This is a genomic window from Actinotignum timonense, from assembly GCF_900155575.1.
GTDB lineage: Bacteria > Actinomycetota > Actinomycetes > Actinomycetales > Actinomycetaceae > Actinotignum > Actinotignum timonense.
In genome coordinates this window covers 707,047-764,717 of the sequence record NZ_LT706966.1, presented here as the reverse complement: position 1 = coordinate 764,717, position 57,671 = coordinate 707,047, and the positions used below count along the sequence as shown (strand labels likewise).

The following is a 57,671-nucleotide window of genomic DNA, read 5'->3' as shown; positions in this document are numbered from 1 at the left end:
TCAGCGCCGCCCTCGGCCGGCCCGTTTACCTCAAACGCGAGGATACGCAGGTCGGGCGCAGCTATAAAGTCCGCGGGGCATACAACGCGATTCACGCGCTCGGGGAGAAGGAACGCGCCGCCGGCGTGGTGTGCGCATCGGCCGGCAATCACGCGCAGGGCGTGGCTTACGCCTGCAATCACCTGCGGATTCACGGCAAGATTTTCCTGCCCGCCACCACGCCGCGCCAGAAACGCGAACGGATCCGCGATATCGGGGGCGCGTGGGTGGAACAGATTATTGGCGGGCCTACGTTCGACGCCGCAGCCGGCGCCGCCCTGGCGTACGCCTCTGCGCACGGTGCGACCTTTGTGCATCCTTTCGACGCCGCCCCGATTATCGCCGGTCAGGGCACCGTGATCGCCGAAGCTTTCGAGCAGTGCGTGGAGCAAAGCGGGCTGGAACCCGAGGCGGTGCTGGTGCCGGTGGGCGGCGGCGGGCTGCTGGCCGGCACCGCGATCTGGGTGAAAAATACCCATCCGCGCACCCGCGTGATCGGGGTGGAGCCCACCGGAGCTGCGTCTATGCAGGCCGCGCTGGCCGCGGGCGGGCCGGTCACGCTGGATTCCGTTGATAATTTCGCGGATGGCACCGCGGTGGCGCGCGTGGGGGACCTCACCTACGCCGCGGCGCGCGACCTGGTGGACGGCTTCATCACCGTGCCCGAAGGCGCGCTGTGTACCGAAATGCTTGAGCTCTACCAGGTGGACGGCATTATTGCCGAGCCTTCCGGCGCGCTCGCCCCGGCCGCGGTGGGGCGCCTGAACACCCTGGTCGAAACCCGCGTGGGGGCTAGTGCCGGCACCGCGGGCACCGGTACCGGGGGCGCGGGCACCGGCGCCGTTAATGGGAACGACGACGCCGCCTTCTCCGGCAGTGGCGCCGCTCCCGCCACCACTCCGCGCCCGCTCATCGCGGTAATTTCGGGTGGGAATAATGACGTCTCCCGCTACGCCGATATTTTGGAACGCTCCATGGTCTACGAGGGGCTGCGCCACTACTTCCTGGTGACCTTCGCCCAGAAACCCGGGGCCCTCAAGGAATTCCTCGACCGCGTGCTCGTGGCCGATGAAGACATCGTGTACTTCGAATACACGAAGAAAACCAATCGCGAGACCGGCCCGGCGCTGGTGGGTATCGATATTCAACACCCGGAAAACCTGGCTGACCTGCTGGATCGCATGGACCGCTCCGGGATTGATATTCACAAGGTCGAACCCGGCTCGCCCGAATTCCGTTTCTTTATCTAGGGCTTGGCGCGTGGCCGGTGCTGATTCCGCGGGCGGTTTCTGTGCCGGCACCGTGGCCACCGCGCCCGCGCTGCCGAGGTGCGCGCGGGCCGGTACTGCGCCGTCGTACTTAAAAGCCCCGCGCAAGAAGCGAGTACAATACCGGCCAGACGCCACCCTCCGCGAAAGGACCCCCATGGCATTCCGTAGCGCCGCCGCGCGCATTTTCCGCGCCTGCTCCCGTTGGACCTTTGTGCACGAACCCATCGCGCCAAAAACGATCCTCATCGGCGCCCCGCATTCCTCTAATTGGGATGGTATTTACGATATTGTCGCGTTTTGGAGCTACGGGCGCTCCATGAAATTCCTGGTCAAAAATTCGCTAGTGCAGGCCCCGGTGCTGGGGGCGATCGTGCGCGCCGTCGGCGGAATTTCGGTGGATCGCAACCACCCCAGCGGAATCGTGGGGTCGCTGCTGGAGCAGGCCGAACGCAGCGAGGAATTCTGCGTGGCGCTCGCCCCGGAAGGCACCCGGAAGGACGTTCAGTACTGGAAATCCGGTTTTTACCGCATGGGCCTGGCCGGACGCATGCCCATCACCCTCGGCTTCATTGATTCGCGCACCAAAACTTACGGGTGGTGGAAGCACCTTTATCTCTCCGGCGACGTCGAGGCGGATATGGATATTCTGCGCGAGTTTTACCGCGATTTTGTGGGGAGGAACGGATCGAAGCGCTCGGTGCCGCGTTTGCGCGCGGAGGACGACGCCGCCGCCCGCGCCCACCTCCTCAACGGCATCGACCTGGAAGAAGCGCGCGCTTTTGCGATTCGGATGAATCGGGAAACCGGCGGGGTGGGGATTACCGAGTAGCTGCCGGCGCCACCAGCGCTACCGCTTACCGCTCCCGGTGCACGGCCTCGAGCAGCGCGTCAATCACGGTATGCGGATCGCGGCCCAGCGCATCGTGCTGGTAGTCATTGCTGACCAGCGCGGTCAGGCCGCGGATGCGCCCGGCGGTTTCCAGGGAGAGATCGGCCGGCACGTACATATCCTCGCGGAAAATCCACGCGGCCACCGGCACCTGGTTGCCGCCCAGCACATCCGGGCGATACAGATCGTGCCAGGAGGTGCGGAAGGCCAGCTCATTGGCGGCCCCGCGCAGCGGGAGCAACGCCGGGTCCTGCTCGAATTGCCAGGGGAAAACGCTCTCCCCGGAGAAGCGGAAGCCCAGCCCTTCCTTGCGCAGATCAGTTTCACCGACCCCGCCCATCGCGAGCGCGGGGATAGCAAATTCGGGGAATTCCCCGCGCACCCGGTGCGCGGCCCAGGCCAGCGGGCCGGTGCCCGATTGCGCATATATGGCTTCTTGGAGCGCGAAATAGAGCGGGGCGCGCGCGGCGGACACCGCTTCGCCCACCCGCTGGAGGAAGGCGGGGCGCAGCCGGCGTTGCCCGCGGAAGGACCAGACCGGGTCTTCGAGTAGGTAGTGGAGCTGCTCGAAACCGTAGGTGAAGCCGAGGCGCTGGCCGAGCTGGCGGAACCGCGCCGGGGTGAGGCGCTCCCCGGTGGGCAGGATTTCTTCCACGTCCGCCAGGTGGGTGGCGATATACCAGGCGGTATCTTCGTCATTCGGGTAGCGCTCGAAGTAGGCGCGGTGCCGGGCGGCCAGGCGCGGGAAGGTCTGCCGGTATACGGCTTGCGGGCCGCTATCCAAACTGGGCAGCCCGCCGGTGATCATGACTTCGCGCAGCCCCGCGGGCGCGTGGGAGAGATAGGATACCGCGGCAAAACCCCCGAAACTTTGCCCCAGCACGCTCCACGGTTCATCGCCTTGGAGGTGGCGGCGCAGGTGTTCGGCGTCGTTCACAATAGAATCCTGGCGGAAACAGGACAGCAGCGCAGCCTGGGCGGCGGGACTGCCGGCCGCGGTAATAGTGAGCGAATCGAGCGGATACGAATTTCCAGTGCCGCGTTCGTCGAGCAGGACGAGGCGATAGTGGTTGAGCAGCAGATCCTGCCAGCCGCTCAGCCCCGCCGGGCGCGGTGCCGCGTGGCCTGGCCCGCCTTCCAGATACACCAGCCGCGGCGCATCCTCACGGCCAGCCCGCACAATTTCCCGCGCGAACACCGTGATGGTAGCGGGAACGTGGGCGATGGTATCGTCCGGGGCCAGCTGAGTGAACGCACCAAAATAATCAAGGGGCACCTGGATGCGGTGCTCGATGAATGTATAACCCTGAAAACGATAGGTAACCGCGCTCATACCGTGAAGATTACCCGAGCGAGGGGCCGTTCTCGCCGGCTGTACGGTAGCTCTCATTTCTGCTAGGCTGCATCCGCTGCGAAAATGGAATAATAAATATGTACGGCAAATGCGAAGGCGGCACGTTCAAGGAGGAACTGTGGGTAAGTGGTTCGATCAGGCTGCGGAAATTGAGCGCTTGCGAAAGGAAAATAAACGCCTGCACGCGGTTATCGCGCAGTTGCGGGCGCGGTTGGGCACTATTTCGGGCGACGACGCCGCAGCTGACTACGGGGTCAGCGCTGAAGAACGCGCTTTGGCCGCCAGCGGGCGCACGGTCGAGGCCATCAAGGCTTACCGCGAGCGCACCGGCGCGGATTTGGTCACCGCCAAAAATGCCATCGACTCGCTCTGAGCTGTGGCTAAGCCACCCGGGCGCCGGGTGGCTTCCCAGTAACTATTCGCGCTACTCTCACATCTACTCTAAAGTACTCTAACATCCGGGGTGAGAGTAGAAATCCGCGCCATAGCAACGTTTTCTCGGGGTCTCCCGAAGCTACTCTAAAGCTACTCTAACAATGTTAGAGTAGATGCATGCTGCAGCGGAGTATGGAAAGCCTTCTCACTCTTCCGGTTCATGAAGCCGTGGAAGAGCTCCTTCGTTTGCCAGAAGACCAGTGGTACGAACGAAAAAGCGGATCCATTCAGCCCAAGGATCTTGCGGAAACTATCGTTGGCATGGCGAATGCGGAGGGCGGCGTTATCGCCGTCGGTCTCCACAACGGATCTCTGGCGCCGGTTTCCGATAAAGCCGCTAATGCGATCCGGCAGGTAGCCATCGACTTTACCAATCCGCGGGTCCGGATTGTTATTGATGACATAGCTATCGAGGGCGGATGGATAATGCTCCTAAGCGTTCCTCCTAGCCGCGATGTTCACGAAACTAATAAGGGTGATTGTTTCCAACGAATCGGGGACGAGACACGAAAACTCACTTTCCGGCAACGCCAGGAGCTTGAATGGGATCGTGGTTTCGTTGGCTTTGATGGCGCTCCCGTTCCCGGCGGAGAGCTGGATGATCTCGACGAAGAACAATTGGAAACTTACCGCGCCCTCCTCAGCTCATCCTCGGGAACCAATGCGCTACGCGCCCGCGACCTCATTGATCGTGATGGCCAGCTTCGGGTAGCCGGCTACCTTCTTTTCGCAAAAAATCCGCAGCAGGTTTTTCCGAACGCCTACGTGCGGGTGGTCAAATATTCCGATAACGAGCGCGGCGCCGGGCGTTTCCAGAACGTAGAAGCCGGGAAAGATATTCGGATAGGCGGCTCCCTCCCGCAGCAAATTACGGAAGCCAGCCGCATTATTGAAGAATTCCTGCCGGGGCACCGCCGACTCACCGATGCGGGCACATTTGCCGATGTGCCGATTATTCCGCGTGAGGCATGGCTGGAAGGCCTGGTCAATGCCGTGGTCCACCGCTCCTATGGAATCGCGGGCGACCATATTCGAGTGGAGATTTTTCCGAACCGGATTGAATTCACCAGCCCCGGGCGTTTTCCCGGTCTGGTTGATATTTCCCATCCGGAAAAAATTGGCCGCAAGGCCCGCAATCCGCGCATTGCCCGAGTTTTCTTCGATATGGGTATCACTCAGGAGCTGGGCGAAGGCATCCGGCGTATTTTCGAAGAAACCCGCCGGGCCGGGCTGGCCGAACCGCTTTACGTGCAATTATCCGAGGCCGTACACCTCACCCTGCTGGCCAGCAACGCAATTCCAGAAGAAATCATGCGGCAAATCGGGCCGAGCGGCCGCGCGATTCTCGACGCCTTGCGCCTGGCTCAGCAACCGCTGGGAACCGGGCAAATCACCGAGCTTGTGGACCTTGCCCGCCCCACCGTGCTCCGCCACCTCAACCTGTTGCGAGATGCCGGTGTGCTCCGCTGGAATGGCAAATCCCCGCGCGATCCACATGCTACCTGGGAACTGCTGTAGAGCCACCTGCACGGCCACACGCGCACGTGCCACAGCTGCGCCGTCGTACCTTCTGCAAGAATAGAGCCATGGCAACAATCCCGCTTCTTCCCCTCAATTCCGGCCACTGGATTCCGCAACTGGGCATCGGCACCTACCGCATGGACGACACCACCGCGCGCCGGTCCGTGCGCGAGGCGCTCGCCATGGGCTACCGGCATATCGACACCGCGCAAATGTACGGCAACGAAGCCGCGGTCGGCCGGGCAATCGCGGAATCCGGCGTGGAGCGCGAAGAAATTTTCCTCGTCACGAAACTCGATAATCCCAACCACGCCCCGCGCGCCGTGCGGGAAACGTTCGCGCGCTCGCTCGCGGAGCTCGGCACCGATTACGTTGATCTTTTCCTCATCCACTGGCCCATGCTCAGCGGCGATTACGTGGAGGCGTACCAGGTCATGGAGGAATTCGTGGCCGACGGGCGCGCCCGCGCAATTGGCGTGTCCAATTTCGAGCGTCACCACCTCGAGGCGCTGCGTTTCGCCGCGCAGATCCAGCCCGCGGTCAATCAAATCGAAGCGCACCCCTATTTCCAGAACGCCGAGGTCACGCAGTACTGCACCGACACCGGGATTCGCGTGGAAGCGTGGGCGCCGCTGGCGCGCGGCGCTGTGAACGACGACGCCGTGCTTGCCGAGCTGGCGGCCGCTAAGGGATGCACCGTTGCCCAACTGGTATTGCTCTGGCACCTCTCGCGCGGGAGGATCGTCTTCCCCGGGGCGTCCTCCGCCGCGCACCTGGCTGAAAACCTGGCCTGCCTCGATTTCACTCTCCTCAAAGAAGAAGCCGAGGAGATCGACAATATGGATCGTTTCGAAGCCGGGCGCACCGGGCGCCATCCCGATACCTTCCGGCGCAACGGGGAATAGCCGCTGAGCTGGGCTAATGCCGGGGTGCTGGTGTCCAGCGCATAAAACGTCCAAAAAATATGTCGTAGCCCTTCGCTAGCATAGAAGTGGTGAAAGGCAGGTCACGCCCCGGTGGATCGGGGCGCAATATCAGGTGAACGTCACCGTGCCAGGAACCCGTAAGGAAAAGGAGCGGAATGTATTTTGCATACACCATCGCCGGGTCTGAAGCTACCGGCGGTGCTGGATTCCAAGTTGATTTGAAAACCTTCCAGCAGCTCGGGGTGTACGGCATGGGCACGCTCACGTGTATCGTGTCATTCGACCCGAATAATAACTGGAACCATCGCTTCGTGCCCGTCCCTCCGGAAGTGATTAGCGCCCAGATGGAAGCCGCGCTGCGATCCCAGAATATTCGCACCGCGAAGGTCGGCATGCTCGGCCACCCGGATACCATTGAGGCGGTGCGCGCCGGGCTCGCTTCCCAGGAATGGGACAATGTGGTGGTTGATCCGGTTCTTATCTGCAAGGGTCAGGAACCGGGCCAGGCGCTGGATACCGATAATGCGCTGCGCACCAAGATCCTCCCCTTCGCCACCGTCACCACCCCGAATAATTTTGAGGCCCGCACCCTCTCCGGCCTGGATGCGCTGGAAACCGAAGATGACCTCATCGAAGCCGCCAAGCGTATCGGTGAGCTCGGCCCGAAGAACGTGGTGGTCAAGGGCGGGATTGATTTCCCCGGCCCGGATGCCGTGGATGTGCTCTGGGATGGCGAAAAGGCCACTGTTTACCGCGCCCCGAAGATCGGTGAAGAACGCGTCTCGGGGGCCGGCTGCACCCTGGCCGCCGCCATCACCGCGGAACTAGCCAAGGGCGTGGAGATCCACGAAGCCGTGCAGCGTGCCAAGGATATGGTGACCGCCGGTATTAAGGCCCGCGTGGAAGCCAATACCCCCTTCGCCACCGTGTGGCAGGGCGCTTACCGGGATCAGGACTAGGCCATGCCCGGCATCGATCCGGCCGTCCCGGTCATTATTGTGCTGGGCGGCCGGATCGTGCACACCCGCCTGGGTTACCTGCCCAGCGGGAGTTTGAAACGCCGCCTCGCGCGGGCCCTGGCCGAATATCGCTACGCGCGCTCACGCGGGGCACACCCCGCCCTCATCTGCTCGGGCGGGCGGGCCTCACCCGGCGTGCCCAGCGAAGCCCAAGTTATGGCCGCCTGGCTCGCCGCCCGCGGGGTGCCGCGCAGCGCGCTCATCGCGGAAAGCCACTCGCGCACCACCGAAGAAAATATGGGAGATTGCGCCGCGCTGCTCCGCGGGCGAGACCCGGTTCCCGGCCTGCTCTCGGATGGCACCATCGCCGCGGTTATCGTGACCTCCTGGCAGCACGTTCCGCGGGCCCGGTACTTCGCGGTGAAATTCGGGTTCACGCCCGTGATGCGCGGGGCCAGCCTCGCGCCGGCCACCACCCCGAAAGCCCTCGTCTGGGAATTAGGCGCGGTGGGGATTTACCTGGCGCGGGTGGTGGCGCGCCGAGTGCGTAAGCGGCGTCGTCGTAACACTTAAGTACGGAAGGAAGCTGGCACGGCGTGCCACAATAGAAACGTGACAACGAATCCGTACCTGCGCCCAGCCCTCGCGTTCCTGCGCGAGCACCTGGAAGGCGCCCCGGCCAGCGCGCGCGCCCGCCGCTACCGCTATGAACACTGTTTACGGGTCGCGGCCATCGGGCGCGGGGTCGCGATGTCCGAAGGTCTGGCGGTAGATACCCTCGAAATTGCCTGCCTCCTGCACGACATCGGGAAATTTGATTCCGCGCGGCCGGTAGATCACGGGCGGGCCGGCGCGCGGATCGTGCGCCCCTTTTTGGAAAGCCTGGGCATGCCGGAACTGGAAGTTGTGGAGATCTGCCAAGGCATCGCTATGCATACCGATGGCCGCAGCGAATATCCGGAAGACTCCCCCGAATATCGCGGCCAGCGCGAATATCCGGCGGAGGCCAGCGTGCTCGCGCGCTCGGTCGGGGACTGCGATAACGTGGACCGTTTCAGCGTCTACCGCATCCACGACACCCTGCTGTATCACAATATGGACGCCATGCCGCTGCCGGAGCAGCTCGATTTTATTGACGGATACCTGGCGCGCCTGGGGCGTGAACGCCACTACCGCTGCGCCACCCGCAGTGCGCAACGCCTGTGGATTGAAGCGCTGGAATTTCAGGAGTATTACTTTTCCCGGATGCGTGAGCAGCTAGCCAGCGCGCACCCGTATATGGACCTTGCCGAGGGAGAGTCCGTACCCTCGGCGCACTCAAGGAGGAATCCATGACAACATTCACGCAGGCGCGCGATTCCATCCGCGGCTCCTACGCCCCGGAATTCGCACGGGTGGTGGACGCTTTCGCCGCCTCCATCGCCACCAACCAGGATCGCGGCGGGCAAATCGCGGTGCTCTGGCACGGCGAACCCGTGGTCAATATTTACGGGGGCTGGAACCCGCCCGCCGGTGCAAATACCGGGGGCGGCGTGGCCGATGGCGCCGTCGTTGAAGACCCGATCGCGGAGCGTACGCCCTACCCGGATAACGCGGTGCAGCTTATTTTCTCGCAAACGAAGGGCCTGACCGGGATTTGCTTCGCGGACTGCGTGGCGCGCGGGCTCATTGATCCGGACGCGCGCGTGGCCGAGTACTGGCCCGAATTTGCTGCCAACGGCAAGGAAGATATTCGGGTGAGCCAGCTGGCCAGCCACTCCGCCGGCCTGCCCGGTTTTGACCATATCCTGCCCGCGAGCGCGCTCTTCGATTGGGATCTTATTACTTCCGAGCTCGCCGCCCAGGCTCCGCGCTGGGAGCCGGGCACCAAACACGGCTACCATGCGCTCTCCATGGGCTATCTGGCCGGGGAGCTGGTACGGCGAGTTTCCGGCCTCACCCCCAAGCACTACCTGGAAGAGAACTTCCGCGCACCCCTCAACCTTTCCGTGTGGATCGGCTGCCCCGAATCCGAGCGCTCGCGCATCGCCAAGCATTTCTGGGGCCCGCGCACCCAAGGCTGGGGCGGGGCGCTGCGCCAGGCCCAGGCCGACCCGAACTCCACAACCTCCTACGCCTACCAATCCCCGAAGGATACCGATTCGGCCATTACCGACCCGCATTTCCTCGATGCGGAAATGCCTTCTATCAACGGGCATGCCGATGCGCTCTCCTTGGCGACCCTTTACGCGATGTTCTGCGACGGGCGCTATGCGCGCTACGACGCCGAGCTCATTACCGCGGTCTCGGCCACCCGCGCCGAAGGCTTCGACGAAGTCCTGTGCGATTCGACCTCCCGCTACGGGCTGGTCTTCCAGCTGGGCAGCCAGCGCGAACCCATGCTCTCCCGCGGCAGCTTCGGGCACAACGGGCGCGGCGGCTGCCTTTCCTTCGCGGACCCGGGCACCGGAATCTCCTTCTCCTACGTGGAGAACCAGCTCTCCTCCGAGCCGCTCCCGCAGGCGCGCGTCTGCCGGCTGCTGGCCGCGGTGCGGGACAGCCTTGAGTTGGCGTAGCTAAACCAGCTCCTCGCGCGGGGCACTTCCACCGTAGCAGCGCCGGCATCCATCCGGCGCCCGCGGGGGAAGTGCCCCGTAGTGTAAGGATGTTTGCTGTTCCGGCTTATCTTCTAAATTATTGGTAGCGCGTATTGTAACTGTTTCACAATAAAAAAGCCATATAGACAATCTAGGACTATCGCCTAGACAAGATCACCAAATACGCTTAAGTTGCCGCGAGATAAAAGAATCACTTCATCCCCAACGGAATCAACGCAGATTCCACAATACTAAGGAGACGAAATGAAAGTCACTAAGACTATCCGCAGCACGATTGTTGGCGTGTGCGTATTAGCCTTGTCTCTATCAACAGTAGTTACAGCAAACGCAGCTGAACAAGATAAAGTGGAAACACTATCAAATTCAACTACTACCCATAGTGTCAGTGAACAAAACTATATTCCCTTCAACGAGCAGGAGCTTACAGATGGTCTGAATCTCATTATGTCCATTCCGGATGAAGTGATTCTCCAAGGAAGTCCTGCAATAACTGCATGGGTCGAGAAAAACTACCCGGGGTATCTATACAACGCGAAAAGCAGCTTCTGGTCTTGCACCTTCGCAATCACGAAGACCATTGCCTCAACACTGGTCGCCCCTGCCAAGATTATGAAACTCAAAAAAGCTATTGACGCCGCAGGTGGCGTAAGGAAAGTAGTGAGCACCATCAGTAAGCACGGTTTCAGCCTTGAAGCAATGGAAACACTAGGCGGAGCCATGAAGGCGGTAATCGACGAACTGACAGGATTCGCAGACATTAAAAGAGGGTGCTTTGACTGATGGAATTTCTTGAGCGTATGAAAAAGGTTGGATATGTGCTCCTAGCAATCCTCGTACCTTTTGGATTCATCATCAAAGAAGCGCGCATGGCGCTGGGCGCCCTGTTCTCTCTGTTTTTCTTCCTGGCAACAGACGGAATATTCCGGAGGAAGAAAAGGGACAAGGGCGACGATGTAGCATAACCCCTCAAGTAGTGCGGAGCGCTTTGCACGAGTCGAGGAAACTCAACTCAGTAAATTTCAAAGCGCTCCGCACACCATGCCAACCAATCCATTTATTTAGTTGTTATCCGCGAGGTTCGCGAAACGCGCGTAATGGCCCTGGAAGGCCACTTCTACGGTGCCGGTAGGCCCGGAACGCTGCTTGCCAATAATGACTTCCGCCAGGCCGGCCTTCTCCGAATCCTGATGGTACATATCATCGCGGTGGATAAGAAGGACGACGTCGGCATCCTGCTCCAGCGAACCTGATTCACGCAGGTCAGCCACCTGGGGGCGCTTGTCATTACGCTTTTCCGAATCACGGTTGAGCTGCGCCACCGCAATAATAGGAATTTCCAATTCCTTAGCGAGCAACTTAATCGAACGCGAAAACTCCGAGACTTCCTGCTGGCGCGATTCGGGAACCTTCCCGGCCGAAGCCAAGAGCTGGAGGTAGTCGATCACAATCATCTGAATATCGTGCTGCTGCTTGAGACGCCGCGATTTCGCGCGAATTTCCGGCAGGGTGAGATTCGGCGAGTCATCCACAATAAGCGGCGCGGTAGAAATACGTTCGACGGCGCCAGCGACTCTGTCCCAATCCTGCTGCGTCATCTCACCTTTAATCATGCGGTCTTGGAAAACTCCCGCTTCAGCAGCGAGCAAACGCATGGACAGCTCCGTGCGGTTCATTTCCAAGGAGAAGTAGACCACCGGTTGCTGATCATGGATGGCTGCCTGCCGGCAAAAATCCATCGCAAGAGTGGACTTACCAGCGCCCGGGCGGGCCGCCACAATAATCATCTGGCCGGCACGCAGGCCGTTGAGTTTGGCGTCCAGGTCAATGAACCCGGTGGCCACGCCCTCTAATTTGCCCGCGCGTTCCGCGTTCTTCTCCAGCTCATCCAAAAGCCCAGGAACGATTTCCGCCATCGTGGCGTAATCCGTGGCCTCACGCGACTGCCCGAGGGAAAACACTTCCGATTGGGCCATATTAATGAGGCCCATAACATCCGCGCCGTCCGTGGTGTAGCCGAGCTGGGCGATGCGGGTACCCACTTCCACCAATCCGCGCAGCTGGGATTGTTCGCGCACAATATTCGCGTAATAACCGGCATTCGCAGCCGTGGGCACCGAAGCAACCAGGGTGTGCAGATATGGCAGTCCGCCGATCCGCTCAAGATCCCCGCGTTTCTTCAGCTCCGCACCCACGGTAATGGCATCGGCCGGCTCCCCGCGCCCGAAAAGCTCCAGGATGACCGTGAAGACCGTGGCGTTTGAGGGATGGTAAAAATCATCGGCGGTCAGCACCGTCACCACATCGGCAATGGCATCTTTGGAGAGCAGCATTCCACCCAAAACAGATTGTTCCGCCGAGAGGTTTTGGGGAGGGGTACGTTCGAAAGATGACCCCTGCATCTTCGCACCGTTATTGACGACGGACATAGCTTCCCTTTCTCGGCGATAGATCTCCACTGGCTTTCGTAACGCGTTTACGAGGTGAATTTCAAGTTAATTCTCCTGTGCGGATGTGTAAACACGCCGGTGGATCCGTGCATAACCAGTGGACAAACTGTGGATAGCTTGGGGATTGTTCACCATTTATGCCCAGATTCATCCACAGCTGTGGATGGAGTGGGGGAAATCCCCGCCATCCCGTCCCCAAGTTTGTCCACAACTGTGGATATTCTTCGGGAAAGTTCTCCACATCTTAACTACGTGACGTCACTCACGTTGAGGCTTTCCTCAAGTAGGCTCGCCCGGGTACGACTCGGCTAAGCTAGCGGACGTGACGACACCCGAGAAGCATCCTGACGGCCCCGCTGGGGACCGCAACACCCCCACTACCAAGCACGCCATTGACCGTGAGATCGCGCGCCTGGCCCTGCCCTCCCTCGGCTCCCTGCTGGCCGAGCCTCTCCTTGTCGCCACGGATACCGTGATGGTGGGCCACCTGGGCACCGGGCCGCTCGCCGGCCTCGCCCTCGCTTCCACCATCCTCACCACCCTCGTGGGGCTATGCATTTTCCTCGCCTACGCCACCACCTCCGCCACCGCCCGCTACGTGGGAGCCGGCCGCATGAAAGCCGCCCTCTCCCAGGGCATGGACGGCCTGTGGCTCGCCGGAACGCTGGGCGTGCTACTCGGAGCGATCTTGGCCATCTGGGCACCCCATATCCTCGCGCTGTTCGGCGCCGAGGGAGTCGTTATCGCCGAAGGTGCACGCTACCTGCGTTTTTCCGCCGCGGGACTGCCCGGCATGCTCGTGGTCCTGGCCGCCACCGGAACCCTGCGCGGGCTCGGGAACACCACCACACCCTTCAAAGTTTCGGTGCTCGGGGCACTCGTCAATATCCCCCTCAACTTCGTTTTCATCTACCCGGCCGGGCTGGGCCTGGCGGGTGCCGGAATAGGTACGGCGGCGGCGCAAACGGTCATGGGTGTGGTCCTTACCGGCGTCGTCGTACATCATGCGCGCGAGCACCACGCGCCGCTCGCTCCGCGTGGAGTGGGGGTGCTACGCGCCCTCCACGATTCCGTTCCCCTCATCGTGCGTTCCGCGGTGCTGCGCGTGCTGATCCTGCTGCAAATAACCGGGGCGACCCAACTCGGCACCGAGGCGCTGGCCGCGAACCAAATCACCATGACCATCTGGAATTTCGCTTCCTACGGACTGGACGCCCTCGCCATGGCCGCGCAAATCCTCGTGGGCCAAGCCTCCGGGGCCGGCGACGAATCGCGCCTGCGAACGGTGCTCGGGCGCTGCCTGAGCCGCGGCATGAGCGTCGGCGCGATGCTGGGCGCGGCTACCGTTCTCGCCTCGCCGCTGATCGTGCGCATCATGAGCACCGCAGGGGACGTGCGCTGGCTGGCTTTCTGGGGCCTCCTCGTCATTGCGGTATTTTTCCCCATCGCCTCAGTGGCATTTATTCTCGACGGCGTGCTCATTGGCGCGGGCGACCTTAAGACCCTCGCGTGGATGATGTTTATCCCCCTCGCCCTGTATGGGCCGATGGTGCTCGGGCTGCTGGAATGGACGTCCGGGCAGACGGGATTCATCTGGCTGTGGATCGGCTATGCCGGGGTGTGTATGAGCGCCCGGGCGCTGCCCATGTACCTGCGGGTACGCGGGGAAAAATGGGTGCAGCTGGGGAGCTAGTGCGGCGCCCCCGCAGCTAGCGCGGGCAGCATAAAGGCGGGGGAGACCATAAAGGTTCTCCCCCGCCTTCGCGTTTTATCAATCAGCTATCAGCCGTGCCGTCCACGAGGGATCCGCGGCCTGCTAACTTACTATTACTTCTTGGGTGCGCGCAGCACATCCACCTGGAGGGATGCCGTGACATCCTCATGCACCCGCACCTTAGCGGTGTAGCTGCCCAGGGACTTGATCGGGGAGGCAAGCGTGATCCAACGCTTGTCCACCGGCTTGCCCACGGTTTCGGTGGCGGCTTCGGCGATGTCCTTGGAGGTCACCGCGCCGAAGAGGCGGCCGTTTTCACCGGCGGCCTTCTTCACCTGCACCACGGCTTCGTTGAGCGCATCGCGCAGCGCGTGCGCGGCTTCCAGATCGGTGATGGAGCGCTTGCGGCGTGCTTCGGCCATCTGGTCGATCTGCTTCTGGGCGCCCTTGGTCCACGGAGTGGCGTAGCCGCGCGGCAGCAGGTAGTTACGGCCGTAGCCGTCCTTGACGGTGACAACATCACCGGCGGTGCCGAGGCGTTCGACGTCGTGCGTAAGAATGAGCTTCATTATGTGCCTCCTTAGCGAGCGTTGCTCGAGTAGGGAAGCAGAGCCATCTCACGGGCGTTCTTAATCGCCTTGGCGATCTTGCGCTGCTCCTGAACGTTCACACCGGTCACGCGGCGGGCGCGGATCTTGCCGCGGTCCGAAATGAACTTGCGCAGCGTAGCGGTGTCCTTGTAGTCAATATTGCCGACCTTGATGGCCTTCACCGGAGCGGTCTTCCGCTTCAACGGCTTGCGAAGATGTCCCTTCGCCATAGTTTTCTCCTAATGTTGCTGCGACTCGTGCCTAGCGCAATTCCCGCGAATACCGCGCGTTACAGTGCGCGGCGCGGTGCGGGGCGGTTGCCCGAGCCAAAATGTCACTTATGGGTGTGTGCGTAGTCCCGAAAATCTAGAACGTAAATCTAGACGAAAATTTAGAACGGGGGCATATCGTCGAAAGCGGAACCGCCCTGCGGGGCTTGCGGCTGCTGGCTCCACGGATCGTAAGCCGAGCCGCCCTGCGGAGCGTTGTAGCTGGCCTGACCCCCGTAGGAGCCCTGCCCGCCCTGGCCGCCTGGCGCGCCCTGCCCGCCCGGGTTCTGGCCGTAGCCACCCTGGTTGCCGCGGTTGTAATTACCGCCGCCGCTGGTTTTCGTAACCTGAGCCTTCGCGTAACGCAGCGAGGGCCCAATTTCATCAACCTGAAGTTCCAGACCTTCGCGCTGTTCCCCGTTCTGGGTCTGGTAACGATTGACCGTGAGCCGGCCCGTTACCAGCACGCGCATGCCCTTGGACAGCGATTCGGCGACATTCTCCGCGTAGTCACGCCACGCCGAGCACCGCACGAACATTGGCTCGCCATCTTCCCACTGGTCAGTTTGGGCATTGCGCTTGCGCGGGGTGGAAGCAACCGTGAAGCTCGCGACCGCCACACCACCTGACGTGAAACGCATTTCCGGATCGGCGGTGAGGTTACCGACGATCGTAATGACCGGTTCGTTTGCCATAATCGCTCCTTTTACCCCGTTGTTTTCTCAGATTCGGTTCTTACGCTGGTGGTACGTTTACTTTTCGTCGCGACGCAGGAGCTTGATGCGGAGCACATCCTCATTGAGGCTGAGCTGGCGGTCAAGTTCGCTGGCGGTTGCGGGAGTCGCCTTCATATCGACGACGACGTAAATGCCCTCCGAGTGCTTGTTAATGTCATAAGCAAGCTTCCGGCGGCCCCAAATATCGACCTTTTCCAGTTCGCCGCCCTCATTGGGGACAACCTGGAGCAGCTTCTGAACGTTGGTCGACAGATTACGTTCGTCAACGTTCGGAGAAAGGATGATCATCATCTCGTATTCACGCATGTCTACCCACCTCCTCTGGTCTAAACGGCCGCGGTCCGTCCGCGGCAGAAGGGTTATGCGTTGACCCGCCCGTTCGCATGCTTACGCCCGCGAACAGATAGGTCAGTCCCTCAGTCTAGCCGGTACGGGCACTGTTTTCCAGATGGTTAAATATGGAGCGGCCCACGCCTTTTCGCCCGTATTTCCGTGAGAATCCCGGCCGAAACCGGGAGGTGACCGGTAGACTTTCTCTAGGTCGCTCCCCAGGTCGCTCCACCGCGATTGAGGCGGCCTACCGGGCACAAGCATAGGAGCGGGCTATGAGTGAAGGTGAAGCACCCACCACGCGGGAAAAGCTGCTGGATGCGGCCCGCGCGCAGCTTGACCGCGCCGGTGCCGAACAGCTTTCCATGCGCGCGATTGCTCGTTCCCTTGAGCTTTCCCCGGGTGCTCCCTACCGCCACGTGCGCTCCCGCGAAGAACTCCTCACCGCGCTGGCGGCCGAATCCTACCGCGACCTGGCCGGGGCGATGCGCCGGGCAGCAGACCAGAAAATATCGGGGCGGGAACGCTGGGTGGCGGCCTGGCGCGCCGCCCACACCTGGGCCCTCGATTACCCGAATCGCTTCTCCCTTATTTACGGTGCCAGCGCCATTGATTTTTCCAATCCGGAAATGACCACGGCCGCTGCCCTGCGCGTGCCCCTCGAATTGGCTCGCATCGCGAAAGGCGGGCGCAATAAGGCCCTGACCGGCCCGGAAACCCGCGCGCTCGGGGTGGACCTGTGGCGGATCCGCATGACCTTCGGCTCCCTCGACGCGGAACTGGGCGAACTGCCCGACGGCCTCATCGTCTCCGTAATCCGCGCGTGGACGGAACTGGTGGGAACCATCACCCTGGAGATGACCGAAAGGTACGCCGGCCTCTTCGACGACCACCTCGGCTACCTCGATACCGTGGCCAACCAGTGGGCGGGCACCCTCCAGCTTTAGGTCACCGTTCAGGTAGGCCGCAGGCACGCGGCAGGCCCAACTTGGGGCACCCGGTGAACCAGCTTTAGGCCAGCGGTAGGCCGGACTCCGCTCCGGTCACACGCGCGTGCAGCTCCACCACCTGGGCGGCACGCCCGGTAGGAGCGGGCCCGAACGCAGCAAGGAAGCGCGTGGTGGCGTGGCCGGCGCGGGCGTCGTCGTACTGTTCCAACCATCGTTGCATTTTCTCGCGCGCAACCGGATCGCATAGCGCCGACGACGCATCGTACTCGGGCCAGCGCACGGCCGGCGCCGCCATCCCGACTCGCCAGGGTTTGGCGGTCAGGCGCGCCCGGTAGGATTCGTACACCCGGCACAGGCGCATATAGAGCGGGTCGGAACCGAGCTGGTTGAGGATCATCTGCGCTTCCCCGGAGTCCGCGGCGATGCCCTCCACCGCCACGATGACGCGGAAGCCTTTGAAGGTGCGGTAAACGAAAATCGGCCAGGCCGCATTGAGGCGCGCGAAGTGTTCGATGCGGTCAAAGGCGATGAGCTCGGCTTCGATCATGTACTGGCGTACCGGCGCCGTTTCGGTGATGAGCCCCGGGATGGAGGCGGGATCAGGTGCTGCGGGCAATGCGGTAGTCGATGCCGGTTCCGGTGCGGGATCAAAAGCCGATCCGGTGGGCCGCTTCTGCTTCTTCGCGCCGAAACCGAAAAGCCGAGCGAAAAAGCCGGGTTTGCTGGAGCCGGCCGACCTTCCGCCAGCCCGGTTACGGCCGCGGGCGCGGGCCGCTTCTTCTAATTCGGGAACGTCCACGTCCGCGATGAGGATATCGGCGGTGTTGAGGACTTCGGCTCCGTAGCGGTTCCGGGTGATCGCGCAGGTGGGGGTGCCGTTTGTTTCACTGAGCACGGCGAGGATTTCTTCGCGCAGCGGGGTGCCCGGGTAGTATTCCGCGCGGGCTTGGCGTTCGCGGGGAAAATGACCGAGTTCGGCAATGCGATCAACAAGGCGATGCAGCCGCGCCCACGCGACTTTGTGCGCTTCCTCTTCCGAGTTCGCGGACCAGCCCCATTGCGCCACCGTGGCCGGCCCCGAGGTGGTAGATACCGGGGCGCTTTCCCGCGCCCAGAAGGGATAGATCTTCATGGATCCAGTCTAAAACGCGGGTGGCTCACACTTCGAGAGTGCGGAGCGAACTAGCCCACTAGCCCGCTCCGGGAACCCACTAGCCCGCTCCTAACCAACCGCGCCGGGAACGCGCTCGCGTTCGGCCGGCTCGGTGGGCAGCGGGATGGTTTCCGTGGGCGGGGCGGGCATCCGGGTGGGCTGCAGCTCCGGGGGCACTGTTGCGCTCGGTTCGGGCTCCGGCTCCTGGGTGGCCGGCGCTGGCTGCTCGGTGGGCTCCGCGCTCGGTTCTGGCGTCGTCGTTACTTCTTCCACCGGTTCGGGGCGCGTGGGGCGGTAACTGGGGCGCTTGTCCCCAATCAGTTCCGGTTCGGGGAACTTCGGCAGATCCATCTCGCCCGTCACGGCCTTCATGAAGTCCACCCACATATCCACCGGGTAGCCGTTCCCGCCGATACCCCACGGGTAGGCACCCCAGCCGCCCAGCGATTCTTCCTCACCGTTCGGCCCGATCTGGAACATATTGACCGTGGTAATAATCTTCGGGTTGTAGCCCACGAACCACGCGGATTTCAGATCCGTGGAGGTGCCGGTTTTCCCGGCTACCTGGAAGCCGAGGCGCCCGGCCCGATCCGCGGTCCCGCGCGGGCCGGTGGGCTCCTGGAGCAGCTCGTTGAGATTATCGGCAACGCGCTGATCGAGCACCCGCTTGCCGGCGGTATCCGCGCGGTACACCACGGTGCCCTGCGCGTCGCGCACCTCGCTGACCAGATGCAGGGGCACACTCACCCCGCGGTTCGCGAAACCGGCGAAGGCCTGGGTGAGCTCCTTATTGGTGGGCGAGGCCGAGCCGAGCACATTCGTGAGGGAATTATCCAGGCCCGGCGTAGTTTCCGGGATCCCGGCTTCAATCGCGGCGGCGCGGGTATTGCGCGGCCCCACTTCCTCGTTGAGCTGCGCGTAGTAGGTATTCACCGAGTTCGCGGTGGCGGTGCGCATATTGATCGTGCCCATATTGGCGTCGTCGAAATTACTGATGGTGATATCGCCAATTTTTAGTTCCGCGGGGGAATTGTAATAGGTGCCGTCGATGGATTTGCCCTGCTTGAGGGCCGCGAGCGCGCCGAAGGGCTTGAAGGTCGATCCGGCCTGGGCGCGATCCTGGGTGACGGTATTGCGCTGGCGTTCCTGGTAGTCCGCACCGGCGTACATCGCGTAAATACCGCCGGTGGAAGGATCCGCGGAAAGCATCCCGACGTAATTATTCTCCGGGCGGTCCTTGGGGAGCGCATTGACGACGTCGACCGCGGCCTGCTGCATGGTCGGGTCAATTGTGGTGACAATCGTATAGCCGCCCCGGTTGAGGCTGTCCTCGGTGAACTTCTCCGTGGCGATGAGCTCCTGCTGAGCAGCGGCCAAAAGATACCCGTTCGTGCCGCTGAATTGTTTGGCGGCAACGTAGTCGATGGTCGCGGGCATGGTGGCGGCCGCGGCCTGCTCGGCGGTGATATAGCCGTCCTCAAGCATGCGGTTAATAACCCGGTCGAAGCGCTGCGCGGCCCGCTCCGGGTCGACCGCCGGATCCCAGGCGGAAGGCGCGGGAATAACCGCGGTGAGCAGCGCGGCCTGGTCCAGGCTCAGTTGCGCGGCGGGAATCCCGAAGTAGTTCTGGGCCGCGCTTTCAATCCCGTAGGCCCCGCGCCCGAAGTAAATGGTATTGAGGTAGTTTTCCAGAATGTCCTGTTTGGACGAATTGCGGTCCACCTTGACCGCGAGCACGGCTTCTTTCACCTTGCCGATGTAATCGGTGGTGGTGCCCAGGTAGTAATTTTCGACGTACTGCTGGGTGAGGGTGGAGCCGCCCTGCCGCGCCCCACCGCGAATATTATTAACGACGGCGCGCGCGATGCCACCCAGGTCAATCCCGGAATTGGAGTAGAAGGTGCGGTCTTCGGAAGCAACCACCGCATTCCCCACGTAATCCGGCAGGGTTTCCAGAGGGACCGGAGTGCGGTTCACCTCGTACATGCTGCCCAATTCGGTGCTGCCATCGCGGTAGTAGAGAGTGGTTTTTTCCGCGGTCGCAACGTCATCGGGGCTGGGCACGGGCAGGAAAATGTAGAGGGTCACCAGGGCAACCAGGCCGCCGAAGCCCAGGGTGAAGAAGAGCCCGAGCACGAAACGCCACGAGGGAATCCAGCGGTGAATCGGCCCTTTGCCGCGGCGCGGGTAGTTCCATATCGAGCGCTTGCGGCGCGTTCCGCCCTGCCGCATTCCGCCCTGCCGCCCTCCGCCCCGGCGTGCCTCGGTCTGACGCGCACCGGCGCGCCCCGCGGGAGCGGCATTGCGCCCCGCTTGCGTGCGTGCGCGCCCCTTCTGTGTCCGACCCGTTCGCGTTCCAGCCATCGTTACTCCCTACCGGCGCGTGGTCGCGCCGCGTATCTAGTCTGCCTCAGGTCACGCGCTCGTGGCTAACCCGCGTGGTCCAAGCTACCCGTGGCGCTTGCGGCCCGCCGCCCCGCGTCGAACCGCGCCGCCCCGCGCCGAAGCGCAATTGCGCGGCACCGGAGCCGCAGCTACCCGCGGATCCCTTTCTTACGACGCCGCGAAATCTTCCGCAGGTCACGCATCTTGGTCCGCACCTCGGAATCCCGCGAGGTGAAATCCCGGTAGATCTCCCGCACCGGCTCATCAAGATCGTAAATGCCGCGTTCCGCCCGGGTTTTCGCATTCGATTCGGGCACCAGGAAAGCCTCCACCCAGCGCGAACGCGACGACGAATCCACGAAAATCGCCTTGACAAACAGGGTGAGCGGAACAGCAAGAATAGTTCCGAGTGGCCCGAGCACCACCGCCCAGAACAGGAGCGATAGGAAGGTCACGGTGGTGGACAAGCCCACCGCATCCCCCACGATCTTCGGCTGCAGCACGCCCTGAATCGTGACATTGAGGAAAGTGAAAATCACCAGAATCCACAGCGCGGTGGCCGGCCCGCTATCCACCAGCCCCATGAGCGCCGGCGGGATCACGCCAAGGATAAAACCAATATTCGGAATGTAATTGGTGACGAAGGTCCACAGCGCCCAGGCCAGCGCCAGCGGAATCCCCAGCCACATCATCACGAAATAATTGAGGGTGGAGACCAGCAACCCGAAAAGCGTGGCCACCAGCCAGTATTGGCGCACCCGGCCCTCGAAGGAGGCCAGGGCGCGGTACAGATCCGGGTCGTGATCGCGCACAATATGGGCACGCGCCGGCACGGAAAGAGTGTCAATCGTGATAAAGAAAATCGCGAGCGCCAGCACGAACATGAGGCTGCCCACGCTCATAAGCGCCCCGGATGCTTGGCTGAGCAGCGAAATAATCGTGTCCATATTGAGCACGTCGCCCAGGCGCTGGCTGAGCTGATCGGTGCTCAGCCCCAGGCTTTCCAGCCAGGTCATGGTGTCTTGGAAGAGCTGGGTGAATTTATCTTCGTAGCTCATGAGGGTGCGCGGCAGCCCGGCCAGCGACCACGCCGTCAAACCCACCACCGCGAGGAGCACCACCACAATAATGGAGACGGTCAACGTGCCGGAGAGCCACCGCGGCACGTGATGGCGCAGCAGCAGGCGATGCACCGGGCGCACCGTCAGCACCAGGGTGAGGGCCAGGAACACCGGCCCCACAAAATCGTGAATGAGGTAGAGGCCCACGCATACGATGGTGAGGAGCGCCGCCGCGTGCAGCAGCTTCACCCCGAAATCCCCGCCGCTACTTGAATCCGCGCCGCGGCTGGCCTCCGAGTTGCCAGAGCCGCCTTGGTCGCCGCCACCGGAATGTTCCGCATCGCTTGCCTTCCCTAAGGCCGACGACGCCGCCCCTCCCGCGCTCTCCTCACCGCCGCTATCGCTACCCGCCCGGGAGCCCGCAACCTGAGTGGGCAGGGTGTTAATAGCCTGAGCAATGCGATCACGTGGAATATCACCTGGTCGAGTGGCGGCCATAGGATCCTCCGTCCTGGTGGGAGTCCCGGTGGCGGATGCGCGCCGGGTCGTGTACGTCTTTATCTTGCCAGTTTTCCGCGCTCCGCACGGATTCCCGCGCCCCGCGGGGAAAGGAGCACGCGGGCCGCGGTGGCGGCGTCGTACCACAAACGCGGCGGCACGGGCGAAACCGCGGCAGCTAGAACGGAACCACCGCAGTTAGCGCGGAACAGCCGCGGCTAGGGCGTGACCGGGGCGGGCCTCCCGCCGCTGGCGCGCACGAACAGCGCGTACGCGCCGGCCACGCACCACACCATCACGATGAGGGCGAGCTGCACTTCGCGCGACCACCCGATGGTTGGCAGCACCAGGATCGCCACCCCGGCAGCGATGCATTCCGAAATATTGAAAAGCACGTCGTAAATGGAGAAGGCGCGGCCGCGGAACTCATCCGCGGTATCGGATTGCACGATGGTATCCACCGCGATTTTGGCGCCCTGCACCCCAATCCCGAAAATAAAGAGCCCGGCCATCACCCAGGTCAGGTTCGTGGTGGCCGCGATGATTGCCTGGCCGGCGGTGCCGCCCACCAGCGCGCATACCACCCACCAGCTCGGGCTCATGCGTTCGTGGGCGAGAGGCGTGAGGATAATCGACACCCCGTGCCCGAGCACCATCATGCCCAGCAGCATCCCGAAATAGGCGATGCCGGCGTCGGCGTTGGCGGGGTCGGCGTAGAGGTTGCGGCCGGCCAGCACGATGGTGATGAGCTGCATCCCGTATACGAAACGATGCAGGGACATGGTGGTGAGGGCCGCGGCCGGGGTGCGCCGGGCAATGAGGTAGCGCAGCGCCGCCACTAGATCGCGCGCCGCCGCCAGCAGCGCGGTGCCGAAAGAACCGCGCGGGCGGGTATGCGGGCCTAGCTCGTCGCGCCCCAGCAGGCTCGCCACCCCCGATCCGCCCAGGTAGAGCGCCAGCGCACACACCAGCGCCCCCACTTTTTGCATCTCCTCCTCGGGCAGGGCCAGCCGCAGGAAAAACGCCAGAATCGCGCCCAGCGCGGTGGAAGCACCCCCGAGGGTCGGCACCAGAGAATTCGCCACCAGGAGCCGCTCGCGCGACTCCACCACATTCGGCAGCCCCGCGCTCATGCACGCCAGCAGAATCCGGTTGAGCCCGAGGGTCACGAGGGCCAGCACGTAGGTTAGCCACACAATATTCGCCAGCGTGGTCACCACCAGCGCCGCCGTGAGGGCGGCCCGGATCTGGTTGCCGTACACCAAGATTTGGCGGCGGCGCCACCGGTCAATAAAGGGACCGGTAAAAGGCCCCACCAGGGAGAAGGGCAGCAGCAGCACCACGAGGGACAGCGCCACCCCGTGCACATCCGCGCTCGCGGCCGGGTTGAAGAAGAAAAGCGAGGCCAGGCCGATTTGGAACATGCCGTCCCCGCACTGGGTGACGAGCCGGACCGAGAGCAGCTTGAGGAAACCCCGCGAGCGGGCCAGGGAGCGCAGATCGCCTACGAGTTTCACTGGGCGTCCCACCATTCCAGCAGGCGCTTTTCGGCTTCCTCCACACCCAGCGGGCCTTCGTCCAGGCGCAGGGAGAGGAGGTACTGGCGGGCTTTGCCCACCTGCGGGCCAGGCTCAAGGCCGAGCAGCTCCATAATGCGGGTGCCGTCAATATCGGGGCGCACCGCCTCGAGTTCCTCGCGTTCGCGCAGCTCGATAATGCGGCGTTCCAGTTCGTCATTCGCGGCGTGCAGGCGCGCCACCCGCCGCCGGTTCTGGGAGGTGATATCGGCGCGGATGAGGCGCAGCAGGCGCGGGAGGAGCTCCCCGGCATCGCGCACGAACCGCCGTACCGCGCTATCGGTCCAGTCGTGTTCGCCAAATCCGAAAGCCCGCAGATGCAGCTCGACCAGCCGCGCCACGCTTTTCGTCGTCGTTTTATCAAAACGCAGTTCACGCATGCGCGCGCGCGTCATTTTCGCGCCCACCACATCGTGGTGGCGGAACGTGACCGAACCGTCGCTTTCGAAACGGCGGGTGGCCGGCTTGCCGATATCGTGGAACAGCGCGGCCAGGCGCAGGATGAGATCCGGGCCGGGCACCTCCTCATCCTCCAGCGCAATCGCGTTATCGACCACCTGGAGGGTGTGCTGGTACACGTCCTTGTGGCGGTGCTGGGCATCCACGGTATCGGTGAGCGCCGCGATTTCCGGCAGCACGCGCTCGGCCACCCCGGTGTACACCAGCAGCTCAATGCCGCGGCGCGGGGCGGGCGCGGTCATGAGGCGTTCCAGTTCGGCGCGGATGCGTTCCTGGGAGACGATCTCCAAGCGCTCGGCGTAATCGGCCATGGCCCGCAGCACATCGGGAGCCACATCGAAACGCAGCTGCGCGGCGAAACGCGCGGCCCGCATGATCCGCAGCGGATCATCATCGAAGGACTGCGCCGCGGTCACCGGCGTGCGCAGCTGCCCGGCGAGGAGGTCATCCACCCCGCCGCACGGATCCACCAATTCGAGGCTGGGCAGGCGCACCGCCATCGCGTTCACGGTGAAATCGCGTCGGGTGAGGTCACCTTCGAGGTTGTCACCAAAATCCACATCGGGTTTGCGCGAACCGATGGTGTACGTATCAGAGCGGTACGTTGTTACTTCGACGACGACGTCACCGCGCCGCGCCCCCACCGTGCCAAATTCCCGCCCGATATCCCAGGTGGTTCCCCACTGGGCGAGGAGTTTTTCGGTGGTTTCCGGCCGGGCGGAGGTGGTGAGATCAAAGTCGTGAATGGGGGCGCCGAGGAAGGCATCGCGAACCGGGCCGCCCACGAGGGCCAATTCTTCGCCGTGATCTGAGAAGATAGAAGCTAGTTGCAAGATGTCGTCCGGGATATTCGCCAGGGCGCGCTGGCCTGCCAGGAGCAGGAGGGCGCGGCGCTGGCCCGGAGGCATATCGTCCGTTGTTGGAGTCTTCGGAGTCTGTTGAGAAGTGGTCACCCTTAAAGGTTGCCACATCTGGGGGCCCTGACCGTTAGTTGTAGTGTTAGAGGTATGTCGAAGTCAGCACCGTTGCCCTCCAAGTTCGGGGGCCGTAGATCCTGGAGGCGCGCCGCTGCCGTGCACCAGGCTTCTGCGCGGCGCCACTCTCTTCCGGTGGTGAACGAAACGAGTGCCGGGGGAATTGTGATCGGGGTGCGCGGCGGGAAGGCCTACGTGGCGGTGATCGCGCGGCGCAACCGCGGCGGGCGGCTGGAGTGGTGCCTGCCCAAGGGGCACCTGGAAGGTAATGAAACACCCGAAGAAGCCGCCGTGCGGGAAATCGCGGAGGAAACCGGGATTACCGGGCGGGTGCTCATGCATTTGGCCACTATTGATTACTGGTTCTCCGGCACCAACCACCGCGTCCATAAAGTTGTGCACCACTTTTTATTGGAAGGGATGTCCGGGCATATCACCGTTGATAACGACCCGGATCACGAAGCGGAAAAGGCCGAATGGGTGCGCCTGGATCGGGTGGCCTCCCGCCTCGCCTATCCCAATGAACGCCGTATCGTGGCCTCGGCCCGCGCGATTCTCGCGGGGGAGGAATGATGTGGCGGGGCGCGCTTGCCGGGGCCGTGGCGGCCTGGGTGCCGCTGGGTGCTGTTGGGTTGGCGGGTGCGCAAGGTTTAGCCGCGCAACTAGAGCCCGCGCGGGCGCTTCCCGCGCAACATTCGCCCGTGCACGCTCTTCCGGGTCAGGTTCTTCCCGCGCGCCCGGCCGCCGCACCCAGCGTTGAGATCGTGGACGTGGGCGCCCCGGTGCTCGGCGCGGACGCCACCCTCACCCTCACCGCCACCGTGACGAATTCCACCACGGAAACCCGCCATCTCAATTCGGTCTCGCTCTATATCCAGCGCTACGTGCCCTCCTCGCGCAGCGCGGTGCTCAGCTTCATGCGCGCGGAACCCGCCGGCCTGGCCCTGTATGACACCCTCACCCCGGATGCGGATATTGCGCCGGGCACCTCCACCCGCGTCACCTTTTCGATTCCGCGGGAGCGGATTCCCGCCGAGTGGGGGCCGCGCGGGGTCCAGGTGAGTGCCGTGGTGGACGGGGAAACTGCCACGGACCGTAGTTTTATTGNCGCAGGGGGCGAGTTCCCCAGCTGCGCCGTCGGCCCCAAGTAAAACGCCCACGGCTTCGGCTCCCTCTTCGCCTTCGGGTTCCGCGGCGGGCGCCGGGCAGTTGCCCCACCGCTTGCAGACTTTGAACTATTTTGCGCACCCGGGGGTGAGTGCCGCGGTCGATCCGTTGCTCATCGCGGGTGATCCGGAGCGGGCCGCGTTGCAAACTTTTGCGTCCGCGGCCGGGACCAGCGTGTTCTTCGGTTTGGGGGCGGACGTGGATGCCGCGGCCCTCACCCATGCGGGGCGTGCAGATAAGCTCGCCCTGGCGCGGCAGGACGCGGTGCAGGCGGCGCAGACTTCCGGATTCGCGGCGCGGTCCGATATTGCGGTCACGGCGCTGGGAGTGGATCGGGTCACCGCGCGGGCGTTGCGCGATGCGGGGGCCGCGGCGCTCATCACCACCGATGTGGATGCCACGCACGCCTCCTGGCTCAGTCCGAGCGGGCGGGTGAATATTCCGCTCGCCGCGGACGGAAGTGATACGTGTTCGCTCAGCGAGGCTCGCGGTGATGCGGAGGATTCAGGGGCGAGTGCCGCGGGCGATGCAAACGAAACCGCCGATGCGGATGAAGCCGCGGCGCTGCGCGCGGACGGCGTGCTCTCCGCCCTGGTGCAGGGATATTTACCCAGTTCAGACGAGGCAAATGTGCTGGCCTCCGGGGGTGGGGAAGGTTTGCCGGAAGCCGCCGGGAGCCGGCTCTCCGCCATCGATGCCCGCCAAACGGCCCTCGCGCTTTCCGCTGCCACCTACCGGGAGCTTCCCGCCGCGCCGCGCGCCCAGGTAGTGCTGGTGGATCGGCCGGAAAGCGGGGCGCTGCCGGATCGCGATATCGGGGCCGCGCTCGGGGCGCTCACGAGTGCGCCGTGGTTGGCACCCACCGCGGCCGGGGATCTTCTTGACGCGCCCGCGGCCGGGTGTGCCCAGCTTCCCGAGGAGCGCGTACTGCCCGGGGAGATTTCCGCGGCAATGCTGGCCCGCGGTGATGCTCATGTCACCACAATTTCCACCACCGCTGCTCTTACCCCGGCACCCGCTAGTATCACCGGGCCGGTCACCCATCACGCCGCGCAACTGGCGGGGGTGGCGCTCCGCGACCACCACGCGCAGCGTGAGGAGCTATCCGCGCAGCTCACGCAGCTCGCCGAGGAGATGGCCGGTGCCGTCACGGTGCAGCCCTCCTCCACGATTAACATCATTTCGGAAAACGCGGATTTGCCCGTGCACGTGCATAATTCGCTGCCCGTTCCGGTGGGCGCGGTGGTGGAATTGCGCGCCGAAGATTTCCGCATTGTGCCCTCCGATCCCGTTGCGGCAACGATCCCGCCGGCCACCTCCGTCACGGTGGCGGTGCCGGTGCAGGCTTCCGGCTCGGGGAATGTCACGGTGACGGCCGCGGTGACCGACCCGGTGGGCACCGCGATTGGCGTGGTGCAGGATATTAATGTGCGGGTGCGCGCCGGCTGGGAAACCACGGGGACATATATTATTGGCATGCTCCTCGGGGTGCTCTTGCTCGGTGGGATCGCACGCAGCCTGCGAAGCGGGCGGCGTTCGGGCGGCGTCGACCCTGAAAAACATCTCCACAATTTACGTGAGGCTAGCGCGGCGGAAGAAGCCGGGCCGCGCGCCGTCGATAAACTGCGCGAGGAACACGAAATACCATAGGAGTAATGTGGCCGCGAGGCACGGCAAGGAGGAACTGTGAGCGCCATCGGAACCAGGGGCATGACTCTCGCCGGTCGCTACCGCCTGGAGAATTTGTACGAGGAGCAACTCGATATTGCGGGTACCGAGCAGTGGTACGCCGTGGATGACGCGCTCGGCACCGCGGTGCGGGTGCTGCTCATCGGGGATATTCCCACGCGGGCGGATGCGCTGGATGCGGCGCGGCGCACCGGGCTGCTCGACGACGCACATATCGTGCGCACGCTCTCCGTCGGCGAAAATTTCGTGGTGAGCGAGATTCCGTTGGGCACCTCGCTCACCGGTTACGTGCACGGGGAGGGTTTCGCGCCCGAGCAGGCCAAGGCAGTGGTGTGCGAGCTCGCCGCGATTCTCACCCAGGTTTCCGGGCGCGGTATGCGGCATTTGCGTATTACGCCCTCGCGGGTGCGGGTGGGCGATGCCGGGGATGTGTACCTGGACGGCATCGGCATTGACGCAGCTCTGGCCGGTGCGCGCACGGATGAATACGATCCGGCCAGCCTCAATAACGCCGAAGCCGCGGACCTGGTGCTGTTCCTGGCGACCCTGCTCGAGGGCGCCCAGGCGGATGAGACCACCCTCGAGGCGCTAGCGCGCGACGATTCGCTGCCCGATGATATTCGGGAGGTTTTCCGGCGCACGCTTTCCCCGGAGCGCTTGCTTTCCCCCGGGGAGGTGCTGCGCAGCCTCGTGCCCTTCAACCGGCCTGACCTGCGGGAATTCCCCGATCCGGTGCTCGTGGCGCCACAGCTGCCCGGCGGCGGGGATTCGCGTTTCGGTTTCGACCCGCTGGGCGGGCACGTGCGCGGGGGCGCGATTGGCCGCGTCACCTTGGGTTCTAGTCACGTTTCCTTCGGCGCTGAAGATTCTGAGAACGACGACGCCGCAGCTGCCACCAGTGCATCCGGCGAGGCGGCGGAGTTGAGCGAGGCTGGTGAAGCTGGGGACTTTGACGGTTCGGGTGACTTCGGCGGGCCGGGCGCAACCGCTGCCGTTCTCGGAGTTGGCGATGGCGTGCACGCCGGAGAAGAAGTGCCAGAAAGCGAGGACATCTCGGCCGGCGAGCTATCCGGAACTGGTAAGGGATCCGAAACCGGCGGGCCGTCCGAACCCGATGAAACTTCCGCGGCTCCTTCAGCCGCATCGGCCTCCTCCGCTATCGGATCCCAAGAATTGGATCCCGAAGGTGTATCCGGGGCGAATTTCGAAGGCGACGTTGATACCGAATTAGGCATTGCCGCAGCTCCGGAAGTGGAGCTCCACCCGCAGTGGGTCTCCCCGGAGGAATTCCGCGATGAGGAGGAAACCGAGCGGGATTCCGAGGCCAGCTCCTCGGCCGGATCGGAGCTTCATGCCGAGCAATCTTCAGCGCCGGATTCGTCCATCGAGGAAACGGAAGTAAACACTGTTTACGCTGATCGTGGAGAAACCAAGACTGAAGAAACTTCCGCGATCAACATCGATAGCCACAGTGGTCATGCTGCCGGTGGCGGCGTCGTCGCTCAAGATGCCGCCACTCCGCGGTTCCAGCCGCATTTCCCCTCGCTACGCGAAGCGGAACGTGAGCTGGAAGAATGCGAACGTGAGGCGGCGGAACACGAAGCCGCCGCGCGTGCCGCTGCTGAACGCGAAGCCGCTCGGCACGAAAGCGCAGAACGTGAAGCCGCCGCAGCGGAACGCGAGCGCGATTCCGCTCCCACGGTTGCGATAAACAGTGTTCACAGCGGGGCGAGCCCGCAGCGGCGTTCTATTATGAACGTCGGCGATGAGGAAGATGCCGGCCAATCTGAGCGAGCGAATAAGTCCGCCGCCGCGGCCGGAGCTGCTGCATCGGCCGTTCCCGCAGCCGCCACTCCCGTGCCCACAGCTCCTGCGCCCGCAGCACCTCAGGCAGCGTCACGTATTCACTCGGTTTCGGCGGCCGCGCGCGCGAGTGCCGCTCCGGCGAAAGTCGCCGCTCGCACCCGCGGGGATCGCAAGCCGGCCACTCGGCCGCCCGCTCCTTCGCGGCCGATTATCGCCGATGAGGAAAATGGGCGGGCCCTCGGATCGCGCATTTTCGATTCCTCCAAGCTTATCGTTGCGGGCGCAATCGGCCTGGTCGCAGTGGCTTTGTACTTCGCGGTGACCACCTTCTTCCGCCCCACGGACGTGTCCACCCGCCCGCCGGTGATTTCCGCCGCGCCTTCTGCCTCGGCCGATGCGCAGGGTTCGGACGGCCAGAGCGCCCAGCCAAGTGCGAGTGCCGCGCCCTCGCCCAGCTCCGCGGATCCGCAGATCGTTTCGGCGAATCTTCTCAACCCGCAGAAGAGCGAGGCGGATGAGGATTATCCGAAGACGCTCCCGCTGGCCATCGACAAGAATCCGGCAACGGAATGGGCCAGTTGGGAATACCTGCGCAATCCGAAGTTCGGCCTGCTCAAAGACGGAGTCGGGATTGAGCTGCGCTTGGCGAAACCTTCCACGGTCAAGGAAGTGACCTTGCAGCTGAGCGGCCAGGGCGGGAATGTGCAGTGGCGTGATACCACCGCGGATCAACCCAGTGGTGGCACTGTGGTGACCGAAGGCCCAATGAGCGCGAAAACAACGCTTACTGCACCAACACCAGTAAACAGTGATCACGTGGTGTTGTGGTTCACCGAATTACCGAAGAATGCAGCCGGGCAGTTCAAATTGCAGATTTCTGAGATCACCGTGAAGTAAACGGTGTTTACAGGCGGCGTTTATGGGCAGTGTTTACAGGCAGCGCTTATATGCGGCCGGGAATAGCCATGCACCCCGGGACGTTGTACCCAATGATGTGCCCGATGGGGAGCGGTGTGCTCGCGCAACGCGGCACGCTCACTCACAAGAACACAGGAGAAATATGACCGAGAGCGATATTCGTGACGTCATCATCGTCGGATCGGGACCGGCAGGCTGGACCGCCGCGCTGTACACCGCACGCGCGGGCCTGAAACCGCTGGTGATCGGCGGCGCCATCGATGCCGGTGGCGCACTCATGACCACCACCGAGGTGGAAAACTACCCCGGTTTCCCGGATGGGATTTTCGGGCCCGACCTCATGGCCAATATGCAGCAGCAGGCCGAAAAATTCGGTGCCGAAATGGAGTACGACGACGCCCTCTCCATGGACCTGAACGGCGATGTCAAGATCGTGCGCACCGATGAATCCGAATTCCGGGCCCGCACGGTCATTCTGGCCCTCGGATCGGCCTACAAGAAGCTCGGTCTGGATGGCGAGACCATGTTCGCCTCCCGCGGGGTTTCCTACTGCGCCACCTGCGATGGCTTCTTCTTCAAGGATCAGGAAATCGCCGTGGTGGGTGGCGGGGATAGCGCCGTCACGGACGCCCTCTTCCTCACCCGCTTTGCGACCAAGGTGCATGTTATCCACCGGCGCGATGAGCTGCGCGCCTCGAAGATCATGGCGGATCGCCTCCTCGCCGACCCCAAGATCGTCATGCACTGGAACAGCGAAATCACCAATATTCGCGGGGAAGACGGCGGTTCCATGAACGCGCTCACCCTCCATAACAACGTGACCGGGGAAGATTCGAACCTCGATGTGACCGGCCTTTTCGTGGCCATCGGTCACCTCCCGCGTACGGAAATTCTTGAGGGACAGCTTAAATTGGACGACGGCGGCTATATCGTCGTGAACCATCCGCACACCGAAACCTCGATTCCCGGAGTTTTTGCCTGTGGGGATGTGGTGGATCGGTACTACCGCCAGGCTATTTCCGCAGCTGGCACCGGGTGCCGGGCGGCTCTCGATGCGGAACGTTACCTTGAAAACCTCGCGGCTCAGCAGGCTGCCGCAGGTGGGACCGTGGCGTAACTGCTCTGTTGGGGTTGTGAGGCTAGCGCTACGTAACTTCTTTGGTGGGAGCGCTACGGGACACTCACACGATGAGCGTCTCGCGTACCTCAGCGCGGGGTGCTGCTTGTTTATTTAGAAAACCGGCGAGGTGGATGACTGATCCGCCTCGCCGTTTCGCGTTTAGGATGATGGCTAGGGTTCCTACCCGCTCGGCCGGAAGGAGGTGCCATGGCCACGTATCGACCCGAGGTTCCAACTTTGCTGCTCTTCACAGCTTCGTGGGTTCCCTATGATCGGCCAATGCGCGTGATTTTCGAGGAGAGCGTCGTCGACCTTCATCGTTTAATGCCGGACATAAACTTCGACGCATGGTGCGTCAATCTGGACGTCCTCACTCAGCCACCCGTAGGCCCGCGGCGCAACTCCGAAACCACCGCTGCTGCCGGGGCGGGTGCCGAGATCCAGCACATCCTGCCCGGTGGCGCTCCGGAACATCAGATCGATTTTTCGGAGCTCTCCGCGGAAGTAACCCGCGCAAATCCAGCACGCTCTGGGTTATGGCGGTATTGATCCGCTGGAAGATGAGCCGGCCGGTGGTGGCCTCGCTGATAGTGACCCCGCGAATAGTAATCCCATCGTTAGCGACCCCGAAAATACCGATTCCGGCGACACTCGCGCCACTGATACTGGCGCTTCGGATTCTGGCCCCAGGAACGATGCCATTCCAGAAACGCACGCGCCGAATCCGTGGGAGGAAGTCGCTTCTTTTATCCCGCGGCTCGAATGGCTGCCGACCCTGCTCCTTATCTACCAGGGCAAAGAATATGCGCGGTTTCCGGGGCTGGTTCCCAAACTTGAGATCCGAGCTGAACTTCTGGCCCAATTCTCTGGCCTCGCGAAAGTCGAGAAACTCGAGAAACTCGGGAAACTCGCGGCATCCGAATAAACGTGGTGCTGACACGGGCCTTTCTTTGCGGGTACGCTACTACCCCATAGGACTCACACGCTCGGACCGGCGATATTTCTGCGGCAGCGCCGCGGTAGTCCCGCTGTTGTCTTGTGGTAATCCTATGGTTGCCCCGCGATTGAGTGATGCACAAAGCACACCGGCGGAGATTGTTTTATCGCGGCCCCGAGCGTGGCACACTTAGTGTGTTAAAAGAGAAGGAGAACGTATGGGCGAGCAGCACGCCGGTCCCGGATTTACCAGACTTGATCCATGGTACAATGTCTATGCTGATCGAGCTTTAGGAATGAAGCAATCTGAGGTTCGTCAGCTTTTCGCAGTTGCAAATCGCCCCGAAGTTGTGTCTCTTGCAGGGGGAATGCCTAATATTAGCGGGCTACCTCTAGAGTTCCTCGCGGAGATGACCGCACGGCTCATCCGTAATAACGGCGCCAAAATGCTACAGTACGGCGGTGGCCAGGGTACTGAAGAGCTCCGCGAAATGATCGTGGAAGTGATGCGGCCCGAAGGAATTCGCGCCCACCCGGACGATATCAATATTACGACCGGCAGCCAGCAAGCCCTCGATCTCGTTTCCCAAATCTTCATCAACCCGGGCGATGTTGTTATTGCCGAAGCTCCTTCCTATGTTGGGGCGCTGGGAACTTTCCGGGCGTACCAAGCCCATGTGGTGCACGTGGAGATGGATGCCAACGGCCTGATTCCTGAACAACTTGAGGAAACCATCAAGGATTTGGAAGCCGTCGGGAAGCCAATCAAGTTCCTGTACACCATCCCTAATTTCCACAACCCGGCCGGCGTGAGCCAATCCGAGGAACGCCGCCGGCGCATTGCCGAGATCTGCGATGAACACCATGTTCTTATCGTGGAAGATAATCCCTATGGTCTGCTCGGTTTCGACGGCGATCCCATTCCCGCCATCCAGACCTTCAACCCGGACGGCGTTGTGTACCTGGGATCCTTTTCTAAGACCTTCGCGCCTGGGTTCCGGGTGGGCTGGGCGTTGGCCCCGGCCGCACTGAGCGCGCGTCTCACCCTCGCCGCGGAAAATGCGATCCTGTGCCCGACCACCTTCGGCCAGCTCGCTATCGCAGAATATCTGCGCACCTATGACTGGTATCAGCAGGTGAAGGAATACCGCGGTATGTACGCCGAGCGTGGGCAGGCCATGCAGGCCGCGCTCGAAAAGTACATGCCCATGTGCACGTGGAATAAGCCGCGCGGTGGCTTCTATACCTGGGTCAAACTGCCTGGCGGCCTCAATGCGCATGAGATGCTTCCCCGCGCGGTGAAGAACCTCGTGGCGTATGTTTCCGGAACTGCTTTCTTCGCCGACGGCCAGGGTACTGATCATATGCGGCTGTCCTTCTGCTACCCCACCCCGGAACGCATTACCGAGGGCGTGCGCAGGCTTGGCGAAGTTATTAGCCAAGAAAATGACTTGGTCCAGATGTTCGGCGTGGATGATTCCTCGCCACAGGCAACGAAGTAATTCGATTGCTATCGGTTCTCATCAGTGATGAGTAGAGTGAAGTCCGGAGGGAAAATGGACAATATTCTTACCGTTGCTATTCTTGCCGGTGGTCTCACGCACGAACGCGATGTGTCGCTGAGTTCGGGGCGTCGGGTCGCCACACTCCTGCGGGAAGCAGGCGCGCAGGTCAAGGTTCTCGATGTTGATGCAACCCTGCTTCAGCGCCTCAGCTCCATGAACCCTACGGTGGTGTGGCCGTTGGTGCACGGCGCGACCGGGGAAGACGGAGCTCTTCAAGATCTGCTTTCTCTCAGCGGGTACCGTTTTGTAGGGTCGACGGCGAACGCCGCCCGAATCGCCTCTAATAAAACGGTCGCACAATCGCTTTTGCGCCACGCCGGGCTTGCCGTACCGTGGTCGGTCAGCTTCCCAGAAGCTCTTTTCCGCGAGGTTGGGGTTGCACCTATTTTTGATCTTCTCGGGGAACGCTATGAATTCCCGCTGGTGGTGAAGCCGAATTTGGGCGGGTCAGCACTGGGAGTAACTATTGTTGATAAACCAGGGGACCTCCCCCGGGCGATGGTCGATTGCTTCGCCTACGGGGAAGAAGCACATGTCGAAACGTTTATCGACGGAACGGAAGTTTCTGTTTCGGTTATTGACGGGCCGGAAGGGCCTATCGCGCTTCCTCCGGTCGAAATTGAGACCGACGGACCTTATGATTACGACGCGCGCTACTTCGCTGGCCGCGCTAAGTACTATGTACCTGCTCGTCTCTCTGATGAGGAAAAGGCACGGGTTACCGAAGCCGCGCTCACGGCGCATACCACCCTCCGACTTCGCGATGTTTCCCGGATTGACCTCATCGTCAAAGAAGGTACTCCGTATGTCATCGATGTCAATATTGCACCGGGGATGACGGAGACTTCACTGCTTCCCCAAGCAGTCGAAGCATATGCGCGAGAGAATGAGACTAGCCCCGAATCGCTCTACCTGCAAATCCTGCACCGCGCAGCAGATCGGGATATCAGCGAGCCGGAAGACCTCCCTGAAATGGCGAAGTAGTGACATAGGAACTCCAGGCAAGTCTCCAAGCAGCGGGCAATGTTTCACGTGAAACATTGCCCGCTTTCGTTTCCACAATGCCACGAACACTGTTCAATTGCTCGATTAGCGCGGTAGTAATAATGCGTTGCCTCCGGCGAAAATACATATGCTACTTCTACCCTCCACGCAATGCAGTCTCGCTGCAGCACTCGCTCAAAACTCAATGAGTCGAGCTAGCTAATTTGTTGGCCAGGATGTTTCACGTGAAACATCCTGCAGTTGAATTCCTCTATCCAGTCCTTCTCCATCGGGCTACTTTTCGACCGTTGGTCCTGGGCTACTTTTCGACCGTCGTCAACAGCGTCGCCAATATTTGTAACAGCACCGTACCGGCGCTCAGATCACTCCACAAACCTATATAAACCTACGCATACTGGGTCACTAAAGTTGCATGAGTCGTGCGTAGTTTCTCGATTACTTTCCAGCCAGGGCTAACAATATCAACCCCGCATAAAGGAGCGGTGTTTGAATAAGGAAGCGGGGCAACGTTTCACGTGAAACATTGCCCCGCAATCGAAAGACTCGCAGTCTATTCCTTGCCACTTTCCTCATCCGGAATATCTACACCAGCGACATCCGGCGCCAGCACCGCCAAAATACGATTGAGATCCTCGAGCGACCCGAAATCAATGCGCATAGTCCCCTTCGTGCGGCCCATATCGACCTTCACGCGAGTATTGAGTCGGTCACCCAATTGTGTTGCAACCGAGCTCAGTTCGTTCTCGTATCGTTTCACGCGACCTCGGCGAACCGAAGCTGGGGTCGATTCATCCCCGAGCGCAACGATCTCCTCAACCGCGCGGACGGACAATCCTTCTGCCACGATTCGCTGCGCCAATCGTTCCATCGCTCCCGCGTCGGCAAGACCAAGAAGAGCACGCGCATGCCCGGACGACAGCACACCTGCCGCAACCCGCCGTTGCACCAACGCCGGAAGTTTCAAAAGTCGCAAGGTGTTAGTGATCTGAGGGCGCGAACGTGCGATTCGTTTCGCGAGTTCGTCTTGGGTGCACTGGAAGTCCTCAAGTAACTGCTGATAGGCAGCTGCTTCTTCCAACGGGTTGAGATTAGCTCTGTGTAGATTCTCTAGAAGTGCATCACGGAGCAAATCTTCATCAGAAGTACGCCGAATAATGGCGGGAATATGAGTCAAGCCCGCCCGTTGGGTAGCACGCCAGCGCCGCTCGCCCATAATGAGTTCGTATCGAGCTTCCGGATGGTTATCCAAAGGGTCACTAAGTGGGCGAATAACAATGGGTTGAAGAACGCCCACTTCTTTAATCGACTGTGCGAGTTCCTCTAAATCGTCATCATCGAAATTAGTACGAGGCTGTGCTCGATTGGGAACGATAACATTGACATCAATCTCTCCGTAGGTGGCACCCGGCACGGCAACGAGGTCATCTTCCGATGTTTCACGTGAAACATTGTTCGGCTCTGTTGCGTCAGTCCCCGCGACACCGTGAGTCCCCGCCGCAACAGCGCCAACCTCAACAACGGGAGCTTCCTCGATTACGTTAGTACCCTCAGCTCCAACAGCCTTCGCTCCAGTTATCACGCCCTGCGATTCGACTACACCATCCGGTGTCCCGGCCGCACCACTACCGCCCTGAGTCTTCTTACTAGCCACCTTCTTCTTAGATGCAGCAGCTGACGGTTTCGAAGCTGTGCGCTTGGAACCGCCCGATGTTTCACGTGAAACATTCTCGTCCGCCGAGCCATATCCAAGATCGAGGGGATTAGCCTCGTCCTGTTGAGAGTCACGCTGCCGTGAGCCCGCAGCCTCCCGCGAACCCGAGTCCTTCTTCTTCGCGGTACCGAAAAAGATATCGATAGGACTTTCGGTATTCTCTGCCTGTTCCGGTGGAATGAGGGCACCGAGTCCACTGCCTAAACCACGCCGTTTGCGAGTTGCCACGATGGATCCTAACTATGAGAGAGCTGAAAATTCTTTTGCTGCCGCTAGATAGGCAATAGCGGCACGATTTCGGGGATCGTGGGTGAGTACACTCTTCCCGAAGGACGGCGCTTCCGCAGCGGCCACGGACCGAGGAATCTCCGTATGAAGCACCCGGTCACCGAAGTGCGAACGCACTTCCTCGGATACATCCTTCGCCAGATTTGTGCGGGTATCCACCATCGTCACAATAAACGCCGAGATATGTAGCTTCTCATTGCGAGATGAGCGCACATCCTCAACCGTCTGCACTAATTGAGCCACACCCTGGAGCGCATAAAATTCCGCCTGAATCGGTACCAGCACCTCATCAGCAGCCACCAGCGCACTCACTGGCAACAGCGCCATACTCGGCGGGCAATCAATAAATACAAAGTCAAAAGCCTTGCCCTGCGCCGCGAAACTATCCATTGTTTCCCGGATCGCGTCGCGCAAAATAGAATAACGCCCTGGCACCTGGCCTAATTCAAAGTCAACGGCTGCCAAAGTAATCCTCGACGGAGCCACGTAGAGATTCGGAATATCCTCGAGCTGAATAAGGACATCCTCGAGCCGTGCTTCGCCTTTAAAAACTTCATAAACGTCGTTGCGTTCTTCCTGTGGGCTAATACCTAAGCCAGTGGAGGCATTCCCCTGCGCATCCGCATCGACCAGCAAGACCCGCATTCCGTTGAGAGCAAGGGCAGCAGCCATATTCACAGCAGTGGTGGTTTTGCCGACGCCGCCCTTTTGATTTGTCACCGCAACAACGCGAGTGTGTTCAGGCTTCTGGAATTTACTCGCCTTGACCTTCTTGAGACGCTTAAAATCCTCGCGAAGCTCGCGGGCGATCGGAGTGTCCCGATCCTGTGGTGCAGGCGAAGGTGCCGAACTCGGCGCAGCACGACGTCCAACTTTTTTACGGGGATCACTCATAAATAACGCCCTCCTTACCTCAGAACATTCTAGCCGGTATCAGGCCGTCCCTGTGCCGCCGTCATCTGCATCACGGACGTTATCCACAAGCGCCACACATCCCGAACGTATGTTCGATAGACCTGGCCGAACCGGAACACGTCCCGTATAAATCCAGCATACGTCCCTTATAAAACCGGGCCTCACAACTAAGCCGTGGAAAACTAAGTAGCAAACAACCAAGTTCTCAAGCCCGGTAAGCCATCAACCCAGCAACACGCCCGCCTGACCTACGAAACCTTCTTGACCACCTCGACCACTCGAGTAGCCTCGTCTGTTCCGACGGGCACCACGGTATAAACCGCAACCTCCGCAGCGCCGTAGCGCTGCAACTGCGCTGCGGCGTCGTTAATTTCTTGGGCGGCACGCTCGCCCTTAAGGGCGACCAGGCGTCCGCCAGGTTTGACCAGCGGCATCGTCCACGGCAGTAATTTCTTGAGTGCCGCGACGGCACGGGCGGTCACAATATCCGCCGCGAATCGGCCTTTGAGTTGCTCCGCGCGGGCAGTCCGGACCTTCACATTACGCAAATCCAGCTCGCCCACCACGTAGCGCAGCCATTCGGTACGCCGCTCCATGGACTCAATCAACGTGACGGTCACGTCCGGCCGCACAATTGCCAGCACAATTCCGGGAAAACCGGCACCGGAACCCACGTCGCCCACCGTGGCATCCGCCGGAATAAACTCCTCAATAGCGAGGGAATTGAGCAGGTGCCGGGACCACAAGCGGCCCAGTTCGCGCGGCCCCACAAGCCCGCGCACCTCGCCTTCTTCTTCGAGCAGGCGCGCAAAATGAAGCAAGGTTCCCCATGTCGCCGTGCCGAAATGCTCGGCACCGGCGGCAGGAGGAACCTCGATCACAGGATGTTCTTCCGCCATATATGCGTATTAATCCTCGCCTTAGTCTTCGTCCGCGGGCTTGATGACTACGTGACGCCCGGCGCCCACACCTTCGGAATCGGAAACGAGCCCGGCGGCGGCAGCGGCGTCGTGCACAACCTTGCGCTCGAAGGGATTCATGGGATCCAGCTCGATTTCATCGCCGGTTTCCTGCACCTCGCGGATGGCTTCCGCGGCGATTTCCTCAATCTTGGCGCGCCGTTCATCGCGATAACCCGCAATATCCAGCATGAGCCGCGAGCGTTCCCCGGTCTTTTCCTGAACCGCGAGGCGGGTCAGATCCTGGAGCGCGTTGAGAGTGGCACCGTGCCGGCCCACCAGGCGGCGCAGCCGCTCATCGGCTTCACCCTCGGTGACAATGGCGATCGTGGCACGATCTTCGTCAATCGAGATATCAATATCGCCGTCGAGATCAGCAATATCCAGCAGTTCTTCGAGGTAGTCAGCCGCAATATCGCCTTCGCGATCAAGCTTCTTAATATCCTCAGACGTTTCGCTCATTCTTTCTCCTGGTATCCGGGGGATCCCCTTCTGGGGCTGCCAAGATTTTGCGCAACCCGTCCGTTCCTTTTCTTTGACTAAGTTTAGCTTGTTCTACGCCGGTAGCCGGGTGTTATTTCCCGCGGTTTTTCTTATTCTTTTTGGCGCGGGCCCGAGCCCGTTCGGCCTGGCGGCGTTCGTAGCGCTTGCGGGCACGTTCTTCATCCGTCAAACCATCTTTGCCGACGGCGGGCTTATCATCCTCGTCCTCATCCGCGGGGCGCGGCATATAAGCATCCGGACTCAGCCCGGCTTTCTTCGCGCGTTCCTTGCTCATCGGCTGGTAGCGCTGGCCGCCCTTCTGCTCCTGCTCTTCCAGTTCGGCAATTTCCTCCTCGGTGAGACCCTTGCGCTTGCGCTTTTCCAGGATCCGCTTCTCACGCTCAATATAGGCACGCGAACCAGGCGTGGGATTATGGCGAATGAACCAGCTCTGCTGACCCATATTCCACAGGTTACCGGCGCACCAGTAAATGAGTACGCCCACCGGGAACACCGCGCCGGAGAACACATAGATCAGCGGCATGCCGTAAAGCATCATGCGCTGCATGCGCAGGGCCGCGTTATTCGGGTCCTTCTGTTCCGGCATATTCTTCGTCATGAGCTGACGCTGCGTCCAGAACATGCTGAGGATCATGATGATCACCAGAACGACGGCGACAATCCGTACCTGCGTGGCATTGGCAAATTGGCCCGCGGTTGAAATAGTGGCGGACATCGGGGCGCCAAAGAAGGTGGTGTCCTCGAAGGACTGCGCCACCGGCTGGGTGATCGGCCCAATGGGCCCGCGCTTGCCGTTAGCTATAGAGGGGAAGTTAATGAGCACCCGGTACAGAGAGAAGAGAATCGGCATCTGCACCAGCATCGGCCAGCAGGATGCCATGGGGGAGGCCCCGTGTTTGCGGTAAAGCGCCTGGAGTTCTTCCTGCTGGCGTTGCATGGACACCTGGTCGCGCTTCCCCTTGTACTTCTTCTGCAGCTTCTGAATATCGGGTTGCAGCACCTGCATTGCCCGCGAAGCGCGAATCTGCCGGTTATACAGCGGCAAGATGAGCAGACGAACCACAATGGTCAAGCCGATAATGGCGCAGACCCACGCCGGCCCGGCGCCCTGGTTCATTCCCAGGAGTACGAGTCCTTCGTGGATGCCGTACATCACCCACGAGACCGCCCACATAAACGGAGCGAGAATTGTATCCACTTAGTTTCTCCTCACGCTGCTGGGTGTTCCCGCTTGGGATTGCCCGTAGCGTTGTTCGTATCGTCTAAGGCGTCTTCTTTGGCGTAAAGCTCGAGAAGCTCATCTTGGTCCAATGGTTTGCTTGGCCACTGACCCGGCGGTGGCACTCTGTCTACGCCGCCCTTCGTCAGCGGGTTGCACCGTAGCAAGCGCCACACGGTTAAAAGTGTACCTTTGCCGGTCCCGTGAATCTGTATGGCTTGTATCGCATAGGCCGAACAGCTCGGTGCGTAGCGGCATCGCGGGGGGCGCGCGGCTGAGATTGTGCGTTGGTACCAGCGCACCGCCCGTACCAGCATGCTTTCTTTGCCTTGCCGTTCCGGTTGCGCGCTTGCCGGCGTTTGCGTCATGAAGCGTTCACCGCCCGCGTTTCTTGCTTGCCTGCTGTTTGCGTATGCCCTGCTAGATCCACACTTTGGTATTCGCGTGTTTCGTGCGTACGCGCTGCTTGCGCCCGCGCCTTGGCAAGCGCGCGGTCCAGGTCTTCACCGAGTTGCGCGCTGCTGCTTCCCGCCGCGGCCGGAAAAGCTCGAACGACGACGAGATCGCCGTCGTCGAAAAAATGTAGGCGCGCACGCATGAGATGGCGCAGTTGCCGGTATACCCGATGCCGCACCACGGAATTTCCCACAGCTTTGGATACGACAAAACCGACCCGCACAGGGTGAGGGCCGGTTAGGGTCGATTCCGACTGGGAGCCGAGGATGACTTGGACGCGCCGGGCAGAGCCGCGCGCTCCGGAAAAGGCCGAGTCGAAATCCGCCGAACTCCGCATGCGGTGAACGGCTGGAAGCATTTACTGAGCCGAAATCTTGGCGCGACCCTTGCGACGGCGAGCTGCCAGAACAGCGCGACCCGCGCGGGTCGACATGCGCTTGCGGAAACCGTGTACCTTAGCGCGACGGCGATTATTCGGCTGGAAAGTCCGCTTAACCACGGTGATCCCCTCCACTAGATATTGACGGGCTTATCCACAAGTGGTGGCGGCCCTTCTTGACAAATAACGCGCGGCTGAACCACGCATGGACTAGATGACTTTACGCGAGATCAGGCCGGTGAGTCAAAGGTTTTTAGCGTGCGGTGACCGTTATCTCAAGGATGATCACTGTGAGAAAACACGTACCAAAGCAATTTTTTCGGCCTATACACATCTGTGGAAAAATCTGAGGATAGGTTTTTAAGGCTCCACAGCGCGCAAGTGACCTGTGAATAACAGAGATGTAATTTCCACAGGTGTGGAGAAGCCTGTGGATAACTCGTTAGCGTGTTGCGCGTCATTCACCTACGATAGGCAGACAGATAGGGCATGGCCTCACCAGATACCGTGAAACTTACAGTCGTGATCATCAACGGCGCTCGGATCACCTGGCTGCGAGGCTCGCCCCCTTTTTTCTTGAAAGAGTCCTCAGGAGGATGTCATGGCGGAGATGAACCCCGCGCGCGATGCTTGGCTTGCTGCCTTGGAATTGCTGCGTATGCAGGGCGATCTCTCCGATTCGCAATCCGCTTTTGTGCGCATGGCCCACCCGCTGGCCACCGCGGAGGACATTTTTATGATCGTGGTGGGATCCGAGTTCGTGAAGAACTGGATCGAGGAACACGTTGCCGATCTCATGACCGGGGCGCTCTCCAATATTCTGGGCCACAGCATTCGCCTGGTGATTTCCATTGATCCGAGCGTGAATGAATCCCCGCTCCCGGCTACTGAGCGCCGCGAAACCCGCCCGGTTGAGGCCGCTCCGGCTCCGCGCCGGGCGGAAACTCCCACCGCGCTCTCCCCGGATTCGGAATGGAATAAGTCCGCGACCTACCGTGATTTCACCTTGGAGGAACCGGGAGCTTTCCCTGATGCGCCGGGCGAGCCGGTGGCTCCAGCTGCGCCGTCGGCCCTCAATACCAGCCACGCAAGCGCGCCACATACACCGGCACCGCACGTGCCGGCACCACATGCAACCGCGCCGGTCGAAACAACCGAGCCGACCTCGCTCGCTACCCAAATGATGGCTTCCGGGGAAGAAAAAATTTACGGGAATTCCGCCGATCCGTCGTTTGCGGCGATGTCCACGGCCGCCGGGCTCAACCCGAAATACACTTTCGATAATTTCGTGATTGGGGATTCGAATCGTTTTCCGACTGCGACCTCGCTAGCGGTCTCGGAAGCGCCCGGGACTACCTATAATCCGCTGTTTCTCTACTCGGATTCCGGGATGGGGAAAACGCATCTTATGCACGCGATTGGGAATTATGCGATTTCACTCTACCCGAATATTCACGTGCGCTATATCAGCGCCGAAGAGTTCACCAACGCTTTTATTAACGCAGTGCGTGACGGGCGGCAGAGTGAATTCAAGGATTCTTTCCGCAAAGTCGATATTTTGCTGATCGACGATATCCAGTTCATTGGCGGGCGTGATACCACCGTGGAGGAGTTCTTCCACACGTTCAACGCCCTGACGAATTCCAATAAGCAGATTGTTATTACCTCCGATGTGGCGCCCAATCTGCTCAACGGTTTTGAAGAGCGGATGCTCTCGCGTTTCAATTCCGGGGTGGTGGCCAGTATTGACCGCCCAAATCTGGAAACTCGTATCGCCATTCTGGAAAAGAAAGCGCATGTGGATGGCATTAGTGTGCCGCGCGAGGTGCATGAATATATCGCCACGCATATGACCACGAATGTGCGCGAAATGGAAGGGGCGCTGCGGCGGGTCACCGCCTTCGCGGATCTATCTAAACAGCCGGTTTCGCTTACGCTGTCCGAGATGGTTCTCAAGGATCTCATTACCAATCCTGACTCGGTGGATATTAAGCCGAGCCTCATCATGGCGCAAACCGCGAATTACTTCTCCATCACGATTGATGACCTGACCAGCGCGGATCGTTCCCGGATCCCGGTGACCGCGCGGCAAATCGCCATGTACCTGTGCCGGGAAATGACGGATCTGTCCCTCCCGAAGATCGGTTCGCTTTTCGGCGGGCGCGATCACACCACCGTTATGCACGCGTATCGCAAAATCGATAAGCAGATGGCCGAGCGGCAGACCACCTATAACCAGGTCTCCGAGCTCTCCGTGCGTATTAAGCAGGCCGCCAGCCAGGCGGAGTAGCTCTGTAACTTTGTAACTCGCGTTTCGTCCGTGCGGCACATGTAGTACGGCACGTGTAGTGCGACTTTAGTACGACGACGCAGCCACCTGACTAAGCGGACTCCACTATCGAAGCGACTTTTCGGCTTATTCCAGCGCTTTCCCGCGTTTTCCTCCACCGCTCCAGCACGCCCGCTCCCAAAAACCTGACTAAATGAGCCAAGTCATGTTTCAAGTCCGGCACGTCTATGTCACGCCTGGCTCACAGCCCGCTTCACAAACCGCCCTATTTCCTCACCCACACTACCTGCGCGAACACTATCCACAGGGCTTGCGGATAAGCTGTGGACACGGGCGTAAATTAAGCGGATCGGCGAGATCTAGCGGTGGATAGCCGAAAGCCCAAAGTGTCTCATCCCCCGAAAGCCGATATTATCCACAGCGCCGTCCACAGGCTCATCCACAGCCCAGATCCGCATGCTCGCGCCGTTTCGAACACATTTCCACAGTGTCCACAGCACCTACTACTACCACTACCTATTAACACCCGCATGAACAACAAACGGTCGCCGAGGGTCGGTGCACCCGCGCACCGTAAATTACACTGGTGTAATTACAAAGCCGCTAAATTCTTTTCCTTCCGGGCCCTCCCTCGCGTAAAGTAGCCCTAGACGTTTCTTGTTATTGGGAGGAAGGTTCGCTGTGAAATTGCGGATTGAACACGATGTCTTCGCGGACGCCGTCTCGTGGACGGCACGCACTATCCCCACCCGCCCTTCGCTGCCCATCCTCTCCGGGATCAAAATCGAAGCCAAAGACACCGGCGTCATTGCGCTTTCCTCCTACGATCCCGATATTTCTTCCTATGCCGAAATCACGGGGGATGTGGAAGAAGCCGGAACCATTTTGGTGCATGGGCGCCTGCTAGCCGAATACGCCCGCGCCCTGCCCAATAAGCCCATTGACCTCACGGTTGAAGGAACCAAACTCGATCTGCAATGCGGTTCCTCGCGCATGGTGATGACCTCGATGCCGCTGGAAGATTACCCGGCTGCCCCGCCTCTCGATGGGGTTTCCGGCGTGGTGGACGGCGCGGCCTGGCAGCACGCGGTGGCCCAGGCCGTCACCGCCGCCTCCACCGATGACACCCTCCCGCTTCTCGTCTCGGTCTGCATCGAAATCAACGGTGAAAATATTGCGCTCATGGCAACGGACCGCTACCGCCTGGCCATCGCCAACCTCACCTGGGAACCGGAAGATCCGCAGATTTCCGCGCGCATCCTGGTGCGGGCCAGCCGCCTGTCCGATATCGCTAAGTCCCTCGGCTCGGTGGGTAATGTGCGCATGACCCTGGATACCACCGGCCGTACCGGCCTCATCGGTTTCCGGGCCGCGGACCGCCAGAACGTGGCCCGCCTCATCGACGGGGATTACCCGCAGGTGCGGGCCCTCTTCCCGGATACCGTCAATGGGTACGCCGTGATTGATCGCCTTATGCTGCTCGATGCCATCAAGCGTGCGCGGCTCGTCGTCGAAAAAAATAGTGCGGTGCGCCTGAGCTTCAGCGAAGGCAGCGTGGTTTTGGACGCCGGTCAAAATGATTCGGCACAAACCAGTGAAGCCCTGCCGGCTACCCTCACCGGGGAAGATATTGCGATGGCTTTCAACCCGGCTTACCTGCAAGACGGCCTGACCGCGGTGGATACGCCTTTCGTGCGCCTGTCCTTCACCAGCCCCACGAAACCGGCGGTTATTACCGGCCAGCCCGAAGAAACCGGCTCAGATACGGATGAGTTCCGCCTCCTCCTCATGCCGATTCGCACCTACTCCTAAGGCGCGGGTGTGAGTGTACATCTCTGACTTAGCGCTGGCGGATTTTCGTAATTACCGGCGTGAAGTGGCGCGTTTCCGCCCCGGGGTGACCATCCTCGTGGGCGAAAACGGCCAGGGAAAAACCAATCTGGTGGAGGCCATCGGCTACCTGGCCACCCTCACCTCCCACCGGGTCTCCTCCGATAATGCGCTGATCCGCCAAGGTGCGGCCGCCGGCGTGGTGCAGGCCCGGGTGCTGCGCGGCGAATCGCCCACCACCGTAGAAGTGGAAATTTATGCCGGGCGCGCCAACCGGGCCCGCCTCAATCGCGGGAACGTGCGCCCGATAGAAATTCTTGGCACAATCCGCGCGGTGCTTTTCGCGCCCGAAGATTTGGCGCTTGTGCGCGGCGAACCCGCGGTCCGGCGCGCTTTTCTGGACGACCTCATGGTGCAGCTGCGCCCGCGGCTCGCTTCCGTGAAAAGCGAATACGAGCGCGTGATCCGCCAGCGCGCCGCACTCCTCAAAACAGCCGGAGCCGCGCGCCGCCGCGGGAAAGCCGTGGATCACGCCGCGATTGATGTGTGGGATGAACAGCTGGCCGCCCTCGCCGCCCAGATCGTGGCCGCCCGCGCCGAATTGGTGGCGCGGCTGCGCCCGTACGTCACGGAGATGTACAACGTGGTCTCCGGCAACCGCGGGCACGCCCGTCTCGATTACGCGGCAAACGCGTGGCGCGGCACCTTCACCCTGCCCGATGCCGCCGCGCTTTTAAACGACGACGACGCCAGCTGCCACGCTGTCACCTCCCAGGAAGATGCACTGCGGGATGTGGAAACCGCCCGGGCTTTGCTGCGCTCCCAACTGGATGAACGCCGGGATCAAGAAATTGAGCGGGGTGTGAACCTGGTGGGCCCGCACCGCGATGACCTGCGCTTATCTTTGGGAACCTTGCCGGCCAAAGGCTATGCCAGCCACGGGGAAAGCTGGAGTTTTGCCCTCGCGCTGCGCCTGGCCTGCTGGAAATTACTGAGTGAGGACGGCGAACCTATCCTCCTCCTCGACGATGTTTTTGCCGAACTCGATGCCCGGCGCCGGGAGCGCCTGGCCGAGCTGGTGGCCGGCGCCGAGCAGGTGATTGTGACCGCCGCGGTGGGTGATGACCTGCCCGACAGCCTGCGCGGGGACCGCCTCCATATCGCGGCCGGCAGCATTACCGGGGAGGTTCGCGATGGTGCGTGATGCCGGCGATCTTTTCGCGCTCCACGCCCTGGATGCCGCCCGGGAAGCGGCGTTTCGGCGCGGGGATGTGCGCACTCGCCGCCCCGCTGCCGCCCCCCGCTACCTCGCGGCGAGCGGTGCGGGCGCGCCCGGCGAATCTGGCACCGCTGATCGCATCGGTGACCCGGTGGCCAGCCCCGGCCCGGGCTGGGGCGATGTGGGTTCCGGGGCTCGGCCCTCCTGGCGCGACCCGCATCCGGTCGGTGAACTCCTGGCCCGCACCATCCGCGACCGCGGCTGGCAAAGTCACCTCGATATCGCCTCCGTCTCCGCGCGCTGGGATGCGATTGTGGGACCGAATGTAGCGCGGCACTGCCGTATTGAAGATTTTTCCGACGACGGCGTCCTCACCCTGCGCGCCTCCTCTACCTCGTGGAAAACTCAGATGCGCGCGCTCCTCGCTACCCTTTCCGGGCGGATAGCCGCGGAAATAGGGGAGGGGATCGTCAAGGAGATTGTGATTTTGGGCCCGCATCGGCCCAGTTGGAAGCACGGGCCACTCTCGGTTCCCGGCCGCGGACCCCGCGATACCTACGGCTAGCCAGCCCTACCTATACTGGCTATTCCCAGCCCAGGGCGTGCAGGGCGTCGTCGTCTAAACCGTAAAAATGCCCGACCTCGTGGATAATGGTGACCCCGATTTCCTCCACCAATTCTTCGCGCGTTTCGCACCAGCGCATGAGCGGGCCGCGGAAAATAAAGATGCGGTCGGGAAGTAAGCCGGCATCATCGCCGCGCTCGGTGAGCGCTACCCCGTCGTAAAAACCGAGTACCGCGGGCAGGCCGTCCTCATCGTAATCTTCCGGGCGGAGCATATCGGGTTCGGGCTCCTCCTCCACCAAAAACACCACATTGGGAAGGGAGGTGAGGAAAGCTTCGGGCAGCAGATCGATGGCATCGGCCACCGCCTCCTCGAATTCTTGCTCGGACATCTCCAGCACAGCGGTCCTCCGTCTCAGTTTCGTAGCTGCTTATAGGCTAGAATAGACGAGGGACTCTCCAGCGTAGGTACCTACCAGAACGGCGGTCAATGCGGGAGAGGCCCATTTTTGAGAGTTAGCCTGAAGGAGTGTTCCGCGCGTGTCGGAAACAACGAGTCATCCCGAACCGGTGCAGCAGCCGGAACAAAACCCGGCCTCGCAGCCGGAGCAGAATTCGGCCCCGCAGAATCCGGCCCCGCAGGGCCCTGCGCATCACGTCGGCGAAGTATCCCCCGATCAGTCCTATGACGCATCGAATATTACCGTCCTCGAGGGCCTGGAGGCGGTGCGCAAGCGCCCCGGTATGTATATCGGCTCCACCGGGGAGCGCGGCCTGCACCACCTGGTCTACGAAGTTGTAGATAATTCGGTTGACGAGGCGCTGGCCGGCTACGCGGATACCATCACGGTGACCCTGCGCGAAGATGGCGGGGTGCGCGTGGAAGATAACGGGCGCGGCATCCCGGTGGATATGCATCCCACCGAAGGGCGCCCCGCGGTGGAAGTTGTGATGACCGTGCTGCACGCCGGCGGGAAATTCGGCCAGGGCGGCTACGCGGTGTCCGGCGGCCTGCACGGCGTGGGTGTATCCGTGGTGAATGCGCTCTCCACCCGGATGGAAACCATCGTCAAGCGCGATGGTTATGTATGGCGGATCGCGTACGAAAACGGGGTGCCCACCCGGGAACTGGAACGCGGGGAAGAAACTACCGAAACGGGAACCACCCAAACCTTCTGGGCCAATCCGGATATTTTCGAAACCACGGATTATGATTTCGAAACACTGCGCAAGCGTTTCCACCAGATGGCCTTCCTCAATAAGAACCTGCGTATCAACCTTATTGATGAGCGCCGCTCCGCTACTTCGGAAGGTGATGAAGTCACCGGGGCGGAAGGGGAAGCCGCCGCGGAGGTCCCGGCCAAGCGCGAAGTGTCCTATTGCTATTCCGGCGGGCTGCTTGACTACGTCAAGTTCCTCAACTCGATGAAGAAATCGGACATCATCAATAACGACATCATCTACTTCGAAGCCGAAGATGATGAGAAGCAGATCGAAGTGGAAGTGGCCATGCAGTGGACCTCGGCCTACTCCGAATCGGTCAATACCTTCGCGAATACCATTAACACCACCGAAGGCGGGATGCACGAAGAAGGCTTCCGCTCCGCCCTCACCTCGGTAATCAATAAGTACGCGCGCGAACATGGGCTCCTCAAAGATAAAGACCCGAATCTTTCCGGTGATGATGTGCGCGAAGGCCTCACCGCCGTGATCTCCGTGAAATTGGGCAACCCCCAGTTTGAAGGCCAGACCAAAACCAAGCTCGGGAATACCGAAGCGCGCACCTTCGTGCAGCAGCAGATGTACACCCAGCTCAACGACTGGCTTGATTCTCACCCGGCGGATGCCAAAGAAATTATCCGCAAGGGCACCCAGGCTTTTGCCGCGCGCGCCGCGGCCCGCAAAGCCCGGGAAGCCACCCGCCGCAAATCCGTGCTGGAATCAGCTTCCATGCCCGGCAAGCTCAAGGATTGCACCTCGAATAAACCCGAGGAATGCGAAATTTTCATCGTCGAGGGTGATTCCGCCGGCGGTAGCGCGGTGAACGGCCGCGATCCGGAACACCAGGCGATTATGCCCATCCGCGGCAAGATCCTCAATGTGGAAAAGGCCCGCCTGGATCGGGCGCTTTCCTCGGATACCATCCAATCGCTCATCACCGCTTTCGGCACCGGCATCGGCGATGAATTCGATATCGATAAGCTGCGCTACCACAAGATCATTTTCATGGCCGATGCGGATGTGGATGGCTCGCATATCGCGACCCTCCTGCTCACCCTGGTGTACCGCTATATGCGCCCGCTGATCGAAGCCGGGCACGTCTTCCTGGCCATGCCCCCGCTCTACCGCATCAAGTGGACGAACGCCCCGCATTCTTACGTGTTCTCGGATCGGGAACGCGATGAGGTGCTCGAAGAAGGCAAGGTCAAGGGCTGGCGGCTGCCTCGCGAAGAATCCCAGCGCATCCAGCGTTACAAGGGTCTGGGTGAAATGAACGCGGAGGAACTGTGGGATACCACCATGAATCCGGAATTCCGCACCCTTAAGCAGGTCTCCATCGGGGAGGCCGCCGCAACCGACGAAACCTTCAGTGTTCTTATGGGCGAAGATGTGGATTCTCGCCGCGGCTTCATTCAACGTAATGCGCACGACGTGCGCTTCCTCGATATCTAGGATTTGTCATCATTATGAGCGAAAGCGAAACGACGTCCACGTATAATCACGGCGCGATTATGGAGGTGGATCTCCAGCGCGAAATGGAGAGTTCCTACCTCGATTACGCCATGTCCGTTATTGTGGGTCGCGCGCTGCCGGACGTGCGCGATGGCCTCAAGCCCGTGCATCGGCGCGTTATCTACGCGATGTACGACGGCGGATACCGGCCAGATTCCTCCTTCTCCAAGTCAGCGAAAATCGTGGGCGATGTTATGGGGCATTACCACCCCCACGGCGACGCCGCGATTTATGACACGATGGTGCGCCTGGCCCAACCCTGGTCCATGCGCTACCCGCTAGTATCGGGCCAGGGAAACTTCGGTACCTCCGGTGATCTGGGGGCGGCCGCGCCGCGGTACACGGAAGCGCGCATGGCTCCCCTCGCCCTGGAAATGGTGCGGGATATCAAGGAAAATACGGTTGATTTCGAGCCGAATTACGATGGCTCGCTTATGGAACCGACCATCCTCACCTCCCGCTTCCCGAACCTGCTGGTCAATGGCTCCGAAGGTATCGCGGTGGGTATGGCGACCCGCATCCCCCCGCATAACCTGCGCGAAGTGAATGACGGCGTGCAGTGGTACCTCGCCCACCCGGATACTTCCCGGGAAGAACTCCTGGGCGAGCTCATGCGCCGTATCAAGGGCCCGGATTTCCCCACCGGGGCAACGATCCTGGGAACCCGCGGTATCGAGGATGCCTACCGGACCGGGCGCGGGTCCATCACCCAGCGCGCCGTGGTGGAAGTCGATGAGATCGGGGGCCGTACCTGCCTGGTCATCACCGATCTGCCCTACCAGGTCAATCCGGATCGGCTGCTGGACAAAATGGTGGAGGGCATCAAGGATGGCCGCCTCCCGGGCATTGCTGATATTCGCGATGAGACCTCCGGGCGGGCCGGCCAGCGGATCGTCGTCGTTCTTAAACGCGACGCGGTACCGAAGGTGGTCCTCAATAATCTTTACAAGCATACGCAACTGCAAAATAATTTCCCGGCGAATATGTTGGCGCTGGTGGACGGGGTGCCGCGCACGCTTTCCCTGGACGGTTTCGTGCGGCACTGGGTCGCACACCAGATGGACGTGATCCGCCGGCGCACCGAATACCGCCTCAATGAGGCGCTCAAGCGCATGCATATTCTGGAGGGCTACCTCAAGGCCCTCGATGCTCTCGATGAAGTTATTGCGCTGATTCGGGCGTCGGCCACCGTGGACGTGGCCCGCACCGGCCTTATGGAACTCCTCGATATTGATGAGGACCAGGCCAATGCGATTCTGGAAATGCAGCTGCGCCGCCTGGCCGCCCTGGAACGCCAGAAGATCCTGGACGAATACGAAGAAAAGCGGGCCCTCGTGGAGGATTACCGCGGGATTCTGGCTTCTGAGGATCGCCAGCGCTCCATTATTTCCGAAGAACTCCAGGCCATTACCGATAAGTACGGTGATGAGCGGCGCACCACCATCCTTCCCTACGACGGGGAGATGAGCGTGGAAGACCTCATCCCCGAAGAGGACGTGGTGGTCACGGTCACGCGCTCGGGTTACGTCAAGCGCACCAAGGTGAGCGAATACCGCGCCCAGCACCGCGGCGGCAAGGGGATTCGCGGGGCCTCGCTGCGCGTGGATGATGTGGTCGATCACTTCGGGATTGCCTCCACCCACGATTGGCATTTGTTCTTCACGAACCTCGGGCGGGTGTACCGCCTCAAGGGTTACGAGCTTCCCGAGGGTGGGCGCGATGCCAAGGGCCAGCACGTGGCGAATCTGCTGGCCTTCCAGCCTGGGGAAACGATCGCGGCGGTGCGTTCGATTCGCAGTTACGACGACGCAAAGTACCTGGTGCTCGCCACGAAGTCCGGGCTGGTGAAGAAGACCCCGCTCCAGGATTACGATTCCCCGCGCTCGGGCGGTTTGATTGCGATTAAGCTGCGCGAGCTCGCGGATGGGTCCAGCGATGAGGTGGTGGCCGCTTCCCTCGTGGATGAGGCCGATGACCTGCTGCTCGTCTCCCGCCACGGGATGTCCTTGCGGTTCACCGCGGATGCGGAAGCGCTGCGGCCGATGGGCCGGGCGGCTTCCGGGGTGACGGGTATGAAATTCCGCGGGGATGATTCGTTGCTGACCATGGACGTTGTGCATGATGATTCCCAGGTGTTCGTGATGACCGAGCAGGGCTTTGCCAAGCGCACCAGCGCGGATGAATACCGGGTGCAGGGGCGTGCCGGCATGGGTATTAAGGTGGCAAAGCTGACCGAGGCCCGCGGGGATCTGGTGGGCGCGCTCATGGTGTCCAGCGGTGACGAGGTGCTCGCTATTATGGAATCGGGCAAGGTGATGCGCGCCGCGGTTGATGAAGTGTCGCTCACCGGCCGCAACACCCAGGGCGTTACTTTCGTGCGGCCCGATAAGGGTGACAGAATTATTGCTGTCGCGCGTAATGCTGAGGTGGAGATCGAAGAAGAGGTCCCCGCCGCAGGCGAGCAGCCGGCAGCGGAGGCATCCGCGGAATCTTCGGAAGCTGCTGAGGTGACGGAACCCACGGCAGCTGCGGAAGATGCGGAATCTACAGAACCGGCCGCTGAAACCTTGGAGAACTGAGATGACAGATACACAACACACTCCGGAAAGCGGGCCCGGCCGCGGGCGTGAGGGCGCGGGGCTGGAGGCCACCCGGGTGCGCGGGGCCATGCCCGTGGCGGCGGAGGGCCACACCGGTCCGGCTGCTTCCACTGCTTCCGCGCCGGCGCATTCAGCTATGCAGTACGACGGCGCCGCTGGCGCCCCGGCGCGGGCCGCCAGCGGATCAGCTGGCCCGGCCGTGGGCGGGGCAGCTACCGGGCATCGGGCCAGCGCCTACCCGCGGGTTTCCGCCCCGGAAGGTGCTGCTCCCGCGAAGCAGACCGTGGGCATTCGTCGGATCCGGATGACTATCGCCAAGGTGGAGCCGATGTCCGCCATGAAAATCGGCTTCCTGCTGTCCGTGGCGATTGGCGTGATGATCGTGATCGCGATGATGCTTATCTGGTTCGTGCTGGATGGCATGCACGTGTTCTCGCAGATGTCGGATCTATTTGAGACCCTCGGCAATGAAGAATTGCTGCGGGTGGGCGAATACATGGAATTTGGCCGCTGGATGGCTTTTGCGGTGCTGGTGGGGATTATTCATATTGTGCTTCTGACCGCGCTCTCCGCGATCGCGGCGCTGATCTATAACCTCTTCGCGGCTCTGGTGGGAGGACTGCGCTTGACAGTCACCGATGAGTAGGGCGCGCGCCCCGTGGTGGCTGTGGGTTATCCGCTACCTTGTGCTGGCCCTGGGCCTGTTCATTATGGGCTTCGGTATCCAGCTGGCTATTGCCTCCGACCTGGGTACCTCCCCGATTTCTTCGCTCCCTTACGTGGTTTCGCGTATGACGCCAATCTCGGTGGGCACCCTGACCGGGTGCATGCACGTGGTCTTCATCGTGATTCAGCTGGCTTTGCTGCGCCGCGAATTCCCGCCGCTGGAATTTCTGCAATTACCGATGGCCCTGCTCATGGCCACCGGCATCGACGCGGCCGGCGCGATCCTCGGCCCGATCACCTACTCGAGTTACACCCACCAGTGGCTGCTGTGCCTGGGCGGGGTGGCGGTGCTCGCGGTGGGAATCTGCGTGGAGGTGAGCTCCGGGGCGGTCGTCAACGCCGGTGAAGGCGTGGTCATCGCGATCTACCGAAAAACAGTGCGCCGCTTCGGTGTGCATCGCTGGACTAATTTCGGCGCCATCAAGGTCTATAACGACGCCGCCCTGGTTGCTCTGGCCACCGCATTGTCGTTCGCGGTGCTCGGGGAGCTCGTGGGCGTGCGCGAAGGCACCCTCGCGGCGGCCGTGCTCACCGGCCCGGCCATCCGCTTGGTGACTCCCTGGCTCGGGGTGCCGCTGCGCCGGCTGCTGCGGCTCGCCTAGCCATCAGCCGGCTGGGCGCGCCGGCTTCGCCGGCGCCGGCGTCGTCGTAAAAAATGCGCGCGCAGGTGCGGGTTCCTGGGNAACCGCCACAGTCCGTAAACTGGGCTACCCAGGCCGAGACACGCTCTACAAATGGATCCGGAATAGCAACGAGAAACCAGAGCAGAGAAAACCGAAGAAACACGCCCCTAACCAGAAAATATCAACGGACGTGAAAGTAACTGCCTGCAAGCGATTCCGCAGCGGGGAAAACGCCTACACTATCGCCCAGGATCTAGGAATCGTGAACTGCACAAACATCTATGCTTGGGTTAAAAAGTGGGATGCGGAAGGCAGTCTAGGACTCATGAACGAGAAAGAATGCGACCAGATCAAAGCGAAAACCCGCCACCAACTGGAAGCCCAGCTACCCCAAGACCCGGAAGAATTACGTGCTCTTGTAGCCGATTTAATCGTGCAGAAACGCGTCTTGAAAGCCCAGCTCGAGCTAGCAAAAAAAGGAAAAGCCCGCACAGGCGGGCGCAGTGAAGCGGTAGAGAAAACACGGGTAGCTAACCAGCTACGCTCTACCACGCCGCTAGCCATGGTCTTAGATACCTTGGATTTGCCGGCAAGCTCGTACTATTACACCGCTAAACAGCTAGAGCGGCCTGACAAGCATGCTCGCTTGCGTGAGTTGATCGCTCAGATCGCGCGCGAGGGCTTGTATACGTATGGGTATCGGCGTATCCGTTTAGCGCTTAGAAAGCTTGGGTATGTGGTCTCGGAGAAAGTCATCCAGCGCTTGATGCGGGAAGAGGAAATCCCGGTCAGGTATGCCAAAGCACGCCGGAAGTACTCTAGTTACGGCGGGGAGATCAGCCCGGCACCGGAAAACCTAGTCGAGCGTGACTTCCACGCTGATGAGCCCGGACGGCTTTGGCTCACGGATATCAGCGAGTTCCACGCAGCTAACGGGAAGGTTTATCTCTCCCCGATTATTGACTGTTATGACGGGAAAGTCGTGGCGTATACGAGGGGATTACACCCAACCTCAGTGTTGGCTGATTCCTCCCTTGAAAACGCCCTGGCAACCCTCCCGCACCAGCGTCTAAACGAGCTACAAGCCGGCCAGAGTGAGCATCCACTCGTGATCCATTCGGATCGGGGAGTCCACTACCGGTCTGTGTCCTGGATTGAGCTTACGCGGCGTTACGGGTTGACGCGGTCGATGTCGAAGAAGGGGTGTAGTCCGGATAATTCTGCTTGTGAGGGGTTTTTCGGGCGGATGAAAACCGAGATTTATCACGGGAAGAAGTGGGCTACAACCGATGAGTTATGCGAGGCGATAGACGAGTATATGTTCTTCTATAACCAGAAGCGTATTACCTTGAAGTTCGATGGTTTAACGATTGTGGAGCATCGTCAAGCGGTTTTAAGCGATAATGTCCAATAAACAGTCCGCAGCCCCCTTTGTCTATTAACCCTTAACCCGCGCTACATGCGAGACACCCGGTGGGCTAACACCGGGTGTCTCTGATGGATAGGAGTTCCCTATGGATTCAAGCGAAAAATCTATCCTGATTCAAATGATATGGCGGATTGTCGTAGAGCGCAATTAGGAAAGACTGCGGGAATTGTTTGAGGTGGTGACATCCACGCTTGACATATTTTCCAGCCGATAGTGAATAGTTGACCATAAGCTGAGGGCATAGTTACACCATTAGTCCGCTTATCTGCCCCTTCCTGACTTGGCTCATTTAGTCAGACGGTATCGGTTCAATCCTCTGCGGCTATACGCATGACCTCGTCCATGGAATACCGAATTCCGTCGTCTTGCTCCCGCGCCTGCCGATAGAGTTCCGTATCAATAATTTCTTCAACGAAGTCGCTCGCGCGCTACAAACTGTCTACTGCATCGCCCACAAACTGACGACTGGAATCCCCACAAACTGACGACTCAATTTCCGATAAACTGACGACTATATGGTCCATGAACTGACGACTCCGCCCCAAAAGCGCGAGATATCAGGGAAAATGAAAGCAGGCGATATGGCTCAGGAAAGTATCTCCTACCGCCCTCGGCTGGCCGATAGCGAGCTGGAGGAGGCCCTGGCGCGCGCCGGCGGTGTGCTCGTGACCGGGCCCAAGGGATGCGGGAAAACGGAAACGGCTCGCCGGTATGCCAAGAGCGCGATCCAGGCGGATATCGATCCGCAGCTCGAACAGCAATTGGCGGTGCTCCCGCAGCTTGTCCTTGAGGGCGATACCCCGCGGCTCGTGGACGAATGGCAGGTTTTCCCGGTGCTATGGGATTTGGCCCGGCATGAAATTGATCGGCGCCACCGTCCGGGCCAGTTCATTTTTACTGGCTCCACCGCTCCCGGCGAGGGCGCCGCCCGCCATAGCGGCGCGGGGCGGTTCGCGCGCCTCGTGATGGGGACCATGACCTTCGCGGAAACCGGGCATAGCGACAGCGCCGTCTCCCTGCGTGAGCTTGTGCAATTACCGCCCGGAGCTGCGATTACTCCGGCCTCCTCATCCCTCACCGTCCCGGATATTGCCCAGCGCATCGCGCACGGGGGTTGGCCGGGCAACCTTGAGCTCAACACGGAACAAGCTCGTGCTAATAATCGTGATTATCTGGAGACCGTCTGCGCCGTCGACATTAGAATCCCGGACAATACATATCGCGACCCGCAGCGCGTCGCGGCCCTCCTCACCTCCCTCGCGCGCGGAACCGCAACGGAAATGTCCGTCAGCGCCCTGGCGCGCGATACCGGCCTGGCGCGCGATTCGGTGCGTGATTACCTCGATTCTTTGCAGCGAATTTTTATTACGACGCCGCAGCCAGCCTGGCGCGCGCATCTTCGCTCCGCAGCTCCGCTCCGAGAAGCGCCCAAGCACCACCTGACCGATCCGGCGCTTGCCGCTGCCGCATTGCACGCGAGCGAGCGCGAACTCCTGGACGACCTGGAGTTTCTCGGGCAGCTTTTCGAATCCCAGGTTGTGCACGATCTGCGCTACCTGGCTCGTACCGATATTTATCATGGCCGCAGCGCTGATGGGCTGGAAGTGGATGCCATCCTGGATATTGGTGGGCGAACGGTGCTGGTCGAAGTAAAACTCGGCTCGGTCCCGAGCATTATTGATGGGGCAGCCGCGAATCTACAGCGGTTCGCGCAGCGGTATGTGAAAAGTCCGGATCCGCTGCTCGTGGTGGTGACCGGATCAGGCCTGAGTTACACCCGCCCCGATGGCGTGCACGTGGTGGCCTTCGGAAACCTCGGCGCCTGAGTGATCATGACTGGCGTGAGCGCCGCGCTTCGCACCCCACACCTGAGCGATAGTGGCGG

Annotated in this window: 51 protein-coding genes (1 of these 51 running past the window's edge); 31 read left to right on the top strand and 20 right to left on the bottom strand. The window is 61.3% G+C overall.

Going from position 1 to position 57,671, the window contains the following annotated elements; genetic code table 11:
* Both CZ322_RS03205 and CZ322_RS03200 read left to right on the top strand, forming a co-directional pair.
* On the top strand, nt 1–1,289 hold the 3' portion of the coding sequence (locus CZ322_RS03205; protein ID WP_087070190.1) for a pyridoxal-phosphate dependent enzyme. It extends 94 nt beyond the left edge of the window; 1,289 of the gene's 1,383 nt are visible here — the last part of the coding sequence; the start codon falls outside the window, past its left edge; its stop codon occupies nt 1,287–1,289.
* Between the two features lie 175 nt (nt 1,290–1,464).
* Nucleotides 1,465–2,139, top strand: a complete 675-nt coding sequence (locus tag CZ322_RS03200) for a 1-acyl-sn-glycerol-3-phosphate acyltransferase (protein ID WP_087070189.1) — start codon at nt 1,465–1,467, stop codon at nt 2,137–2,139.
* Nucleotides 2,140–2,164: 25 nt separating this feature from the next.
* On the opposite strand, the gene CZ322_RS03195 is transcribed toward CZ322_RS03200, so the two are convergent.
* Nucleotides 2,165–3,532, bottom strand: coding sequence for an alpha/beta fold hydrolase (locus CZ322_RS03195; RefSeq protein ID WP_087070188.1), 1,368 nt, complete (start codon nt 3,530–3,532; stop codon nt 2,165–2,167).
* Nucleotides 3,533–3,671: 139 nt separating this feature from the next.
* On the opposite strand from CZ322_RS03195, the gene CZ322_RS03190 reads away from it, so the two are divergent.
* The 9 genes from CZ322_RS03190 (at nt 3,672) to CZ322_RS03150 (ending at nt 10,953) form a co-directional block, all read left to right on the top strand.
* A complete protein-coding gene (locus CZ322_RS03190) occupies nt 3,672–3,926 on the top strand; it encodes a hypothetical protein (protein ID WP_087070187.1) in 255 nt (84 codons plus the stop codon).
* Nucleotides 3,927–4,105: 179 nt separating this feature from the next.
* On the top strand, nt 4,106–5,506 hold the full coding sequence (locus CZ322_RS03185; RefSeq protein WP_200807163.1) for an ATP-binding protein: 1,401 nt from the start codon (nt 4,106–4,108) through the stop codon (nt 5,504–5,506).
* 68 nt (nt 5,507–5,574) lie between these two features.
* On the top strand, nt 5,575–6,414 hold the full coding sequence (locus CZ322_RS03180) for an aldo/keto reductase (protein WP_087070185.1): 840 nt from the start codon (nt 5,575–5,577) through the stop codon (nt 6,412–6,414).
* Between the two features lie 176 nt (nt 6,415–6,590).
* The gene (thiD, locus tag CZ322_RS03175; protein ID WP_087070184.1) at nt 6,591–7,394 is read left to right on the top strand and encodes a bifunctional hydroxymethylpyrimidine kinase/phosphomethylpyrimidine kinase; all 804 of its coding nucleotides are present in this window, start codon (nt 6,591–6,593) and stop codon (nt 7,392–7,394) included.
* A gap of 3 nt (nt 7,395–7,397) precedes the next feature.
* A complete protein-coding gene (locus CZ322_RS03170) occupies nt 7,398–7,967 on the top strand; it encodes a YdcF family protein (protein ID WP_087070183.1) in 570 nt (189 codons plus the stop codon).
* Nucleotides 7,968–8,006: 39 nt separating this feature from the next.
* Entirely contained in the window at nt 8,007–8,729 is a 723-nt protein-coding gene (locus CZ322_RS03165; protein WP_087070182.1) for an HD domain-containing protein, read from the top strand.
* On the top strand, nt 8,726–9,949 hold the full coding sequence (locus tag CZ322_RS03160) for a serine hydrolase domain-containing protein (protein ID WP_087070181.1): 1,224 nt from the start codon (nt 8,726–8,728) through the stop codon (nt 9,947–9,949). The genes CZ322_RS03165 and CZ322_RS03160 overlap by 4 nt, the downstream gene beginning before the upstream one ends.
* A 285-nt stretch (nt 9,950–10,234) precedes the next feature.
* Entirely contained in the window at nt 10,235–10,771 is a 537-nt protein-coding gene (locus CZ322_RS03155) for a hypothetical protein (protein WP_087070180.1), read from the top strand.
* 17 nt (nt 10,772–10,788) lie between these two features.
* Nucleotides 10,789–10,953, top strand: coding sequence for a hypothetical protein (locus CZ322_RS03150; RefSeq protein ID WP_180948690.1), 165 nt, complete (start codon nt 10,789–10,791; stop codon nt 10,951–10,953).
* Nucleotides 10,954–11,049: 96 nt separating this feature from the next.
* On the opposite strand, the gene dnaB is transcribed toward CZ322_RS03150, so the two are convergent.
* On the bottom strand, nt 11,050–12,417 hold the full coding sequence (gene dnaB, locus CZ322_RS03145; protein ID WP_087070178.1) for a replicative DNA helicase: 1,368 nt from the start codon (nt 12,415–12,417) through the stop codon (nt 11,050–11,052).
* Nucleotides 12,418–12,760: 343 nt separating this feature from the next.
* On the opposite strand from dnaB, the gene CZ322_RS03140 reads away from it, so the two are divergent.
* Entirely contained in the window at nt 12,761–14,131 is a 1,371-nt protein-coding gene (locus tag CZ322_RS03140; RefSeq protein ID WP_087070177.1) for an MATE family efflux transporter, read from the top strand.
* 134 nt (nt 14,132–14,265) lie between these two features.
* On the opposite strand, the gene rplI is transcribed toward CZ322_RS03140, so the two are convergent.
* The 4 genes from rplI to rpsF form a co-directional block, all read right to left on the bottom strand.
* On the bottom strand, nt 14,266–14,721 hold the full coding sequence (gene rplI, locus CZ322_RS03135; protein ID WP_016442030.1) for a 50S ribosomal protein L9: 456 nt from the start codon (nt 14,719–14,721) through the stop codon (nt 14,266–14,268).
* Between the two features lie 11 nt (nt 14,722–14,732).
* On the bottom strand, nt 14,733–14,972 hold the full coding sequence (gene rpsR, locus CZ322_RS03130) for a 30S ribosomal protein S18 (RefSeq protein ID WP_016442031.1): 240 nt from the start codon (nt 14,970–14,972) through the stop codon (nt 14,733–14,735).
* A 161-nt stretch (nt 14,973–15,133) separates the two neighbouring features.
* Nucleotides 15,134–15,706, bottom strand: coding sequence for a single-stranded DNA-binding protein (locus CZ322_RS03125; protein WP_087070176.1), 573 nt, complete (start codon nt 15,704–15,706; stop codon nt 15,134–15,136).
* A gap of 57 nt (nt 15,707–15,763) precedes the next feature.
* Entirely contained in the window at nt 15,764–16,054 is a 291-nt protein-coding gene (gene rpsF / locus CZ322_RS03120) for a 30S ribosomal protein S6 (protein ID WP_026428896.1), read from the bottom strand.
* A gap of 299 nt (nt 16,055–16,353) precedes the next feature.
* Between rpsF and CZ322_RS03115 the strand changes: the two genes are divergently transcribed.
* Nucleotides 16,354–17,025 (top strand): TetR/AcrR family transcriptional regulator, encoded by a 672-nt coding sequence (locus tag CZ322_RS03115; RefSeq protein ID WP_087070175.1) that lies wholly within the window; start codon nt 16,354–16,356, stop codon nt 17,023–17,025.
* 64 nt (nt 17,026–17,089) lie between these two features.
* Here the strand turns inward: CZ322_RS03115 and CZ322_RS03110 are convergent, their stop codons facing one another.
* The 5 genes from CZ322_RS03110 to CZ322_RS03090 all read right to left on the bottom strand — a co-directional run bounded on the left by CZ322_RS03110 (nt 17,090) and on the right by CZ322_RS03090 (nt 25,132).
* The gene (locus CZ322_RS03110; protein WP_087070174.1) at nt 17,090–18,160 is read right to left on the bottom strand and encodes a hypothetical protein; all 1,071 of its coding nucleotides are present in this window, start codon (nt 18,158–18,160) and stop codon (nt 17,090–17,092) included.
* A 90-nt stretch (nt 18,161–18,250) separates the two neighbouring features.
* A complete protein-coding gene (locus CZ322_RS03105; protein WP_234984439.1) occupies nt 18,251–20,413 on the bottom strand; it encodes a transglycosylase domain-containing protein in 2,163 nt (720 codons plus the stop codon).
* Nucleotides 20,414–20,715: 302 nt separating this feature from the next.
* Nucleotides 20,716–22,125, bottom strand: coding sequence for an AI-2E family transporter (locus CZ322_RS03100; protein WP_087070172.1), 1,410 nt, complete (start codon nt 22,123–22,125; stop codon nt 20,716–20,718).
* Nucleotides 22,126–22,343: 218 nt separating this feature from the next.
* On the bottom strand, nt 22,344–23,642 hold the full coding sequence (locus tag CZ322_RS03095; protein ID WP_087071145.1) for an MFS transporter: 1,299 nt from the start codon (nt 23,640–23,642) through the stop codon (nt 22,344–22,346).
* Nucleotides 23,639–25,132: a CCA tRNA nucleotidyltransferase gene (locus CZ322_RS03090; protein WP_087070171.1), complete on the bottom strand. Its 1,494-nt coding sequence runs from the start codon at nt 25,130–25,132 to the stop codon at nt 23,639–23,641. Before CZ322_RS03090 ends, CZ322_RS03095 begins: the two co-directional genes overlap by 4 nt.
* A gap of 36 nt (nt 25,133–25,168) precedes the next feature.
* On the opposite strand from CZ322_RS03090, the gene CZ322_RS03085 reads away from it, so the two are divergent.
* The 8 genes from CZ322_RS03085 to CZ322_RS03050 all read left to right on the top strand — a co-directional run bounded on the left by CZ322_RS03085 (nt 25,169) and on the right by CZ322_RS03050 (nt 35,320).
* The gene (locus CZ322_RS03085) at nt 25,169–25,708 is read left to right on the top strand and encodes an NUDIX hydrolase (RefSeq protein WP_026428902.1); all 540 of its coding nucleotides are present in this window, start codon (nt 25,169–25,171) and stop codon (nt 25,706–25,708) included.
* A complete protein-coding gene (locus CZ322_RS10320) occupies nt 25,705–26,286 on the top strand; it encodes a DUF6049 family protein (protein WP_143231828.1) in 582 nt (193 codons plus the stop codon). The genes CZ322_RS03085 and CZ322_RS10320 overlap by 4 nt, the downstream gene beginning before the upstream one ends.
* On the top strand, nt 26,198–27,952 hold the full coding sequence (locus tag CZ322_RS03075) for a DUF6049 family protein (RefSeq protein WP_268760137.1): 1,755 nt from the start codon (nt 26,198–26,200) through the stop codon (nt 27,950–27,952). The genes CZ322_RS10320 and CZ322_RS03075 overlap by 89 nt, the downstream gene beginning before the upstream one ends.
* A gap of 36 nt (nt 27,953–27,988) precedes the next feature.
* Nucleotides 27,989–30,694, top strand: coding sequence for a protein kinase family protein (locus tag CZ322_RS03070; RefSeq protein WP_143231826.1), 2,706 nt, complete (start codon nt 27,989–27,991; stop codon nt 30,692–30,694).
* Between the two features lie 163 nt (nt 30,695–30,857).
* Nucleotides 30,858–31,832, top strand: coding sequence for a thioredoxin-disulfide reductase (gene trxB / locus CZ322_RS03065; RefSeq protein ID WP_087070167.1), 975 nt, complete (start codon nt 30,858–30,860; stop codon nt 31,830–31,832).
* A 210-nt stretch (nt 31,833–32,042) separates the two neighbouring features.
* Nucleotides 32,043–32,384 (top strand): hypothetical protein, encoded by a 342-nt coding sequence (locus tag CZ322_RS09830; protein ID WP_143231825.1) that lies wholly within the window; start codon nt 32,043–32,045, stop codon nt 32,382–32,384.
* 605 nt (nt 32,385–32,989) lie between these two features.
* Entirely contained in the window at nt 32,990–34,273 is a 1,284-nt protein-coding gene (locus CZ322_RS03055; RefSeq protein WP_087070165.1) for an aminotransferase-like domain-containing protein, read from the top strand.
* Nucleotides 34,274–34,300: 27 nt separating this feature from the next.
* Entirely contained in the window at nt 34,301–35,320 is a 1,020-nt protein-coding gene (locus tag CZ322_RS03050) for a D-alanine--D-alanine ligase family protein (RefSeq protein ID WP_234984438.1), read from the top strand.
* A gap of 571 nt (nt 35,321–35,891) precedes the next feature.
* Here CZ322_RS03050 and CZ322_RS03045 read toward each other — a convergent pair.
* The 8 genes from CZ322_RS03045 to rpmH form a co-directional block, all read right to left on the bottom strand.
* Nucleotides 35,892–37,280, bottom strand: a complete 1,389-nt coding sequence (locus tag CZ322_RS03045; RefSeq protein WP_087070163.1) for a ParB/RepB/Spo0J family partition protein — start codon at nt 37,278–37,280, stop codon at nt 35,892–35,894.
* Nucleotides 37,281–37,292: 12 nt separating this feature from the next.
* Nucleotides 37,293–38,234 carry a ParA family protein gene (locus CZ322_RS03040; protein WP_087070162.1) on the bottom strand — a complete coding sequence of 314 codons (942 nt, stop codon included), beginning with the start codon at nt 38,232–38,234 and terminating at the stop codon, nt 37,293–37,295.
* A gap of 269 nt (nt 38,235–38,503) precedes the next feature.
* Nucleotides 38,504–39,154 carry a 16S rRNA (guanine(527)-N(7))-methyltransferase RsmG gene (gene rsmG, locus CZ322_RS03035; protein WP_087070161.1) on the bottom strand — a complete coding sequence of 217 codons (651 nt, stop codon included), beginning with the start codon at nt 39,152–39,154 and terminating at the stop codon, nt 38,504–38,506.
* A 21-nt stretch (nt 39,155–39,175) separates the two neighbouring features.
* Complete coding sequence (locus tag CZ322_RS03030) at nt 39,176–39,676, bottom strand: Jag family protein (protein ID WP_016442050.1); 501 nt, start codon at nt 39,674–39,676, stop codon at nt 39,176–39,178.
* Nucleotides 39,677–39,788: 112 nt separating this feature from the next.
* On the bottom strand, nt 39,789–40,916 hold the full coding sequence (gene yidC, locus CZ322_RS03025; protein WP_087070160.1) for a membrane protein insertase YidC: 1,128 nt from the start codon (nt 40,914–40,916) through the stop codon (nt 39,789–39,791).
* Nucleotides 40,917–40,927: 11 nt separating this feature from the next.
* On the bottom strand, nt 40,928–41,254 hold the full coding sequence (gene yidD / locus CZ322_RS03020; RefSeq protein ID WP_219619193.1) for a membrane protein insertion efficiency factor YidD: 327 nt from the start codon (nt 41,252–41,254) through the stop codon (nt 40,928–40,930).
* A gap of 47 nt (nt 41,255–41,301) precedes the next feature.
* Complete coding sequence (gene rnpA / locus CZ322_RS03015) at nt 41,302–41,751, bottom strand: ribonuclease P protein component (RefSeq protein WP_087070158.1); 450 nt, start codon at nt 41,749–41,751, stop codon at nt 41,302–41,304.
* Entirely contained in the window at nt 41,752–41,892 is a 141-nt protein-coding gene (rpmH, locus tag CZ322_RS03010; protein ID WP_039898524.1) for a 50S ribosomal protein L34, read from the bottom strand. It abuts the gene before it with no gap.
* 481 nt (nt 41,893–42,373) lie between these two features.
* Between rpmH and dnaA the strand changes: the two genes are divergently transcribed.
* From dnaA to CZ322_RS02990, 4 genes are all read left to right on the top strand, one after another.
* Nucleotides 42,374–44,062 (top strand): chromosomal replication initiator protein DnaA, encoded by a 1,689-nt coding sequence (gene dnaA / locus CZ322_RS03005; protein WP_087070157.1) that lies wholly within the window; start codon nt 42,374–42,376, stop codon nt 44,060–44,062.
* Nucleotides 44,063–44,743: 681 nt separating this feature from the next.
* Nucleotides 44,744–45,874 carry a DNA polymerase III subunit beta gene (gene dnaN, locus CZ322_RS03000; RefSeq protein ID WP_087070156.1) on the top strand — a complete coding sequence of 377 codons (1,131 nt, stop codon included), beginning with the start codon at nt 44,744–44,746 and terminating at the stop codon, nt 45,872–45,874.
* Nucleotides 45,875–45,887: 13 nt separating this feature from the next.
* Nucleotides 45,888–47,096 carry a DNA replication/repair protein RecF gene (gene recF, locus CZ322_RS02995; RefSeq protein WP_087070155.1) on the top strand — a complete coding sequence of 403 codons (1,209 nt, stop codon included), beginning with the start codon at nt 45,888–45,890 and terminating at the stop codon, nt 47,094–47,096.
* Nucleotides 47,086–47,676 (top strand): DciA family protein, encoded by a 591-nt coding sequence (locus CZ322_RS02990; RefSeq protein WP_087070154.1) that lies wholly within the window; start codon nt 47,086–47,088, stop codon nt 47,674–47,676. Before recF ends, CZ322_RS02990 begins: the two co-directional genes overlap by 11 nt.
* A gap of 19 nt (nt 47,677–47,695) precedes the next feature.
* On the opposite strand, the gene CZ322_RS02985 is transcribed toward CZ322_RS02990, so the two are convergent.
* The gene (locus CZ322_RS02985) at nt 47,696–48,067 is read right to left on the bottom strand and encodes a metallopeptidase family protein (RefSeq protein ID WP_180948693.1); all 372 of its coding nucleotides are present in this window, start codon (nt 48,065–48,067) and stop codon (nt 47,696–47,698) included.
* 148 nt (nt 48,068–48,215) lie between these two features.
* Here CZ322_RS02985 and gyrB point away from each other — a divergent pair, with 148 nt between their 5' ends.
* The 6 genes from gyrB to CZ322_RS02955 all read left to right on the top strand — a co-directional run bounded on the left by gyrB (nt 48,216) and on the right by CZ322_RS02955 (nt 57,612).
* Entirely contained in the window at nt 48,216–50,348 is a 2,133-nt protein-coding gene (gene gyrB, locus CZ322_RS02980; protein WP_087070152.1) for a DNA topoisomerase (ATP-hydrolyzing) subunit B, read from the top strand.
* Between the two features lie 14 nt (nt 50,349–50,362).
* Nucleotides 50,363–52,987, top strand: a complete 2,625-nt coding sequence (gene gyrA / locus CZ322_RS02975) for a DNA gyrase subunit A (RefSeq protein ID WP_087070151.1) — start codon at nt 50,363–50,365, stop codon at nt 52,985–52,987.
* 1 nt (nt 52,988) lies between these two features.
* Nucleotides 52,989–53,654: a DUF3566 domain-containing protein gene (locus CZ322_RS10225; RefSeq protein WP_234984437.1), complete on the top strand. Its 666-nt coding sequence runs from the start codon at nt 52,989–52,991 to the stop codon at nt 53,652–53,654.
* The gene (locus tag CZ322_RS02965) at nt 53,647–54,336 is read left to right on the top strand and encodes a YczE/YyaS/YitT family protein (RefSeq protein ID WP_087070150.1); all 690 of its coding nucleotides are present in this window, start codon (nt 53,647–53,649) and stop codon (nt 54,334–54,336) included. The genes CZ322_RS10225 and CZ322_RS02965 overlap by 8 nt, the downstream gene beginning before the upstream one ends.
* Nucleotides 54,337–54,547: 211 nt before the next feature.
* The gene (locus tag CZ322_RS02960; RefSeq protein ID WP_159454980.1) at nt 54,548–55,771 is read left to right on the top strand and encodes an IS3 family transposase; all 1,224 of its coding nucleotides are present in this window, start codon (nt 54,548–54,550) and stop codon (nt 55,769–55,771) included.
* A gap of 596 nt (nt 55,772–56,367) precedes the next feature.
* Complete coding sequence (locus CZ322_RS02955; protein WP_234984436.1) at nt 56,368–57,612, top strand: ATP-binding protein; 1,245 nt, start codon at nt 56,368–56,370, stop codon at nt 57,610–57,612.
* Nucleotides 57,613–57,671 lie beyond the last annotated feature (59 nt).

What these genes read in the sequence shown, in the direction of transcription:
- CZ322_RS03200 (WP_087070189.1), top strand. Translation starts at nt 1,465, where the DNA reads ATGGCATTCCGTAGCGCCGCCGCGCGCATTTTCCGCGCCTGCTCCCGT.
- CZ322_RS03195 (WP_087070188.1), bottom strand. Translation starts at nt 3,532, where the DNA reads ATGAGCGCGGTTACCTATCGTTTTCAGGGTTATACATTCATCGAGCAC.
- CZ322_RS03185 (WP_200807163.1), top strand. Translation starts at nt 4,106, where the DNA reads ATGCTGCAGCGGAGTATGGAAAGCCTTCTCACTCTTCCGGTTCATGAA.
- CZ322_RS03180 (WP_087070185.1), top strand. Translation starts at nt 5,575, where the DNA reads ATGGCAACAATCCCGCTTCTTCCCCTCAATTCCGGCCACTGGATTCCG.
- thiD (WP_087070184.1), top strand. Translation starts at nt 6,591, where the DNA reads ATGTATTTTGCATACACCATCGCCGGGTCTGAAGCTACCGGCGGTGCT.
- CZ322_RS03170 (WP_087070183.1), top strand. Translation starts at nt 7,398, where the DNA reads ATGCCCGGCATCGATCCGGCCGTCCCGGTCATTATTGTGCTGGGCGGC.
- CZ322_RS03160 (WP_087070181.1), top strand. Translation starts at nt 8,726, where the DNA reads ATGACAACATTCACGCAGGCGCGCGATTCCATCCGCGGCTCCTACGCC.
- CZ322_RS03155 (WP_087070180.1), top strand. Translation starts at nt 10,235, where the DNA reads ATGAAAGTCACTAAGACTATCCGCAGCACGATTGTTGGCGTGTGCGTA.
- CZ322_RS03150 (WP_180948690.1), top strand. Translation starts at nt 10,789, where the DNA reads ATGAAAAAGGTTGGATATGTGCTCCTAGCAATCCTCGTACCTTTTGGA.
- dnaB (WP_087070178.1), bottom strand. Translation starts at nt 12,417, where the DNA reads ATGTCCGTCGTCAATAACGGTGCGAAGATGCAGGGGTCATCTTTCGAA.
- rplI (WP_016442030.1), bottom strand. Translation starts at nt 14,721, where the DNA reads ATGAAGCTCATTCTTACGCACGACGTCGAACGCCTCGGCACCGCCGGT.
- rpsR (WP_016442031.1), bottom strand. Translation starts at nt 14,972, where the DNA reads ATGGCGAAGGGACATCTTCGCAAGCCGTTGAAGCGGAAGACCGCTCCG.
- CZ322_RS03125 (WP_087070176.1), bottom strand. Translation starts at nt 15,706, where the DNA reads ATGGCAAACGAACCGGTCATTACGATCGTCGGTAACCTCACCGCCGAT.
- rpsF (WP_026428896.1), bottom strand. Translation starts at nt 16,054, where the DNA reads ATGCGTGAATACGAGATGATGATCATCCTTTCTCCGAACGTTGACGAA.
- CZ322_RS03115 (WP_087070175.1), top strand. Translation starts at nt 16,354, where the DNA reads ATGAGTGAAGGTGAAGCACCCACCACGCGGGAAAAGCTGCTGGATGCG.
- CZ322_RS03110 (WP_087070174.1), bottom strand. Translation starts at nt 18,160, where the DNA reads ATGAAGATCTATCCCTTCTGGGCGCGGGAAAGCGCCCCGGTATCTACC.
- CZ322_RS03105 (WP_234984439.1), bottom strand. Translation starts at nt 20,413, where the DNA reads ATGCGGCAGGGCGGAACGCGCCGCAAGCGCTCGATATGGAACTACCCG.
- CZ322_RS03100 (WP_087070172.1), bottom strand. Translation starts at nt 22,125, where the DNA reads ATGGCCGCCACTCGACCAGGTGATATTCCACGTGATCGCATTGCTCAG.
- CZ322_RS03090 (WP_087070171.1), bottom strand. Translation starts at nt 25,132, where the DNA reads ATGTGGCAACCTTTAAGGGTGACCACTTCTCAACAGACTCCGAAGACT.
- CZ322_RS03085 (WP_026428902.1), top strand. Translation starts at nt 25,169, where the DNA reads ATGTCGAAGTCAGCACCGTTGCCCTCCAAGTTCGGGGGCCGTAGATCC.
- trxB (WP_087070167.1), top strand. Translation starts at nt 30,858, where the DNA reads ATGACCGAGAGCGATATTCGTGACGTCATCATCGTCGGATCGGGACCG.
- CZ322_RS09830 (WP_143231825.1), top strand. Translation starts at nt 32,043, where the DNA reads ATGGCCACGTATCGACCCGAGGTTCCAACTTTGCTGCTCTTCACAGCT.
- CZ322_RS03055 (WP_087070165.1), top strand. Translation starts at nt 32,990, where the DNA reads ATGGGCGAGCAGCACGCCGGTCCCGGATTTACCAGACTTGATCCATGG.
- CZ322_RS03050 (WP_234984438.1), top strand. Translation starts at nt 34,301, where the DNA reads ATGAGTAGAGTGAAGTCCGGAGGGAAAATGGACAATATTCTTACCGTT.
- CZ322_RS03040 (WP_087070162.1), bottom strand. Translation starts at nt 38,234, where the DNA reads ATGAGTGATCCCCGTAAAAAAGTTGGACGTCGTGCTGCGCCGAGTTCG.
- rsmG (WP_087070161.1), bottom strand. Translation starts at nt 39,154, where the DNA reads ATGGCGGAAGAACATCCTGTGATCGAGGTTCCTCCTGCCGCCGGTGCC.
- CZ322_RS03030 (WP_016442050.1), bottom strand. Translation starts at nt 39,676, where the DNA reads ATGAGCGAAACGTCTGAGGATATTAAGAAGCTTGATCGCGAAGGCGAT.
- yidD (WP_219619193.1), bottom strand. Translation starts at nt 41,254, where the DNA reads ATGCTGGTACGGGCGGTGCGCTGGTACCAACGCACAATCTCAGCCGCG.
- rnpA (WP_087070158.1), bottom strand. Translation starts at nt 41,751, where the DNA reads ATGCTTCCAGCCGTTCACCGCATGCGGAGTTCGGCGGATTTCGACTCG.
- dnaA (WP_087070157.1), top strand. Translation starts at nt 42,374, where the DNA reads ATGGCGGAGATGAACCCCGCGCGCGATGCTTGGCTTGCTGCCTTGGAA.
- CZ322_RS02990 (WP_087070154.1), top strand. Translation starts at nt 47,086, where the DNA reads ATGGTGCGTGATGCCGGCGATCTTTTCGCGCTCCACGCCCTGGATGCC.
- CZ322_RS02985 (WP_180948693.1), bottom strand. Translation starts at nt 48,067, where the DNA reads ATGTCCGAGCAAGAATTCGAGGAGGCGGTGGCCGATGCCATCGATCTG.
- gyrA (WP_087070151.1), top strand. Translation starts at nt 50,363, where the DNA reads ATGAGCGAAAGCGAAACGACGTCCACGTATAATCACGGCGCGATTATG.
- CZ322_RS10225 (WP_234984437.1), top strand. Translation starts at nt 52,989, where the DNA reads ATGACAGATACACAACACACTCCGGAAAGCGGGCCCGGCCGCGGGCGT.
- CZ322_RS02965 (WP_087070150.1), top strand. Translation starts at nt 53,647, where the DNA reads ATGAGTAGGGCGCGCGCCCCGTGGTGGCTGTGGGTTATCCGCTACCTT.
- CZ322_RS02955 (WP_234984436.1), top strand. Translation starts at nt 56,368, where the DNA reads ATGGCTCAGGAAAGTATCTCCTACCGCCCTCGGCTGGCCGATAGCGAG.